This is a genomic window from Natronorubrum halobium (assembly GCF_051351675.1).
GTDB lineage: Archaea > Halobacteriota > Halobacteria > Halobacteriales > Natrialbaceae > Natronorubrum.
Map to the genome: position 1 here is coordinate 2,088,761 of NZ_CP195595.1, position 55,305 is coordinate 2,144,065.

General features: G+C 65.4%; 53 protein-coding genes (2 of these 53 only partly in view). 15 read left to right on the forward strand and 38 right to left on the reverse strand.

Annotation, left to right across the window (positions count from 1 at the left end):
- A protein-coding gene (locus ACSFC7_RS10335; RefSeq protein ID WP_436347624.1) for a class I adenylate-forming enzyme family protein crosses the window boundary here: on the reverse strand, positions 1-712 show its beginning. 875 nt of this gene lie to the left of the window's left edge; 712 of the gene's 1,587 nt are visible here — the first part of the coding sequence; the start codon lies at positions 710-712; the stop codon falls past the left edge of the window.
- A gap of 179 nt (positions 713-891) precedes the next feature.
- On the opposite strand from ACSFC7_RS10335, the gene ACSFC7_RS10340 reads away from it, so the two are divergent.
- A complete protein-coding gene (locus ACSFC7_RS10340; RefSeq protein WP_436347625.1) occupies positions 892-1,560 on the forward strand; it encodes a hypothetical protein in 669 nt (222 codons plus the stop codon).
- A gap of 9 nt (positions 1,561-1,569) precedes the next feature.
- Here the strand turns inward: ACSFC7_RS10340 and ACSFC7_RS10345 are convergent, their stop codons facing one another.
- Positions 1,570-2,118: a tRNA (cytidine(56)-2'-O)-methyltransferase gene (locus ACSFC7_RS10345; RefSeq protein WP_436347626.1), complete on the reverse strand. Its 549-nt coding sequence runs from the start codon at positions 2,116-2,118 to the stop codon at positions 1,570-1,572.
- Positions 2,119-2,268: 150 nt separating this feature from the next.
- On the opposite strand from ACSFC7_RS10345, the gene ACSFC7_RS10350 reads away from it, so the two are divergent.
- The 4 genes from ACSFC7_RS10350 to ACSFC7_RS10365 all read left to right on the forward strand — a co-directional run bounded on the left by ACSFC7_RS10350 (position 2,269) and on the right by ACSFC7_RS10365 (position 5,234).
- Positions 2,269-2,928 (forward strand): bacterio-opsin activator domain-containing protein, encoded by a 660-nt coding sequence (locus ACSFC7_RS10350; RefSeq protein WP_436347627.1) that lies wholly within the window; start codon positions 2,269-2,271, stop codon positions 2,926-2,928.
- Between the two features lie 65 nt (positions 2,929-2,993).
- A complete protein-coding gene (locus ACSFC7_RS10355; RefSeq protein ID WP_436347628.1) occupies positions 2,994-4,241 on the forward strand; it encodes a sensor histidine kinase in 1,248 nt (415 codons plus the stop codon).
- Between the two features lie 177 nt (positions 4,242-4,418).
- Positions 4,419-4,892: a cupin domain-containing protein gene (locus ACSFC7_RS10360; protein WP_436347629.1), complete on the forward strand. Its 474-nt coding sequence runs from the start codon at positions 4,419-4,421 to the stop codon at positions 4,890-4,892.
- A gap of 123 nt (positions 4,893-5,015) precedes the next feature.
- Positions 5,016-5,234 (forward strand): hypothetical protein, encoded by a 219-nt coding sequence (locus tag ACSFC7_RS10365; RefSeq protein ID WP_436347630.1) that lies wholly within the window; start codon positions 5,016-5,018, stop codon positions 5,232-5,234.
- 137 nt (positions 5,235-5,371) lie between these two features.
- Here ACSFC7_RS10365 and ACSFC7_RS10370 read toward each other — a convergent pair whose 3' ends face one another.
- From ACSFC7_RS10370 to ACSFC7_RS10405, 8 genes are all read right to left on the reverse strand, one after another.
- On the reverse strand, positions 5,372-5,839 hold the full coding sequence (locus ACSFC7_RS10370; RefSeq protein WP_436347631.1) for a universal stress protein: 468 nt from the start codon (positions 5,837-5,839) through the stop codon (positions 5,372-5,374).
- 3 nt (positions 5,840-5,842) lie between these two features.
- The gene (locus tag ACSFC7_RS10375; RefSeq protein ID WP_436347632.1) at positions 5,843-7,561 is read right to left on the reverse strand and encodes a VC_2705 family sodium/solute symporter; all 1,719 of its coding nucleotides are present in this window, start codon (positions 7,559-7,561) and stop codon (positions 5,843-5,845) included.
- A complete protein-coding gene (locus ACSFC7_RS10380) occupies positions 7,558-8,013 on the reverse strand; it encodes a DUF4212 domain-containing protein (RefSeq protein WP_436347633.1) in 456 nt (151 codons plus the stop codon). Before ACSFC7_RS10380 ends, ACSFC7_RS10375 begins: the two co-directional genes overlap by 4 nt.
- Positions 8,014-8,067: 54 nt before the next feature.
- Positions 8,068-10,038, reverse strand: coding sequence for an acetate--CoA ligase (gene acs, locus ACSFC7_RS10385; protein ID WP_436347634.1), 1,971 nt, complete (start codon positions 10,036-10,038; stop codon positions 8,068-8,070).
- Positions 10,039-10,300: 262 nt separating this feature from the next.
- The gene (locus ACSFC7_RS10390; protein WP_436347635.1) at positions 10,301-12,580 is read right to left on the reverse strand and encodes a bacterio-opsin activator domain-containing protein; all 2,280 of its coding nucleotides are present in this window, start codon (positions 12,578-12,580) and stop codon (positions 10,301-10,303) included.
- Positions 12,581-12,718: 138 nt separating this feature from the next.
- Positions 12,719-14,695: an acetate--CoA ligase gene (gene acs, locus ACSFC7_RS10395; RefSeq protein WP_436347636.1), complete on the reverse strand. Its 1,977-nt coding sequence runs from the start codon at positions 14,693-14,695 to the stop codon at positions 12,719-12,721.
- A gap of 127 nt (positions 14,696-14,822) precedes the next feature.
- On the reverse strand, positions 14,823-15,317 hold the full coding sequence (locus tag ACSFC7_RS10400) for a universal stress protein (protein WP_436347637.1): 495 nt from the start codon (positions 15,315-15,317) through the stop codon (positions 14,823-14,825).
- A 60-nt stretch (positions 15,318-15,377) separates the two neighbouring features.
- Positions 15,378-15,815: a universal stress protein gene (locus ACSFC7_RS10405; protein ID WP_436347638.1), complete on the reverse strand. Its 438-nt coding sequence runs from the start codon at positions 15,813-15,815 to the stop codon at positions 15,378-15,380.
- Positions 15,816-15,934: 119 nt separating this feature from the next.
- Here ACSFC7_RS10405 and ACSFC7_RS10410 point away from each other — a divergent pair, with 119 nt between their 5' ends.
- Entirely contained in the window at positions 15,935-16,153 is a 219-nt protein-coding gene (locus ACSFC7_RS10410) for a hypothetical protein (RefSeq protein ID WP_436347639.1), read from the forward strand.
- Between the two features lie 39 nt (positions 16,154-16,192).
- Here the strand turns inward: ACSFC7_RS10410 and ACSFC7_RS10415 are convergent, their stop codons facing one another.
- The 19 genes from ACSFC7_RS10415 to ACSFC7_RS10505 all read right to left on the reverse strand — a co-directional run bounded on the left by ACSFC7_RS10415 (position 16,193) and on the right by ACSFC7_RS10505 (position 33,955).
- Entirely contained in the window at positions 16,193-16,669 is a 477-nt protein-coding gene (locus tag ACSFC7_RS10415) for a hypothetical protein (RefSeq protein WP_436347640.1), read from the reverse strand.
- Between the two features lie 102 nt (positions 16,670-16,771).
- Positions 16,772-17,821: a hypothetical protein gene (locus ACSFC7_RS10420; RefSeq protein WP_436347641.1), complete on the reverse strand. Its 1,050-nt coding sequence runs from the start codon at positions 17,819-17,821 to the stop codon at positions 16,772-16,774.
- 96 nt (positions 17,822-17,917) lie between these two features.
- Positions 17,918-18,907: a hypothetical protein gene (locus ACSFC7_RS10425; protein WP_436347642.1), complete on the reverse strand. Its 990-nt coding sequence runs from the start codon at positions 18,905-18,907 to the stop codon at positions 17,918-17,920.
- A gap of 57 nt (positions 18,908-18,964) precedes the next feature.
- Positions 18,965-19,537, reverse strand: coding sequence for a hypothetical protein (locus ACSFC7_RS10430; RefSeq protein WP_436347643.1), 573 nt, complete (start codon positions 19,535-19,537; stop codon positions 18,965-18,967).
- 2 nt (positions 19,538-19,539) lie between these two features.
- Positions 19,540-20,880: a DNA primase gene (locus tag ACSFC7_RS10435; protein ID WP_436347644.1), complete on the reverse strand. Its 1,341-nt coding sequence runs from the start codon at positions 20,878-20,880 to the stop codon at positions 19,540-19,542.
- A 150-nt stretch (positions 20,881-21,030) separates the two neighbouring features.
- The gene (locus ACSFC7_RS10440; protein ID WP_436347645.1) at positions 21,031-22,347 is read right to left on the reverse strand and encodes an outer membrane protein assembly factor BamB family protein; all 1,317 of its coding nucleotides are present in this window, start codon (positions 22,345-22,347) and stop codon (positions 21,031-21,033) included.
- Positions 22,348-22,349: 2 nt separating this feature from the next.
- Positions 22,350-22,721 (reverse strand): DUF3209 family protein, encoded by a 372-nt coding sequence (locus tag ACSFC7_RS10445; protein WP_436347646.1) that lies wholly within the window; start codon positions 22,719-22,721, stop codon positions 22,350-22,352.
- Positions 22,722-22,776: 55 nt separating this feature from the next.
- Positions 22,777-24,003 carry a CbiX/SirB N-terminal domain-containing protein gene (locus ACSFC7_RS10450; RefSeq protein WP_436347647.1) on the reverse strand — a complete coding sequence of 409 codons (1,227 nt, stop codon included), beginning with the start codon at positions 24,001-24,003 and terminating at the stop codon, positions 22,777-22,779.
- Positions 24,004-24,067: 64 nt separating this feature from the next.
- Positions 24,068-24,751 (reverse strand): cobalamin biosynthesis protein, encoded by a 684-nt coding sequence (locus tag ACSFC7_RS10455; RefSeq protein WP_436347648.1) that lies wholly within the window; start codon positions 24,749-24,751, stop codon positions 24,068-24,070.
- Positions 24,748-25,014: a ferredoxin gene (locus ACSFC7_RS10460; RefSeq protein WP_436347649.1), complete on the reverse strand. Its 267-nt coding sequence runs from the start codon at positions 25,012-25,014 to the stop codon at positions 24,748-24,750. Before ACSFC7_RS10460 ends, ACSFC7_RS10455 begins: the two co-directional genes overlap by 4 nt.
- A 35-nt stretch (positions 25,015-25,049) precedes the next feature.
- A complete protein-coding gene (gene cobJ / locus ACSFC7_RS10465; RefSeq protein WP_436347650.1) occupies positions 25,050-26,096 on the reverse strand; it encodes a precorrin-3B C(17)-methyltransferase in 1,047 nt (348 codons plus the stop codon).
- A gap of 25 nt (positions 26,097-26,121) precedes the next feature.
- Positions 26,122-26,997, reverse strand: coding sequence for a precorrin-3B C(17)-methyltransferase (locus ACSFC7_RS10470; protein WP_436347651.1), 876 nt, complete (start codon positions 26,995-26,997; stop codon positions 26,122-26,124).
- Positions 26,994-27,992: a cobalt-precorrin 5A hydrolase gene (gene cbiG / locus ACSFC7_RS10475; protein ID WP_436347652.1), complete on the reverse strand. Its 999-nt coding sequence runs from the start codon at positions 27,990-27,992 to the stop codon at positions 26,994-26,996. The genes ACSFC7_RS10470 and cbiG overlap by 4 nt, the downstream gene beginning before the upstream one ends.
- A gap of 204 nt (positions 27,993-28,196) precedes the next feature.
- On the reverse strand, positions 28,197-29,108 hold the full coding sequence (locus ACSFC7_RS10480; RefSeq protein WP_436347653.1) for a cobalt-precorrin-4/precorrin-4 C(11)-methyltransferase: 912 nt from the start codon (positions 29,106-29,108) through the stop codon (positions 28,197-28,199).
- Between the two features lie 2 nt (positions 29,109-29,110).
- Entirely contained in the window at positions 29,111-29,926 is an 816-nt protein-coding gene (locus ACSFC7_RS10485) for a cobalt-factor II C(20)-methyltransferase (protein ID WP_436347654.1), read from the reverse strand.
- The gene (gene cbiT, locus ACSFC7_RS10490) at positions 29,923-30,531 is read right to left on the reverse strand and encodes a precorrin-6Y C5,15-methyltransferase (decarboxylating) subunit CbiT (RefSeq protein ID WP_436347655.1); all 609 of its coding nucleotides are present in this window, start codon (positions 30,529-30,531) and stop codon (positions 29,923-29,925) included. Before cbiT ends, ACSFC7_RS10485 begins: the two co-directional genes overlap by 4 nt.
- A 171-nt stretch (positions 30,532-30,702) precedes the next feature.
- Positions 30,703-31,629, reverse strand: coding sequence for a ribonucleotide reductase (locus ACSFC7_RS10495; protein WP_436347656.1), 927 nt, complete (start codon positions 31,627-31,629; stop codon positions 30,703-30,705).
- Between the two features lie 153 nt (positions 31,630-31,782).
- A complete protein-coding gene (locus ACSFC7_RS10500; protein WP_436347657.1) occupies positions 31,783-32,565 on the reverse strand; it encodes a 3-oxoacyl-ACP reductase family protein in 783 nt (260 codons plus the stop codon).
- A gap of 85 nt (positions 32,566-32,650) precedes the next feature.
- Positions 32,651-33,955, reverse strand: a complete 1,305-nt coding sequence (locus tag ACSFC7_RS10505; RefSeq protein ID WP_436347941.1) for a cobyrinic acid a,c-diamide synthase — start codon at positions 33,953-33,955, stop codon at positions 32,651-32,653.
- Positions 33,956-34,063: 108 nt separating this feature from the next.
- Between ACSFC7_RS10505 and ACSFC7_RS10510 the strand changes: the two genes are divergently transcribed.
- From ACSFC7_RS10510 to ACSFC7_RS10520, 3 genes are all read left to right on the forward strand, one after another.
- Complete coding sequence (locus ACSFC7_RS10510) at positions 34,064-34,624, forward strand: DUF1802 family protein (protein WP_436347658.1); 561 nt, start codon at positions 34,064-34,066, stop codon at positions 34,622-34,624.
- Positions 34,625-34,691: 67 nt separating this feature from the next.
- Positions 34,692-34,862: a hypothetical protein gene (locus ACSFC7_RS10515; protein WP_436347659.1), complete on the forward strand. Its 171-nt coding sequence runs from the start codon at positions 34,692-34,694 to the stop codon at positions 34,860-34,862.
- 152 nt (positions 34,863-35,014) lie between these two features.
- Positions 35,015-35,695: a class I SAM-dependent methyltransferase gene (locus ACSFC7_RS10520; RefSeq protein ID WP_436347660.1), complete on the forward strand. Its 681-nt coding sequence runs from the start codon at positions 35,015-35,017 to the stop codon at positions 35,693-35,695.
- A 14-nt stretch (positions 35,696-35,709) separates the two neighbouring features.
- Here ACSFC7_RS10520 and ACSFC7_RS10525 read toward each other — a convergent pair whose 3' ends face one another.
- The 3 genes from ACSFC7_RS10525 to cobN are packed head-to-tail and all read right to left on the reverse strand — an operon-like array spanning position 35,710 to position 41,190.
- The gene (locus ACSFC7_RS10525; protein WP_436347661.1) at positions 35,710-36,504 is read right to left on the reverse strand and encodes a cobalt-precorrin-7 (C(5))-methyltransferase; all 795 of its coding nucleotides are present in this window, start codon (positions 36,502-36,504) and stop codon (positions 35,710-35,712) included.
- Positions 36,501-37,289 (reverse strand): precorrin-8X methylmutase, encoded by a 789-nt coding sequence (locus ACSFC7_RS10530; protein ID WP_436347662.1) that lies wholly within the window; start codon positions 37,287-37,289, stop codon positions 36,501-36,503. Before ACSFC7_RS10530 ends, ACSFC7_RS10525 begins: the two co-directional genes overlap by 4 nt.
- Positions 37,282-41,190, reverse strand: coding sequence for a cobaltochelatase subunit CobN (gene cobN / locus ACSFC7_RS10535; RefSeq protein WP_436347663.1), 3,909 nt, complete (start codon positions 41,188-41,190; stop codon positions 37,282-37,284). Before cobN ends, ACSFC7_RS10530 begins: the two co-directional genes overlap by 8 nt.
- A gap of 34 nt (positions 41,191-41,224) precedes the next feature.
- Between cobN and ACSFC7_RS10540 the strand changes: the two genes are divergently transcribed.
- The 3 genes from ACSFC7_RS10540 (at position 41,225) to ACSFC7_RS10550 (ending at position 46,359) form a co-directional block, all read left to right on the forward strand.
- Entirely contained in the window at positions 41,225-43,483 is a 2,259-nt protein-coding gene (locus tag ACSFC7_RS10540) for a VWA domain-containing protein (protein WP_436347664.1), read from the forward strand.
- A 66-nt stretch (positions 43,484-43,549) separates the two neighbouring features.
- Positions 43,550-45,160, forward strand: coding sequence for a uracil-xanthine permease family protein (locus ACSFC7_RS10545; RefSeq protein ID WP_436347665.1), 1,611 nt, complete (start codon positions 43,550-43,552; stop codon positions 45,158-45,160).
- Between the two features lie 371 nt (positions 45,161-45,531).
- Positions 45,532-46,359: an alpha/beta fold hydrolase gene (locus tag ACSFC7_RS10550; protein ID WP_436347666.1), complete on the forward strand. Its 828-nt coding sequence runs from the start codon at positions 45,532-45,534 to the stop codon at positions 46,357-46,359.
- A gap of 36 nt (positions 46,360-46,395) precedes the next feature.
- On the opposite strand, the gene ACSFC7_RS10555 is transcribed toward ACSFC7_RS10550, so the two are convergent.
- Both ACSFC7_RS10555 and ACSFC7_RS10560 read right to left on the reverse strand, forming a co-directional pair.
- Positions 46,396-48,663, reverse strand: a complete 2,268-nt coding sequence (locus ACSFC7_RS10555) for a CDC48 family AAA ATPase (protein WP_436347667.1) — start codon at positions 48,661-48,663, stop codon at positions 46,396-46,398.
- Between the two features lie 192 nt (positions 48,664-48,855).
- The gene (locus tag ACSFC7_RS10560) at positions 48,856-49,221 is read right to left on the reverse strand and encodes an Hsp20/alpha crystallin family protein (RefSeq protein WP_436347668.1); all 366 of its coding nucleotides are present in this window, start codon (positions 49,219-49,221) and stop codon (positions 48,856-48,858) included.
- A gap of 156 nt (positions 49,222-49,377) precedes the next feature.
- On the opposite strand from ACSFC7_RS10560, the gene ACSFC7_RS10565 reads away from it, so the two are divergent.
- The 3 genes from ACSFC7_RS10565 to ACSFC7_RS10575 all read left to right on the forward strand — a co-directional run bounded on the left by ACSFC7_RS10565 (position 49,378) and on the right by ACSFC7_RS10575 (position 52,841).
- On the forward strand, positions 49,378-49,728 hold the full coding sequence (locus ACSFC7_RS10565) for a DUF5798 family protein (RefSeq protein WP_436347669.1): 351 nt from the start codon (positions 49,378-49,380) through the stop codon (positions 49,726-49,728).
- 73 nt (positions 49,729-49,801) lie between these two features.
- Positions 49,802-50,782, forward strand: coding sequence for a PLP-dependent cysteine synthase family protein (locus ACSFC7_RS10570; protein WP_436347670.1), 981 nt, complete (start codon positions 49,802-49,804; stop codon positions 50,780-50,782).
- An 892-nt stretch (positions 50,783-51,674) separates the two neighbouring features.
- Positions 51,675-52,841 carry a hypothetical protein gene (locus tag ACSFC7_RS10575; RefSeq protein ID WP_436347671.1) on the forward strand — a complete coding sequence of 389 codons (1,167 nt, stop codon included), beginning with the start codon at positions 51,675-51,677 and terminating at the stop codon, positions 52,839-52,841.
- A 34-nt stretch (positions 52,842-52,875) separates the two neighbouring features.
- Here the strand turns inward: ACSFC7_RS10575 and ACSFC7_RS10580 are convergent, their stop codons facing one another.
- From ACSFC7_RS10580 to ACSFC7_RS10595, 4 genes are all read right to left on the reverse strand, one after another.
- Positions 52,876-53,286, reverse strand: coding sequence for a CoA-binding protein (locus ACSFC7_RS10580; RefSeq protein ID WP_436347672.1), 411 nt, complete (start codon positions 53,284-53,286; stop codon positions 52,876-52,878).
- Positions 53,287-53,371: 85 nt separating this feature from the next.
- The gene (locus ACSFC7_RS10585) at positions 53,372-54,004 is read right to left on the reverse strand and encodes an RAD55 family ATPase (protein WP_436347673.1); all 633 of its coding nucleotides are present in this window, start codon (positions 54,002-54,004) and stop codon (positions 53,372-53,374) included.
- 178 nt (positions 54,005-54,182) lie between these two features.
- Positions 54,183-55,037 carry a geranylgeranylglycerol-phosphate geranylgeranyltransferase gene (locus ACSFC7_RS10590; protein ID WP_436347674.1) on the reverse strand — a complete coding sequence of 285 codons (855 nt, stop codon included), beginning with the start codon at positions 55,035-55,037 and terminating at the stop codon, positions 54,183-54,185.
- Between the two features lie 126 nt (positions 55,038-55,163).
- Positions 55,164-55,305: the 3' portion of a DUF7511 domain-containing protein gene (locus tag ACSFC7_RS10595; protein ID WP_436347675.1), read on the reverse strand. The gene runs 41 nt beyond the window's last position; the window shows 142 of its 183 coding nt (coding positions 42-183); the start codon falls outside the window, past its right edge — the gene reads right to left on this strand; its stop codon occupies positions 55,164-55,166.

The window sequence follows — 55,305 nt, forward strand, 5'->3', positions numbered from 1 at the left end:
CGGCGAGGGGCTGGAGGGCGGTGTGGGTGAAGCCGGTGATGTGGTACAGCGGGAGCCAGGTGAGGCTGCGGACCTCCTCGGGGTCGATATCGTGGCTCGAGGCCGAGAGCGTCCAGTTCAGCTGTGCCCGCGTGTTCCGGTGGGTGAGCTGGACGCCCTTCGGTTTCCCCGTCGTCCCGGAGGTGTAGGGCAGCAGGGCGACGTCGTCGTCCGCGCGTTCGACCAGCGTCGGCTCGCCGCTGACGTCCTCGAAGAAGGTGTCGTTCGAGTCGCGGTTCATGTACTGGCTCCCGACGGTGATCACCGCGGCGTCCCGGCCCGCGTCCTCGAGGGCCTGATCCACGACCGACCGGAGCGCCGGGTGGGTGACGATCGCCTTCGCGTCCGTGTCCTCGAGCTGGTAGGCCACCTCGCGGCGCTTGTACTGCGGGTTGACCGGCGAGATGACGACGCCGGCTTTGAACGCGCCAAGCGAGGCGACGAGGAACTCCGGACAGTTCGGCAGGAAGAGCAGCAGTCGGTCGTCGGGCTCGAGCCCGAGGTCGTGGAGACCGCCGGCGAACGTCGCCGTCCACTCCTGCAGTTCGGCGTGCGTGGTGCGCTCGCCGTGGTGTTCCATCGCCTGCCTTCCCCCGTGCAGCGACGCCGTTTCCTCGAATAGTCTTACAACGTTTCCCTCCCTGGCAGGTACGGGAACATCTGTAAAGTCCATGGTGGACGATACCGAGGCTCACCTATAAAATTTCGCGTTGGCGACAGCTCGCTCGAGAACCGACCGACGGCTCGTCCTCGACGCGCGTACCGGCGAATGCGAGACTGGCCGTCGCCGAGCCCAATTTTCGCAGCGAGTCCTCGATACTGTTAAGAGCGATCGTGTAAACGGTTCCACAAATGGTTCGACAGTTCGCGGCCCGGTTCCGCGACGAGATCGACGCGACGGATCTCGTCGGCGCGGTCGTCCTCGTCGCCGTGCTCTCCCTGTTCGGCCTTGAGTCAGCCGCGATTTCGATCCTCATCGGAATCGTCGTCGGCGTGCCGCTCGTTCGCGCGACCGTCGACGCGGCGGGACTCGATATCGGGCCCGTACTCGCGAGAGTCGTCCTCGGCTCGATCGTCATCGTTGCGGGCGTCTACGGCTTCCTGACGGGAGATCGGTGGCTCGGTCCGGTACTCGCCGTCGTCGGTGCCTGGATCGTTCTCGACGGCGTCGACGCGTGGCGCTACAGCGATCCCGCAGACGAGACGAGCGAGGACGAGGATGGCATCTCGAACGGCGAACTGTTCCTGCTGGGGGAGCACAACCGCTGGCTGGTCGAGGAACTCCGCGAGGCCGACCGGCCGCTCACCGCGGCGGAGATCCAGTCGCGGACGGGGCTCATCGACGCCGACTTCGAGCGCCTCCTCGAGACCCACGGCGAGTCGGGACCGATCGAACGGGTCGGCAACGGCTATACGATCGACGAGAACGAGATGGGTGCCGTCGCGGCGGTTCGACACGTCGTCCGGACGGCCGGCGGACGGATTCTCCGCCCGCTCCGACTGTTTCGACCGTCCGGTTGACTCCGCCGGTTACTCTTCGTCCGTCGACTCGACCCGTTTGCCGGTCTCCATCGGGACGACCGTGCGGTCGGCTCCTTCCCACTCGCGCTCGAGTTCGCGGCCCTCGAACAACCGGTCGAGAAAGACGGCCAGTCCGGCGACTTCGGAGTGGGGCTGATTCGTCACGCCGACGTTCCAGTCGGCTTCCTCGTAGACGTCGAAGGGAACCTTCTCGGCCCCGACGACGACGAGGATGGAGTCGCCGTCGTCCCGGTGGGCCGCTCGAATGTCGTCTTCGACGTCCTGCACTCGCTCGCCGTACATCGTGAGGTGGACGACCTGTCCCTCCCAGTTGCGGATGATCCCCTGCGGCGAATCGGTGAGGTCGACTTCGAAGGGGCCGCCGAAGCGGTCGGTGATGTCCGCGACGGTCTCTCCGGACTGGCCGGCGTTGTCGGGAACCCAGACGCGGTCGGCGCCCAGCGCCCGCGCGGTCAGGCCGACGTGGGTCGTCATCCGCTCGTCCCGGCCGGGCCGGTGGCCGAGTCGGAGGACGGCGACCTCGCTATCGTCGTGCATGCTCGAGTGGACTCCCGGGCGAGGTTAGGGGGTTTCGTTTTCCGTTCGGGCGGCCGATCGCGTGCAGTGATACGCGAGCGGTGCGCTGGAAGATTTCGTTCGCCTCGAGTTCCGTGACAGGTATACTCCCTGAGCCCGACCGTTCGAAGCATGGCTACCGAGGCGACGTTTACGGTTCCGTCCGACGAGTTCCCGTTGGGGAGCATCTTCGAACAGCTGCCGGGAGTGACGGTCGAACTGGAGCGAATCATCCCGGCACGAGACGTGGTCGTTCCCTACTTCTGGGTTCGCGGGACTGCCGTCGAGGATATCGAGAGTTCGTTTACCGCACATCCGGGGGTAAAGGGGATCCAGCTCGTCGATTCCGTCGAGGACGAGTATCTGTTGCGCGTCGAGTGGGCGCTGGATTACGCCGGCGTTCTGAACACGCTGACGGAGACTGGGATCGCGCTCATCGAAGCAGTCGGGACGAACCAGCGGTGGACGTTCGAGATTCGCGGGGACGACCGAAACGATATCGCGTCCTTTCAGCAACGGTGCCGGGAACTCGAGATTCCGATCACGCTGACGAAGTTACACGCGCTCACGCCGATAGAGACGGAGACCGAGGCAGCGCTGACCGAGTCACAGCAAGAAGCGCTGGTACTCGCCTACAACCGCGGCTACTTCGACTCCCCACGGGAGGTGACGATGGATGAACTCGGCGAAGAACTCGGCATCACACAGCAGGCCGTCGGATCTCGACTTCGACGCGGTCTCAGTCACATTCTCAGGAGTACCCTGTCCGATGTAGCGGAATCTTCCCGCTGAGGTATTTAAGCAGGTTGTACACGAAAAAGCGACGCTAAACAGCGCAGCCGTCCGTAAGTGATATAATGGGTGTGACCTCCCTCGAACTCGACATACTCCCCGAATCCTCTCGGGACGAGACGACCCGCTGGCAACTCGTTATCCCGCTGCTGGGCGTTTTGCTTCTCGCCAGTGCGATCGTCAAATCGATCACTGCGTTGCTCGGCAGTGGGCTGCTTCTCGAGGCGGTGCTCGATTTAATCCTGCTCAGTACGCCGGGGTTCGTCATGCTGTCTATCGGTCGCTGGTTACCGAGAACGCCGATTCCGTCCGAACTCTATCCGCGGATCGTGCTGTGGGTCTTCGGTGGCATCGCCGTCATGGGCCTCGTGCTCGGACTGCGCGTCCTCCATCCCGGCGTCTCCGTCCAGTTCACGTTCGGAACCCAGGCGGTCCTGTTGTCGATCGGCTCTATCGCGGGATTGGGGATCGGCGTCAACGAAGCGCAGGCGCTCACCCACGCTAAAACGGTCGAAGAGCAGAACGAACGGTTGAAAGATACCGAAGAGCGCCTCGAGGAGGCCGTCACCCAGCTCGAAGCGTCGAACGACCGACTCGAACAGTTCGCCTACGCCGCCTCCCACGACTTACAGGAACCGCTCCGGATGGTCACGAACTATCTGCAACTCGTCGAGCGCCGGTACGGCGACGAACTCGACGCGGACGGCGAGGAGTTCATCGAATTCGCGGTCGACGGCGCCGACCGGATGCGGGGGATGATCGACGGCTTGCTCGAGTACTCGCGGGTCGGAACGCAGGGCGACCAGTTCGACGCCGTCGATCTGGACACCGTTCTCGACGACGTCCTCACGGATCTCCAGTTCAAGATCGACGAAACCGACACCCGGATCACTCGAGAGCCGTTGCCCGCCGTCGACGGCGACGAACGGCAGCTACAGCAACTCTTCCAGAACCTGGTGGGCAACGCGATCGATTACAGCGGTGACGACCCGCCGCGAATTCACGTGGCGGCGGCCCAGGAGGAGACGACGTGGACGGTTTCGGTTCACGACGAGGGGATCGGCATGGATCCCGACGAGACCGACCGTATCTTCGGTATCTTTCAGCGCTTGCACTCGGTCGACGAACACGCCGGATCGGGGATCGGCCTGGCGCTGTGCAAACGGATCGTCGAGCGCCACGACGGCGAGATCTGGGTCGACTCCGAATCCGGCGAGGGATCGACGTTTCGCTTCACGCTTCGTCCCGCCGAGGAGCCGGCGACCTCGCCCACTGTCGGTACTCGATCGGCGAACTCGGACAGCAGTCCGTAGTACGAACGGTCGCCGATCCATCGCCCCGCGCGAGACACCCGCCGAACCCCAGTCGCCGAGAGGATCTTCCGTGCCGTCGGAAACCCGCTCACGGCTACTGCGCACTGCTCGACCGAGCGAGGGGCCCTCCTGGACCCGAGAATTCTTATGTGATTGACGTGTCTGTCGTGGTATCGTATGGAGAAGATCAACAAGGCGTCCGTCGACTGGAAGGCCTACGACCGCGAGAAAACGGCGTTCCGGCGCAAGGAGCTCTCGAGCGCCGTCGACGCCGCCGACCTCGGCTGTAGCCTCTACGAACTGCCGCCGGGGATGCGGTCGTGGCCCTACCACTACCACACGGCGAACGAGGAGGCGCTGTACGTGCTGTCGGGCGACGGCCTCCTTCGAGGCGAGGAGGGCGAGGAGCCGTTGACGGCCGGCGACTTCGTCACCCTGCCGGCGAACGAGAGCGGCGGCCATCGGATCGTCAACGATAGCGAGGAGCCGCTCCGATACCTGATGGTCTCGACGATGAACGAGCCGGATATCACCGTCTACCCCGAGATGGGCAAGCTCGGCGTTTTCGTCGGCTCGCCGCCGGGCGGCCGCGACGAACGGACGCTCGAGGGCTACTACCGGATCGACGACGACGTAGCGTACTGGGACTAGGGATCGGCGATCGCCCTACACGCGACAGGTACCCGTCAGTCCGGAGGCGCCGATAGACTTTTTCAGGTGCCGGAGAAACTCGTACTCGATGGCTGAAACCGGGGATCCGCGGGTGACCGATCGATGAGTGGCATTGGTGAGTGGCTCGAGACCGCCCGCGAGCAACGCTGGGGGATTCTCACCGACCTGGCGTTTGCGATCGTCTGGGTGACGCTCGTCGACCTCCTCTTCCGGCTTGTCGAGGGACCGACGTGGGCGTACTACCTGATGATGCTCGCCGGCGTCGCCGCGTACTACGCGTTCGTCTGGAACCTGGATCTGGCTCGCGAGTGGCGGGAGTGACAGCGATCGAGCACCGATAGCGAGCGGTCGACTCTTCTGAAGCGCGATCGACCGACCACGGGCGGTCGAGACACGAACGAGCGAAGCGACTCGACCGCCGATCGAACCGACGCAAAAAAAGCGGAGCGTTATCGCAGTTATTCGCCGGTATCTTCGCGAGCGTCGACGACGAGTACCGGAATCGTCGTCGATCGGAGCGTACGTTCGGTGACGCTCCCGAGCAGCGCACGTCGCACGCCGGAGCGACCGTGGCTCCCCATGACGATGAGGTCGACGTCGTGGTCCTTGGCGTAGTCGGCGATCATGCTGTGGGGCTGTCCCCCGGAGTGGTGTTCGACGACCGAGAGGCCGCGGGCGTCCGCCCGTTCGCGGACGTAGTCGGTCGCGGCTTCCGCGTCCTCGCGGAGTTCCGTCATGCCCTGGAAGTTACCGGATCTGATCCGATCGACCTGCTCCGCACCCAGGCTGTACGCGACCGCGTCGGTATCGACGACGTACAGCGCGTGCACCTCGGCGTCGTACTGCGCGGCGATGTCGAGCGCGTGCTCGACCGCCAGTTCCGCTACGTCACTTCCGTCCGTGGGGATGAGTATGCGTTCGTACATGGATCAGTCGTCAGCAGGGGATGGTCCGCCACCGTTCTTCTCGGCGACCACGTCGGCGGCCGTCTTGTCCTTCGGCATCGGATCCGGGCTGTGACACTGCCGGACCATCTGCTTCGTCTCGAGCGGCGGTTCGTCCGTGACCAGCGAGACGGCGATGGTGACGGCGAAGACGATGGGCACGCCGATCAGGCCGGAGCCGATCGCGGGCATCCACGTCGCGAGGAATTCGATGTCGAAGCCGGGTCCGAAGTGACCCTCGTTGAACATCGGAATGAGCCAGACGATCAGTCCGGTGGTCATCCCCGCGAGCGCACCCTGTCGGTTCGTGTTCTCCCACCAGAGTCCGAGGAAGAACATCGGGAACAGGACGATGGCTGCGAGCGAGAACGCGAACGACACGAGCGCCGCGATCGGGGCCGTGGGGTCGAGTGCGAAGATAATCGTCAGCACGCCGAGGGCCACGATGCTCAGCCGGCCGACGAGGACCTGCTGACGCTGGGTGGCGTCGGGGTTGATGATGTTCGCGTAGATGTCGTGCGAGATCGCCGACGAGCCGGCGATGAACAGTCCGGCGACCGTCGCGATCGCCGCGGCGATGCCGCCTGCCGCGACGAAGCCAACGAGCCACGTCGGCAGGCCCGCCAGCTGCGTCGCCAGCACGACGATGACGTCACCGGCTTCCGCAGACATGCCCGGATCGCCGTACGCCGGGCCAACCTCGCTGCTGTAGAGGTCGGTACCGAACGCGGCGTAGGCGGGCGCCGACAGGTACAGCAGGCAGATGAAGAACAGCCCCCAGGTGCACGACCAGCGGGCGATACGTTCGTTCTCGACCGTGTAGAACCGGACCAGCACGTGCGGCAGGCCGCAGGTCCCGAAGATCAGGCTGAACGCCGTCGCGATCCACAGGTAGTAGCTCCCACCCGCGAACGGGTCGGAGAATTCGGCGCTGAGTTCGCTGATCAGCATGCCGTACTCGAGCTGTGGGAGTATCGTGGAGTAGCCGCTCACGTAGCCGGTCACCAGCAGCCCGATCAGGAATGCACTGATGAGGATGACGTACTGGATGACCATCGTCTTGGTCGCGCCGAGCATCCCCGACAGCGCGAGGTACGCGATCGTGATGACCATGAAGATGACCATCATTCCCTGGTATCCGCTCAGCCCCGGAATTCCGGGATCACCGAGGATGTACAGGCCGACCAGACCCATCCCGCGGGCCTGGCCGAGCGCGTAGACGAACCCGATCAGGAACGTCGTGATCGCGGCGATCGCCCGGGCGGCGTCCGAGTTGAATCGGTCGCCGACGAAGTCCGGCGCGGTGTACTTCCCGAACCGGCGCATCTGTGCGGCCAGGAAGATGAGCAGGACGAAGTAGCCGGTCGTCCAGCCGACGACGAACGCCAGCCCGTAGACGCCCGACAGCGCGATGAGCGCGGCCATCCCGAGATAGGACGCCGCCGACATCCAGTTGGCGCCGATCGCCATACCGTTCTCGACGTTGCCGATCGAGCGACCGGCGACCCACATGTCGGCGGTGTCGGCGACCTTGTAGAAGACCCCTGCCGCCAGGAAGAGAGCCATCATCGCGATGACGATAATCGCCGGCACCGGTTTGAAACCGATGTCCAGCCCTTCAGGAAGTAGTGCTTCGTCCGCCTGCAGCGGCACGATCGTATCCCCTGCGACCGCGAGGGCGTCAGCCGCGGCGAGCCCGCTCATCGGTCGACACCCCCGTCAGTCGCCGCCGGTTCCTGTCCACTCGTCTCGCTCGGTTCACGACTGGTCCCCGCGAACTGTTCGATATCGTACTTTTCGTCGATCTGGTCGCGCTTGCGAACGTACCAGACCGACAGCAAGAGCGCGCCGGCCGGACCGACGATCGCGATCAGGAAGTAGTGAAGCGGGAAGCCGAGTCCCGGCATCGTCGACGTCATCACGTCCGGGAAGAGTCGCGTGGCCGTGATCGGCCCGAAGACGACGACCGCCCAGATTAGGAACCCCCGCAAGATGATCCGATTGTGGTCCCGCATGAAGGGGGTCGCCGGTTTCAACAGGTTGATTTCCACGTCCAGATAGTCGATCTGCTTCTCGCGTTCGACATCCGAGACGCCTCCGTCCGTCTGGAGTTCGTTCGATTCCTCGCTCGTGTTGTGGGTGTTATTGTCTGCCATATTTTGAGTCGCGATAGTTCTTTCTGTGCGTATCCTATAAATAGGTTGATCCGATTACTCGACCTGCTCGGCGATCTCGTCGACGACCTCCGGATTACGGAGCGTCGAGGTATTGCCGAGTTCGTCGCCGCTCGCGATGTTCTCGAGTAAGCGTCGCATGATTTTGCCCGAGCGCGTCTTCGGTAGTTCCGGCGTAAAGATCACTTCTTCCGGTTTCGCGATCGGGCCGATCGAATCGAGGACGCCCTGCACGACGCGTTCCTCGAGGTCCGCGCCGGTCTCGTAGCCGTCCTCGGGGATGGCGTAGACGTAGACCGCCTCGCCTTTGACCTCGTGATCGCCGCCGACGACGGCGGCTTCGGCGATCCCTTCGACGCCGACGACGGCCGATTCGATCTCCATCGTCCCCAGTCGGTGACCGGAGACGTTGATGACGTCGTCGACCCGGCCGAGGACGGTGATGAAGCCGTCTTCGTCGATCTTCGCCCCGTCTTCCGGGAAGTAGACCCACTCGTCGGTTTCTTTATCCGAGTACTCCTCCCAGTACTCGTTGATGAACCGCTCGTCGTTGTTGTACAGCGTCCGGAGCATCCCGGGCCACGGGTTGTTGATCGTGACGTAGCCGGCTTCGCCGGCCGAGATCTCCTCGCCCTGTGCGTCGACGATGCGGGCGTCGATTCCCGGCAGCGGCGGTCCCGCGGAGCCGGGTTTCATCTTACTGATCCCCGGCAGCGTCGTGATCATCATGCCGCCGGTTTCGGTCTGCCACCACGTGTCGACGATGGGGCAGTTCTCACCGCCGATGTGCTTGTAGTACCACTTCCACGCCCGCGGGTTGATCGGCTCGCCGACGGTTCCGAGCAATCGCAGCGACGACAGGTCGTGCTCGGCGGGGTACTGCTCGCCCCACTTCATGAACGCGCGGATGGCCGTCGGCGCGGTGTAGAAGATGTCGACGTCGTTCTTCTCGACGAGTTCCCACATCCGGTCCTTCTCGGGGTAGTCGGGCGTGCCCTCGTACATCACCGTCGTGGTCCCGAGTGCGAGCGGGCCGTAGACGATGTACGAATGCCCGGTAATCCAGCCGATGTCGGCCGCACACCAGTAGGTGTCCTCGGGTTTGACGTCGAGGACGGCGTGGCTCGTCCACGCGCTGTAGGCCAGATAGCCGCCCGTGGTGTGTTTGACGCCTTTGGGCTTGCCGGTCGTCCCCGAGGTGTACATCAGGAACAGCATGTCCTCGGCGTCTCTCGAGACCGGATCCACGCTGGCTCCCTCCTGTTCGGCGACGAGTTCGTCGTAGTCGTGCTGGTTGTCCGCGAGGTCGTGCTCCAGGTCGTCGCCGAGGCGGTCGACGACCACGACGTCGGAGACCTCGTGCTCGACCGACTCGAGGCCCTCGTTGGCCTTCGAGATGTGATCCAGCGCGTCACCGCGGCGGTAGTAGCCGTCGCAGGTGACCAGATACTCGCTCTCGCCGGCGTTCATCCGCGTCGCGAGCGCGTCCGCGGAGAAGCCAGCGAAGACGACGGCGTGCGGGGCTCCGATTCGGGCACACGCGAGCATCGCGATTGGGAGCTCCGGGATCATCGGCATGTAGAGAGTGACGACGTCGTCCTCCTCGACGCCGAGCTCGCGGAGCGTCGCGGCGAACTCCTCGACCTCGTCCAGCAACTCGTCGTAGGTGTAGCTGCGCGTCTCGCCGAGTTCACCCTCCCACTCGATCGCCGTTTCGTCGGCGCGGTCGCCCTCGACGTGGCGGTCGATGCAGTTGTACGAGGCGTTCAGCGTCCCGTTCGTGAACCACTCGTAGAACGGCGCGTCGTCGTCCTCGAGGACGGTGTCGTACTCCTCCTCCCACGACAACAGGTCTGCGGCCCGCTCCCAGCAGTCTGGCCAGTTCTCCTCGAACTCCTCGTAGATTCCCGGATCCGTGACGTTCGCCTGTTCGACGAACGATTCGGGGGGGTCGAACGTCTCCTGTTCCTCGAGACGAGCCTCGAGGTTGGCATCCTCCTGTGACATGATACACCAACCCAATAGACAACAGGTATAGTAAAGCCGCCATCTAGTTGTACAAAATCGGGTCGAATAACTAGGGCATATTGACTGTATTAGGAGACTATAGTCGGTTATATGGGGGAGGGTCCCCCGCCAATCGGTCGCGCGACACGGCAGCGCGGATCGCCCGCGAACCGATCGGGCCGACGACGAACGTGACCACGCAGGTGCAAGGTCGCCGCTCTAGAGGATTAGTGTCGACCCGGCGGCATTCGTCGCCGGACCGTTACGTGGCGCTCCCCGATCCACCGTCGTCGTCCGGATCGTCGAAGAAGGTTCGCAGGAGTTCGTGTTGGCCCTTTCGCAGGTGGTTGTGGAGCGTCGGCGAGGAGATTCCCATCGCGTCGGCGATCTCCTCGGCCGTACTCTCCCGCGGCCAGTCGTAGTAGCCGCCGAAGTACGCCGCTCGAAGCGCCGCCTCCTGGCGGTCGGTCAGCCGCTCCTCGAGTCCCTTCTGGAACTCGCGGGCGGTCTGGACGGTCCGTTCGACCTCGCGTTTCCCGACCAGTTCGGAGTCGGGGAACACGGCGCGCAGGCCGTCTACGATCGTCCGCAAGTCGGCGTCGGCCGCACACTCGGTCGTGATCGTCGCGGTTCCACCCTCGAATCGCGCGTCGAGGACGGTGGTGCCGTACTCGATGAGCGTGACGATCGGACAGGAGCCGTCGATGACGAACTCGACGCGCCATCCGCCCTCGTAGGTCTCGATTAGTCGGCAGTCCTCGATCCCGGGTTCGTCCGCGGCGAGGTCGAATACGTCGGCCGGCGACGCCCCCTCGAGGCGCAGGTAGTACAGCTGCGTTGTCTCCCCGAGCGAGACGAGCGAGTCGAGTTCGAATCGACAGCCGAGTCGGCGCGAGGCGTCGACGAAGAAGGAGTCCTCGTCGCGGCAGGTGAGTTCGAGTTCGACGACGCGATCCGAGAGCAGGAGGTTGCGCCGACGAACCGCCGCGATGGCGTAGCCGACCTGCCGCCCGATCGTCTCGAGCCACTGGCGTTCGTCCGCGTCGAACGCCCCGTCCCGTTCGGTCGCGACCGAGAGCGTTCCGTACACCGTGTCGCCGTAGGTCAGCGGGACGCGTGCGAGGGTTCCGGTCGCCCCGTCCGACTCGCTACTGTCGGTCCGGTCCGTCGCGAGCGGGACGTCGGTCGCGACCGAGATCGCCGTCTCGCTCTCGTCGCCCGCTCCCTCGGTCCCGTCACTCGTCGTCTCGTCGTACGAGAGGTCGGTAGTCGTCACTGTCGTCTCGCGCCACCGATCCGGAACCAGTCGGTCGACTGCATCGGGGTCGATCCCGCTCGAGGCGCGCCACTCCCGGCGCTGGTCCGAGTGGGTCGCCCGGTCGATCCAGGCGTACTCGTAGGCCCGTCCGTCCGTCAGGGCGGCACAGGTCTCGGTTTCGATCTCCTCGTGGTCGGTCGATTCGAACAGCGACCGGGTGACCGCACGGTGGGCCGTCGCGACCGCGTAGCGCCCCTCGAGTTCGTCCCGGCGCGACCGAACGGATTCGAGTTCGTCGTGGGCCGACGAGGCGTCGCGGACGAAGACGGCGAACCCGCGGTGGTGACCCTGCTCGTCTCGCAACGGCGAGACGACTTCGGTCGCCCGGAACCGCGTGCCGTCCTCGTGGATGCGCCAGCCCTCGGTCTCGGCGCCGGATTCCTCGAGCGCGGCCGAAAGCGTCCGCTCGGGGACGCCGTCGTCGACGTCCTCGTCGGTGTAGAACGTCGAGACGTGCGTGCCGACGATTTCACCGGCCCGGTAGCCGAACATGGCGGCCGCACTCCGGTTCCAGCGCTCGACGTAGCCGTCGGCGTCGAGTCGTAACAGCGCGTACCGGTCGCTCGCGGAAAGCAACAGGCGGATGACGCTGTCGTCGCTCACCATCGGTCCGGGTCCCGCTCCCGATCCGCCGCGACCGGCCCCCGACGGTCGTTCCGCGGCGTCGAAGGCGTCGACGATCTCCGCGTCCGTCGGTTCGGGGAGGTACGGCTCGAGGGCCTCGAAACTCCGCCAGCCGCCGACGGTCTTGACGACGCGGGGGTTGACCGCGTGGTCGACGAGCGCGGTTCGGGCGAAGTACTGCCGGAGGTCGCTCGTCGAGACGTCGGCGAGCGACGGCTGATCGAGGAACTCGGCGGCGCGGTCGGCGACGTCCGATACCAGCATCTGGAGTCGACGGGCCGTGACGGGAAAGATCCGATCGTCGATCGACAGCCCGTTGCTCCGCGCGTATCGCCGCAGTTCCCGTTCGATGCGGGTCGGCAAGTACGCGGTTCGTCCCGATCCGTCGTCGACGGCCGGTACCCGAATCAGGTATCGCGGCGGATCGATGCGGACCTGTTCGACGTCGTCGACGGTGAGTGCGGTGAGTTCCGTCGGCCGAAGCCCGACGTCGCCACAGAGGCGGACGACGAGGGCTTCGCGATAGGTTTCGGCGGCGTCGAGGAGCGACTCGTACTGGATCCGCGAGAGTTCCGCCGACTCGGGCTCCTCGAGACTCATTGTTCGCTCGTTCAAGTGGCGCGAATATAATTGTATCGACGTATCTACCCGTTAGCGCCCGAAACGGATTTTATCCGCCGTCATCGCTTCGCGTCCCGTTTCGTCTCATTTGAAACCACGAAACAGATCGCCGGTACGTCACTCCTCGCTGATCTCGGCCTGAATTTCGCCGACGATCTCCGGATTACGGAGCGCGCTCGTATCGCCGAGTTCCTCGCCGTTCGCGACGTCCTCGAGTAACCGACGCATGATCTTTCCCGAGCGCGTCTTGGGGAGTTCGGGCGTGAAGAGGACGTTCGTCGGACGGGCGATCGGTCCGATCGCCGCCTCGATGTTATCGACGATGTCGCTACGGACCGCGTCGTGATCGTCGTAGCCGCCTTCGGTGCTGACGTAGGCCTGGATGTCGGTCCCGTTCGTCTCGCTCGAGCGGCCGACGACGGCGGCTTCGGCGACGCCTTCGACGCTGGTGATCGCGCTCTCGATCTCCATCGTGCTCAGCCGGCGACCGGAGACGTTGATCACGTCGTCGACCCGCCCGAGAACGGTGATGTAGCCGTCCTCGTCGACTCGAGCGGCGTCCCCGCTGACGTAGCACCACTCTCCGCGGTCGGGATCGGAGAACTGGTCCCAGTACTCCGTTCGGAAGCGATCGTCGCCGTCGTACAGCGTTCGGACCATTCCGGGCCACGGCCGAGCGACGGTGAGGTAGCCGGACTCGCCGGGGTCGACTTCGGTCCCCGATTCGTCGACGACGCGAACGTCGATTCCGGGGAGCCCCGGCCCGGCGGCACCGGGCTTCATCTCGTCGACGCCCGGCAGCGTCGAGACCGTCACCGCCCCCGTTTCGGTCTGCCACCAGGTGTCGACGACCGGACACTCGCCGTTGCCGACGTGTTCGTAGTACCAGTTCCACGGGCGCGGGCTGATCGGTTCCCCGACGGTACCGAGCAACCGCAGCGAGGAGAGGTCGTGGCGGTCGGGATAGTCCTTGCCCCACTTCATGAACGCGCGAATCGCCGTCGGCGCGGTGTAGAAGATGTCGACCGCGTTGCGGTCGACGATCTCCCAGAGTCGATCCCGGTCGGGGTAGTCGGGCGTGCCCTCGTACATCACCGTCGTGGTCCCCAGCGCGAGCGGGCCGTAGACGATGTACGAATGCCCGGTAATCCAGCCGATATCGGCCGCACACCAGTAGGTGTCCTCGGGTTTGACGTCCAGCACCGCGTGCGAGGTCCAGGCGACGTGAGAGAGATAGCCCCCCGTCGTGTGGACGACGCCTTTCGGTTCACCGGTGGTTCCCGACGTGTACATCAGGAACAGCATGTCCTCGGCGTCCCGCGGCACGGGATCGACGGTCTCCCCGGCGAACTCCGCTCGGAGGTCGTGATAGTCGTACTCGTCGTCGCCGAGGACGTGCGGCAGGTCCTCGCCGAGTCGGTCGACGACGACCGTCCGGACGTCCTGCTCGAGTTTGAGGCGGGCGTTGTCGGCCTTGCTCTTCTGGTTGAAGGCGTCGCCGCGCCGGTAGTAGCCGTCGCAGGTGACCAGATACTCGCTGTCCGCGGCCTCCATTCGCGTCGCGAGCGCGTCCGCGGAGAGCCCGGCGAAGACGACGCTGTGGGGCGCTCCAATCCGGGCGCACGCCAGCATCGCGATCGGGAGCTCCGGAATCATCGGGAGGTAAACCGTCACCGCGTCGTCCTCCTCGACGCCCAACTCCCGGAGGGCCGCGGCGAACTCGTTGATCGCGACGTACAGATCCCGGTAGGTGTACGTCTTCCGGTCGCCGTGTTTGCCCTCCCAGCGGATCGCCGTGTGGGTCTTGCGTCCCGCCTCGAGGTGGCGGTCGACGCAGTTCTCGGCCGCGTTCAGTCGCCCACCGGTGAACCACCGATAGAAGGGGGCGTCCTCGTCCTCGAGGACGGTCTCGTACGGCTGGTTCCACGAGAGCAAGTCGGCTGCACGTTCCCAGCAGTCGGGCCAGTCGGCTTCGAACTCGTCGTAGATCCCCGGATCCGTGACGTTTGCCTGCTCGACGAACGACGGTGGAGGGCTACGGGAAGACCCGGTGAGGACGGGACGATCTCGTCCCCACCCGTTCCGTTCGACCATAGTACGTTCGAACCGAGGACAGTCAGTGGAATAAACGTTCCTCCCGCACGCGGATCTCGGCCGGCAGTGCACGGTTGCTGGCAGCCGCCCGTCACCTCGATCGAGGAGCGTTTGCCGTACCGGGCGATCAGTCGATCGTCGAGTCGATGTCGGCCATCTCCGCGGGATCGATATCCTCGCTCGGTTCGCGGACGACGTACACGTCGTAGCGCTGATCGCTGGCGACGGGGCTACCGACGCTCGATTGCGGAGCGATCACCGAGCCGGCGTTCTCCGAGCCGATGAAGACCACCGAGGCCTCGATTTCGGCGGCGATACGCCGGATCTCCCGGACGACGTTCGTCGTCGAGGTCGCCGTGGGTTCGTCGGAACTGACGCGTTCCGTCCGGTAGGTCGCCTCCGATGCGATCTCGCTGGCTCGGTCCTGAATGCCCGTTTCGATGGCCTCGGGGTTGAACGGCTCCCCCTCCGTGATCCAGCCCCGATCTCTCGCGTACTCGGCATCGTCGGGGACCACCGTCAGGACGACGAGTTCCTCGTCGAGCAGGTCTCCGAACGTCGAGGCTTTCTCGAGCGCTTTGCTCGCGAGCGGCGATCCATCGAAGGGGACGAGTAACGTCATACCACTATCTGAGACGACACCCGAGGTAAATGTTCGGCCTCCGACAACCTGTCGGAAGCGTTACTGACGACCGACGCCACCGACGACCAGCACCGGCTGCGCCGCGGTTCTGACGACGCGATCGACGGTACTACCGAGGATCGCGTTCTGGAACGACGAGCGCCCGCGTGTCCCGATAACGATCGCGTCGACACCGTGCTCGTCGGCGTACGCGATGATCTCCTCGGACGGAACGCCGGATCGAATCGCCGTCTCGACCGATACGTCGACATCCGCAGCCGCGTCCGCGACACTCTCGAGCGTCGCTGTGGCCTGCTCTCGACGTCGTCGATCGACGGCCGCCGGATCGACGATCGCGTTGTCGTACTCGGTTCGGCTCTCGAGGACCGCGATCGCGTACAGTCGGGCGTCGAACTGTCCGGCGAGTTCGATCGCATGGTCGGCGGCCGCGGTCGCCGCCTCGCTTCCGTCCGTCGCGACGAGGATCGCGTCGTACATGGCTCGGTCTACCAGCCGTCGGACCAAAGCCCTGCCCCCGATGTGCCCGGGATGGAACGACCGGTCGGGTCCGGAACGAAACCTCGGAGGACTATACGTCGCGGTACGTAGGCCCACGTATGACCGAGGAAGTACCGGTAACTCGGACGGACCTACTCGTCCTCGTGGCCGTCTCGCTGACTGGCGGATTCCTCATCGCGCTGTGGACGGTCTCGCTCGAACTCTCACCGCAGTTCGTCAACGCCGTCTTCGTCGGCGCGGTGATGCTCGCGTTCTTCCTGTTCATTCCCGTCATGGGAGCGCGGCTCTTCATCGACGACTGGAAACAGGACGAGTAACCGCCCCGCCGAGTCGAGACTCACGCCGCCGCACCCATCTCACTCGCCGTCTGCTGGTGCGCGAGCGCCGACCGCCGCGACGACGTTTCGGACGTAGCGCATGCTCGTCGCGATGGCCATCACGGCGTCCATCAGGGCCTGCTGGCTGGCCCCGTCGGGGTAGAGCCGATACTCGACCTGGACGGTCTCCGCGCGTCGAAGCTGACAGGACTCCCCCGCCGAATCGAGAAACGTGTAGAATCCCGGCGTCGCCGCCAGCATCGGTCCGACGTACTCGAGGAGTTCGCTGCGCCGCTGTTCGTCCCGGAGCAAGTCTTTCGTCCGTTCGGTGTCGAACCCGCTCCGGCCGACGACTCGGACGGGGCCCCACTCGTCTTCCTTGATGACGTGAACCGGGAGCTGTGAGAGTTCGACCTGCAGATTGAACGCCGTCTCTTCGTCGGTGTGGGCGGTCACGTCACGAATCGCCGTCTCGTCCAACCACTCACGTACCTGAATCTCGCTAACGTGTCTCATGTACGGGTCGAAGACGGGATGTCGGATAAGCGTTCAGCGGTCCTGTGCCGGTGACTCGTCGTGTCGCAGGGCAGTTGAACGGTGAGCGACTCGAGGCGACGCTCAGTGCCTGTCGGGCATCGTAGAGTGGCGCGCGGTCCCCTTCATGTCCGCGCGCTCCGACGGCGGCGGCGCCATCGTCGAGTGGCGGGTACCGTCGCCCGCGGCGCCGTCCCGCCCCGATCCCAGCCCCGAGTCGAGCAGCCCGTCGTCCTCCTCGTCCGCCGCTTCGGCATCGTCCGCGTCGTCTTCGGTCTCAGCCCCGACGGAGCTGGCGGACCGGCTCTGCAGTCGCTCCTGGAGGCCCTCGAGGTCGTCGCCGACGTCCGAGAACGTCGACTCCATCGTCGATCGAAGCTTGTCGCCGATGGAGTCGCCCGAATCGGCGTCGTCTGACTCGGCCTCCGCTTCGTCCTCGCTTCCGAGCGCTTCACTGGCACCTTCTGCGGCCGATTCGACCGCCTCTCGAACACCTCCCTCGTCCTCGCTCTCGCTTTCGGCCTCGTCCGTATCGTCACTTCCGAGCGCCTCACTGGCACCTTCGGCGACCGATTCGACCGTCTCTCGAACCCCACTCTCGTCCTCGCCCTCGCTTTCGGTCTCGTCGGTCTCGTCGCCGGTGACAGACTCGATCGCGTCCCGAACGACGCCACCTTCGCTTTCGGGCTCGTCCGCGTCTTCGTCGGCGTCAGCCTCCGCGTCGGTCTCACCACCGTCCTCGTCCGCCGTCTCGGATTCGTCCGGCTCCTCCTCGCCGTCGCCGATCGACTGCCGTATCGCACCGGCTGCTCCCTCGAGCGCATCGCCGTCGTCGCTGTCGGCGAGATTCGCGAGGTGTATCAGTCGTTGCAGCGCTTCGACCTGCTCGGGATCGCCCTGCGCGATGGCCGCCGGAATCGAGTCGGGTTCGCTGCCGTCCGGCAGTTCATCCAGCCCGACCGCCTCGAGGAGTTCGTCCGGCTCGGACGACTCGAGGAGGTCGCTGGCCCGTCCGGCGGTCTCGAGCAATCCCGTCCCGTCGGACTCGTCGTCCTCGTCGGTGATCATCGAGCCGCTCGCGGTCTCGGCCTCGTGCAGTATCTCGCTCACCCGTTCGTGGAGGTCCTGGCTCATAGTGTCTCTCTGTCGCTGTCGGTCGGCGTTCGGTCGCCGGTTCGTCTCGTACCGTCGATCTCGGACCGGCGAACGCTCGAGGAGACGGAGACCGGGCTACTCGGCTTCGGCTTCCGCTTCCGAGTTCTCGTCGTCGTTCGATTCGTCGTCTCCGTCCTCGTCCGTCACCGCCGCGATGATCTCCTCGGTCATCTCCTCGCGGCTGAGGTTCGCTTTCACGTCGACGTCCTTGGCCACCGACTGCAGGTCCTCGTAGGACATGACGCCGAGGAAGTCCTCGAGGGTGTCTCGCCGGAGGTCCTCGATGTCCTCGACGGAGGCGTCGGAGTCCGCTCCGGCGCTCTCGTCTTCCGCCTCGGATTCAGCGTCTCCGTCCTCCGCATCCGCCTCTTCTTCCGCTTCCTCAGCCTCTTCCTCTTCAGCTTCTGCTTCCTCTTCTTCCGCATCCGCTTCTTCGGGTTCTTCCTCTTCAGCTTCTGCTTCCTCTTCTTCCGCATCCGCTTCTTCGGGTTCTTCCTCTTCAGCTTCTGCTTCCTCGTCCTCCGCATCCGTCTCTTCGGCCTCTGCATCTTCCTCCTCTTCGGCTTCGGATCCCTCATCGGTCTCGAGGAACTCGTCGAGCCCACTGCTCTCGCTGACGTCCTCGACGACCGACTCGATCGACTCTGCGGCATCGGAGTCGGCTTCGGACTCCGTCTCGGCTTCGGACTCGGAGTCGCTCTTGAGGAGGCCCTCGAGATCACTCCCCTCGGTCGCGCTCTGGGCTAACGACTTGACCGAGTCTTTCGCCTCGTTCTCGTCGATCGTCTCCGTGATGCCGTCGCGGATCGCCGACTTGAGATCCGACTGCACTTCCTTTCGATCTTTCTCCTCGTCGATCCCCGCGGCGATCGATTCGTGGATTCCGCGGCCGATCGAGGCGCCGAGTTCGCGACCGATACGCTCGCCGAACTCGCGACCGACCGCAGCGCCGATATCGCCGCCGTCGATACTGTCCTCGATGTTGCCGCCGCCGAGCAGATCGGCCACGTCGATCTGGTCGCTTACCTCCTGGGCGACCATCTTTTTGAGTCCGCTGTCACTCATGGCGCTCACCTCGAGGGGGTCCCGATCGGGTGCCGGGTAGCTGATTCGGTACCATGGTTACTCCTCCTCGTCCTCGTTCTCGTCGGCGGAGTCGTCTCCGGCTTCAGCCTCGTCTCCACCGTCAGATTCCTCGTCTGCATCCTCGGTCGTCTCATCTTCCCCCTCACTTTCGGCCTCGTCTCCGTCTTCGTCTTCACCCTCGGACTCGTCCGTCTCTTCCGCCTCGGATTCGTCGTCTGCGTCCTCGTCTTCGCTTTCGTCGTCGGACTCTCCCTCCTCGTCTTCGGCTGCCTCGTCTTCTTCGTCCTCCTCTTCCGCTTCTTCTTCGGCCGCCTCGTCGTCTTCCTCGTCTTCCTCGTCCTCGCCTTCCGTTTCTTCCTCGGGTTCCTCGTCGGGGCTGAGCAGTTCGTCGACGACCATATTGCCGATCGTCCGTCCGATGGATTCGCCGACCTTCCGGCCGACGAGGGCCCCGATCTGACCGCCGAGGGCTTCGCCGAGCGGCTGGTCTTCGTCGATCTCGTCTTCCCACTGGGTTCCCTCGACCAGTTCGTCGACGTCGACGTTCTCGGTGACTTTTTCGAAGTCGATGCGCTGTGCCAGTGACGATGATTCGGATTCTTCACTCATACTTAGGCTGCCTCCTGTGACGCTGTTTCGGGCTGGTCACCCGACTCGTCCTGTTCGCCGTCCGGTTCCAACTGCTCGATCAATTGTTCGATTACCTGGCTCACGATCGTCGCCACGAGGTCTTCGATCGGGAATCCGGGGATGAGCCCGAGTAGCTTCTCTTTCAGCCAACTCGTCGCTGCGGAGATCCGCCCGGGTGATTCTTCTGTTGCCTCTTCCTCGTCCTCCGCAGCCTCCTCCTCGTCTTCTGGTTCGGGCTCAGCGCCCTCGGCCTCCTCGGCTGTAGCTTCTTCGTCCTCAGCGGCCGATTCCTCGTCAGCGCCACCGAAGAGCCCGCGTAGCCACTTCACCGGCTTGCTGACGATTCCCTTCAACCAGCTTGCGAGCGAGGCGATGCGGCCGCCGGATTCCGCTTCTTCGCCCTCTTCGTCCGCCTCCGCGTCCTCGCCTTCTGCGTCCTCGCCACCGATACCGAGGAGCTTGTTAAGCAGTTCCTTCGGCTTGCTCAACAGTCCGCTGAGGAACTCTTTTGGCCGCTCGAGGAGCCCGCTGAGAACCTCCTTTGCCTTCCCCGGCACTTTCTTCAGCAGCTCGAGCGGCTTCTTCAGCAGTGACTTCGCCTTATCTAGCATCGCACCGGGTCCATCCAGTAGGCCCGTCACCGCAGACAGGAGGTTTCCGAGCAGGTTGTTCTCGCCCGGACGTGCCGAGATGTCGAGCTGGACCGGGTTCAGGTTGACCTCGAGGCCGAGCACGTCGAGGAACAGGCCGTCCAGATCGAGGTGCAGGACCCCGGAGGCGTCGTCGCCCTCGTAAACGTCTTCGGCGTTCTCAGCGTGACCCTCTTCGCGATCGTCTTCGGCGAGGTCTCCGGTATCGTCCCTGCTTTCCTCTTCCTCAGCCTCTTCGGCTTCCTCGGCTTCCGTCTCTTCGACTTCCGCTTCTTCAGCTTCTTCCTCCTCAGTTTCCGCTTCTTCGGCCTCTTCTTCAGCCTCTTCGGCCTCTTCTTCAGCCTCTTCGGCCTCTTCCTCCTCGGCTTCCGCTTCTTCAGCTTCTTCCTCCTCGGCTTCCTCGTCCTCAGCTTCGGCTTCCTCGGATTCCGCTTCTTCAGCCTCTTCGTCCTCCGATTCGGCTTCTTCGTTGGCAGATGCCCCCTCACCATCTGCTTCCGATTCCTCGTCTTCGTCGCCTTCGTCTGCCATCTCCGCCTGGCCGCCGTCGGTCATCACTCTGCGATCCGTTAGCTTCGCTTGCTCACCGCCGTGACAGTGGCTCGAGGGGTCTCCGACCTCCTTCGAATCGGGACACTCCTCGGAGCCAACATCTTCTGGGCCCGATGTCATTATACGAGCAAACACACGCGAGTTAGCGTTGTGGTAATTGGCCTTGCGTATGCGACTGTTAGTCGTACAGAACGCTTGGGAGTTGGATGGGCTACGGGAGTGCGAAACGGAGCGTTCGGATCGATCTAGAAACCGACAATATCCGTAGCGTTACTCGAGCGAAGTGACGTGCAGGGCGTACTCGCCGCGCGTCTCCCCTTCGTCGTGGTACTCCACGGGTTCCTCGATCGCCGCGAGCGTGCCATCGCTCACGGCGGCAGCGGTCGCGATTCCCTCGAGGCGTTCGATTCCACCCGGCCCGGACTCGAGGTCGAACCAGCGAACCGCGTGCGTCTCGGGGTCGCGAACGCGGAAGTTCTGGGCGCAGGGCGCGGCGATCGTGTCGCCGTCAGCGGCGAGGCCGTGGACGAACCCGCGTACCTCGTCGTCCCAGCGCAACCCGCCGTCGGCGCCGAACGTCGCGATGCGGTGCTCGTTCGGATGGCGGCTCTCGGTCTCGCGGCTCTCGACGGCGTAGGTGTTGCCGGTCACGAACGTCACGCGGCCGTCGTTCGCGGAGGCGTGGTTCGGATACGCGTAGAGCGTCTCGTCGTCGAGTTCGGTCTCGACGGCCAGATCGACGCGCCACCGCTCGGCCCCGCCGGGACCGAGCAGGTAGCCGCGCTTGTCGCCGTGGCTCGAGACCGCGATCGAGTCGCCGTCGAACGACGCGTCTCCGACGCGCCGGTCCCCCTCCGTTCCGGGGTCCCAGGTCCACTCGAGGTCGCCCGTTTCGGTCTCGAGGACGACCAGTCCGGTATCGTGGTCGCCCATACAGCGGTTGTAGCCGACTGCCAGACGGTCGCCCGAATCGTCCAGATCGATCGTGATTGGCGAGGCGTCGGTCTCGTAGTTCCAGCGAAGCGAGCCGTCGGCGTCGAAGGCGTAGACGACGCTGTGCCACTGCCGGGTCTCGCCGTCGCGTTCGTACCGTCGTGCGGCGGCGTAGAGCCGTTGGACGCCGTCGGCGTCGGTTCCCGTTTCGATCGAGACGACGTACGGGAGGTAGAAGACAGTGTCCTTGACGGCTTCGCCGAGGTCGTCGACCGCGTCGTAGTGCCACTGCTGTTCGCCCGTCGCGGCGTCGTAGGCCGCGATGGTCCCGGTTTCGCCGCGGCCGGCGACGACGACAGTTCCGCCGCCGGCAGCGCCCCCGCTCTCGAGCGTCGTGATCCCAACAGCGTGGTCCGGATGGTCTGCCGTCCAGCGGGTCTCGAGTGACTCCGAACGCGATCCGGTCTCACGAGCAGTCACAGTCCCGTCCCATTCACCTGTAACGACGAACGTGCCGCCCGCCGCGACGTGGACCGCGGAGCGGGTCCACATGTGTCGACTCCGGGCGGTCTCGATCTCGCCGAGTGCAACCGACTGGAACTCGAGTGACTGTGCCCGCTCGTCTTCGCGTTCGGCGTCGGCGGTCTCGGCCATCGTCACTCCTCCACCGGGAAGGTCTCGTGAAGGGTGTCGTGGGCCTCCCCCAGTCCGTCGACGATGCTCTCGCCCTGGACGCGCAGTCGTGCGATCGCTCGCTCGGCGTTGCGGACCTCGAGCAGCCGTCCCCGCGTGTAGTCGTGTTCGGGATCGTCGGTATCCATTCCGGCGACCTCCTCCTCCAGGTCGACCAGTGCGGCGTCGAGGTGGCGTTCGATCTCCGTGAGGCTCTCGGCCTCGACGAGACCTTCGATGGGTCCCTCGACGTGTCCCTCGAGTTCATTCTCGGCGTGTTCGCGGGTACTCTGATCCCCGACGCCGAGGACGTTCATCAGTCCGAGTCGTAGCGCTTCGATTTCGTGGCAGCTCATGTGTATGTTTCAGTTCCGTCGTTTCGTGTTCGATAGTCGATCGGCTATTCGTCTCTTAGAGCGTCTGGTCGACCAGATCGCTGACGATTCGATCGCGATCCAGGTGGTCGCCGACGATCCGTTCGGCGTCCTCGCTCGCGACGTCGCCGTACCAGATCCCGTCGGGGTAGACCGCGACCATCGGCCCGTCGCCGCAGCGGCCGAGGCACGAGGAGCGGGTGATGCGAGCGTCGCAGTGCTCGGAGTCGCGGGCCTCCTGTCGAAGGCGCTCGAGGACCGCGGGGGATCCCATCTCGGCGCAGGTCCGATTCGTACAGACCGTGACGTGTTTTGCGGGTGCGTCGTGGGTGTGCGGTTCGTCGTCGACGTCCTCGCGATCCGCGTGGCTCTCCTGGTGGGCCAGCGCCCGGAGCATGGCCCGCGCGCCGCCGACGTCCTCCTCGTAGCCCTCGAGATCGACCTTGTACTTACAGGTGTCACAGGACATCTCGACGCTTCCCGACCTGGCCTCCTGCCAGCGATCGGCGAAGACGTCGAGCAGCCTCGAGTCCGTCCCGAGCGGGTCGCCGGCCAGTGCGTCGACGTACGGGTAGTCGGAGTCGAACTCCGCCGTCCAGTCGCGGACCCGCTGGGTAAGCACGCCGTCGCCGAGCATGTACGGGAGGACGACGACCGCGTCGGGACGGTGTTTCGAAAGCCCGTGGAGGCTCTCCTCGAGCGTCGGCTCCGTGACCCCGACGAAGGAGGCCTCGACGCGGTCGAACTCCCGCCCCTCGTAGAGCAGTCGGGCCAGTTTGTGCACGTCGCCGTTCGCGTCCGGGTCGCTCGAGCCTCGACCACAGAGGACGACCGAGACGTCGTCTTCGGTGCGGTCGACGCCGAGTTCCGACTCGACCGCAGCGGCCCGGTCGTCTAGCAGGTCCAGAATTGCGGGGTGGATCCCCAGGTGTGCGCCGTTGTTGATCGCTACGTCGTGGGTCGCGCGGGCCTGCTCGATCGACAGCGGCACGTCGTTCTTGACGTGACTCGCGGCGAACAGCGAGCAGTGGACGACCGTCACCTGCGAGGTGAGCGTGGCCAGTTCCGCGAGGGCCTCGTCGATCGCCGGCTCCGCGAGTTCGAGGAACGCGGCGTCGACCGGGATTCCCAGTCGCGACTCGAGGCCGGCGGCCAGTTCCCGGACCTGTTCGTTCGATTTCTCCCGGCGGGAGCCGTGTCCCACCAACAGGACGGCCTCGTCGTCGAAGCCGGATGCGGATGCGATATCGTCGGGTGTGCTCATCGGTTGGATGTGTGGGGTCGGTTCAGGTGTGTTCTCGATCAGTGGCCGTTCGAGCCAGTACTCGCTACTCGTCGTACGCCTCGGCCTGCTCGAGGCTGCGCTCGAGTTTCCGGCGGCGACTCGGGGCGAAGAGACCCGTCTCCTCGCAGTCCTCGTAGAGCCACGTGCCGAAGTCGGGCGCGGCGTCGTCGTCGACGCCGAACCAGTAGCCCCCGGAGGAGGTCTCGCCGAGGTCGCCCATCGGTGCCTCGACGGGGCAGTCCGCGATCAACTCTCGCACGAGTTCGAGCAGATCTCGATCGCCGTGGACGAACGAGATGCCGACGGTGCCGCTCGAGGACTTGAAGCAGATGGTGCCACAGCCCTCGAGGAGGCCTCGAAGCAGTTCGCGGTCGTGACTCGAGAACGCGCCGAAGCGGTAGTTGCCGCGGCCGTCGACGGGGAGGCCGAGGGCGCCGTTGCGGCCGAGCAGCCCCGACTCGTCGCCGCCGATCGAGAGCGTGTACTCGTCCTCGGTCCGCGTGATCGACGTATCGTGAGCGTACTCGCGGCTGGTCGTCTCGTGCTCGAGGTCGCCGCCCGCGATCGCGGCGAGCACCCGTGCGGACTCCTCGTCGTTGGTGACGACCTCGAGGCCGTTATCAGCAACGTCGCCGCTCCCCGCAATGTGTCCCCAGAGGTACGCCGTCGCGGGGTGGCCCGCGAGCGGGTCGGCTGGAACCTCGATTTGGTGTTCAGTCTCGCTCATTCGCCTACCTCCTCGACGATTATCGCGTCCGTCGGACAGGCCGCGGCGGCCTGCTGGGCCTCGTCGATGCGGTCGTCGTCGAACGTCGCGACGACCCGCTCGTCGGTGTCGGTGACCTCGCCCTCGCAGTCGTAGACGGGATCCGCGTGCGGATCGATCGTCGCGAGGCCGTCCTCACCCTCGACGAACCGCGGGTCGCGGGTCAGACAGGCGAAGATGCCGTCGCAGGCGTCCTTCTCAATGGTAACTTCGTATCGTGGCATGGTGGATTTTTTCGTGTCCCTTGGGTCGCTGGCGCTCAGTAGTCGTACTTCGTCTCGTAGCCACGCGGCGTGACCATCCGGTCGTCCCAGACGTAGGTGTCCTCGGTGCCGACGACGATCGTCGTCGTCATGTCGACGATCTCGCTCTCGCCGAGGTCCTCGAGTTCGGCGAGTTCGGTGATCATCACCTGCTCGTCGTCGCGACCGGCGCCGTGGACGATGCCGACCGGCGTGTCGGGGTCGCGGTGGGTCAGGAGGATCTCACAGCACTTCTGAAAGTTCTCCCGGCGCTTGCGGCTCCACGGGTTGTAGATCGTGATCGTGAAGTTCTCGCTGGCCACCGAGTGGAGTCGGGACTCGATTTCGGGCATCGGAACGAGGTGGTCCGACAGCGAGACCGAGACGGTGTCGTTCACGAGGGGGGCACCGAGACGGGCCGCACAGGACTGGGCCGCCGGGACGCCCGGCACCACGTCGAAGTCGACCATCGACGCCGTCGCGCCCTTGGACTCGAGGATCTCGAGCGCCAGCCCCGCCAGCGCGTAGACGTTGGGGTCGCCGCTGCCGACGATGGCGACGTCGTTGCCCGCCAGCGTGCGGTCGATCGACTCCTCGGTTCGTGAGACCTCGCCGCACATCGGCGTGTCGTAGATGTCGTCGGCCTGCTCCGTGATCTCGTCCGGGATGAGTTCGATGTAGGTCGTGTAGCCGACGATGTGGTCGGCCTCGAGCAGCGCGTTCTTCGCGCGCTCGGTCATCCCCTCCGCGTGGCCGGGGCCGAGACCGACGGCGGTCAGCTGGCCGGGGTCGGCGTCGAAGTCCTCGATCGTCGCGCCGACTTCCTGCTCGGTGCTCGAGTCGTCGTCCGAACTCGAGGCGCCGCATTTCGAGCCGGAGGAAGACGAGGAGGAACTCGACGCGCCGCACTTCGAGCCGCTCGAGTCCTCGCTCGAATCGCTCGAGGAGGCGCCGCACTTCGAGCCGCTCGAGGTTTCAGACTCGGGCTCGGTGGTACTGCTGCTGGAGGCACCGCACTTCGATGTCGATTCGTCGTCGGCGTCTGCGTTAGTGTCCGTGCTCATGGCTGTAGGGTGTCGTCTGTATTCGTCAGAAATCGTCGACGTCACGCCCGCCGCGCGGGGTGACGAGGTACGTTCGGTCGTCGTTGCTCCAGGTCTCGGTCTCGTGGTTGCCGATGATCAGCGAGGTGCCCATCCCGGAGACCTTGTCGTCGTGATCGGCGGCCTCGCCGAGGGTCGTGATGAACTCGCTCTCGCCGTTCCGGCCGGCGTCCGCGCGGCCCGCATCGTTGACGATCGCCACGTAGGCGTCGTCGGTCCGCTCCTCGCGGACGATATCGACGGCCCGCTCGTAGTTTCGCCAGCAGTTGTAGAGGACGATCACGAAATCCGAGATGGCCGCGGCGCGCAGTTTCTCCTCGATCTCGTCCCAGCCGCGCCACTTGTCCGACAGCGAGATCGTACAGAAGTCGTTACACAGCGGCGCGCCGACGTTGGCGGAGCCGCCGAGTGCCGCGGTCAGGCCGGGGACGATTTCGATCGGCACGTCCGTCGCGTCCTCTTCGTCGGCCATCTTGAAGATGAGGTCCGACTTACCGTAGACCGACGGATCGCCGCCCGAGACGTGGGCGACGTCCTTCCCTTCGCGGACGTGGTCGAACGCCGCTCGAGCCAACTCGATCTGCCGGCCCATCGTCGAGCGGATGATCTCTTGCTCGAAACCGTCGTCTCGGACCGCGATGCCGTCCTCGTCCGTCTGCTCCTTCGGCAGCAGGGTACCGTCGTCGCGCAGGAACTCCTGGTAGAGGCTCGAGGCGATGACGACCTCCGAGGACTCGATAACCTCCTTGGCCCGCTTGGTCATGTGATCCGGCAGGCCGGGACCGATGCCGACGACGTAGAGGGTCCCGTGCTCGTCGGGGGTACCGCCGTCGGTACCGGCAGACGACTCCTCGGCGCTCATCGACCGATCGCCACCGTGACCTCGTTTTCGTAGCCGATCTTCTCGAGCACCAGTTCCTGCTCGGCTCCGCCGGCGATCGCGCTGGCCTCCGAAACACCCGGCCAGCCGATCAGCTCCTTCGACTTCGAGGGCGTCGGCCCCTCGTGTGCGAGCAGGGTCTCCTTGTCGAAGGCGACCACGCCGAGGTCGAGTTCCTGGGCCGCCTCGAGCAGGCCTTCCTCGTCTTCCTTTCGAGTGGCGGTGCCGACGAACTCGACGTCCGAGAAGTCGTAGTCGGTCCGCTCGAGGGCCGCTTCCCACGCGGCGACGAACGACTCCGTGCTCGCGCCGGAGACGCTGCCGGTGCCGATGACGACGCCGTCCGCTTTGTTCCGCTTCAGAACCGTTACGTCGTCGCCGACGAGGACGGCTTTCGGGCCCTCGAGACGGGCGACGGGACCGAGGTTATCGTCCAGCACGGCGAGGTTCGTCTTCACGGTGGAATCGCCGTTGACGACGTGGGTGTCCATCGCCTTCGCGCGGGATTCGACACCCTGCTTGCCTGCGGCCTCGCTGGCGGTGGTCATCGCCGGGACGGCACCCATCGTCGCCAGATCCTGTGCGACCTGGTTGGCGCCGTGGTGGCCACCCGTGATCGGGATGGCCCACGTGAGTTCTTCGTCGACCACGCAGATCGCGGGGTCGTCCCACTTGTCGTCGAGCAGGTGGGCCGTCTTTCGCATTGCGATCCCGCTCGCCATCAGCCCGATGAAGCAGTCGTACTCGCCCCAGTGCTCCTCGAAGACGTCGCCGTGGTACTCGATGATGTCGATCGCCTCGTAGCGATCGCCGATCTCCGCCTCGATCTCCTCGGCGGTGTCCATCTTCCGGCCGAAGGAGATGATCGCGATCTCCTCTGCGACTTCGCCGTCCGAATCCGCCGTCGAACAGTGGCCGTCGCCGGAATCCGATCCCGAATCGTCCGTCGTATCCGCGTTCTCAGTTCCTGAACTCATTGTGAAACCTCCATCGTAGCGAAATCGTTCTGTCCACGTTCTATCGACCCGTCCAGTCCACCGCTCGGGTGGGACTGAAAGGGGCTGCCTCGGTCGATCCGGTGAGGCGAAGTAAGGACCGCAGCGGAGCGAGGACCGCAGCGAGCCGAAACCGGTCGAGCGAGGCAGGGGCTTTCACCGTGTTTGCGGTCGCTGCACTGCAGTTCAGTCATCGCTCGCCTCCGGTTCACTCGCGTTCTCAGCCGAATTTCCCGAAGAGCCTCGATTCGCCCAGTCGCCGTAGAGGAAGGATCGCTCGTAGCCCGCCCCCGTCACGGCGTCGCCGATGACGACCATCGCCGAGGCGCGGTAGCCCGCCTCCTCGACCTTGTCCGCGATGGTGCCGATCGAGCCGACGATCACGTCCTCGTCCGGCCACGAGGCGTGATAGATCACGGCGACCGGGGTGTCTGGATCGTGATCGTCCTCGAGCAGCCGATCCATCGTATCGCGAACCGCGTGGGTCCCGAGGTAGATACAGGACGTCACGTCGCCCATCCCGACGAAGTCGGAGATGTGGTCCTCCTCCGGTGTCAGGGTCTTGCCCTGGGGCCGGGTGAACGCGACGTGGTTCGAGACCTCGTTGAGCGTCAACTGCGTCCGCAGCGTCGCGCTGGCCGCGAACGCGGAGGTGACGCCAGGCACGAAGTAGGTCGGGACGCCCTCGTGTTCCAGCGCGTCCATCTGCTCGAGTGCGGCCCCGTAGATCGCCGGATCGCCGCTGTGCAGACGGACGACGTTCTCGCCGTCCTCGTAGGCGTCCCGCATCAGCGGGATCAGCTCCTCGAGATCCTTCCCGACGGAGTTGACGAGTTTCGCGTGGGCGCAGTACTCGTCGAGGAGTTCGCTGTTGACCAGCGAGCCCGCGTGGACGACGAGGTCGGCCTCCTCGAGCAGTTCCTTGCCCGCGACGGTCAGCAGCCGCGGGTTGCCGGGACCGGCGCCGACGAAGGGGATCCCCTCCTGTTCGTCGCCGGCGTTGTGGTCGAAAATTCGGTCGTCCAGTTCCTCGCGGCGGCGTTCTCCCTGAGCGTCGATCGCTTCCTGCGGGTCGCCGTTCGTATTTGTGTCCGTCATTCTCAGTGGCCTCCACAGTCCCCGTGCATACAGCCCTCGGCACGCTCGAGTTCGATCGTCTTCCCGCCGTCTGCGACCGGCTCGCCGCTCGTCGTTTCGTCGTCGCTCGAGGCATCGCCGGACTCGTCGCTCTCCCGCTGGAACGCCGCCGTCGCCCGCTCGACCTCGAGGTCCGCCTTCTCGGCGTACGCGAGCGTGTAGTAGTCGCGCTCGTCGATCTCCGCGGGATCGTCGGTGACGAGCGTCTCGCCCTGTTCCATGAACAGCCGGCGGCCGTAGGTCACGTCGTAGCCGGCCTCGACGAGGCCTGTGTGGGTCGCCGGCGCGTCGGTAACCTTGAACAGAATCATCCGGGCCGGACCCGTTGGACTCGCCCCGTTCGCGGCTTCCCGAAGCGAGAGCCCCGCGCCGGCTTCGATCTCGACGCCCATCGCGGTCGCGAAGGCCGTGACCGCGCTCACGCCGGGGACGATCTCCAACTCGATGTCCGGATGAAAGGTGTCGATCGTCCGTCGCAGGTGGCCGAACGTCGAGTAGACGTTCGGATCGCCCAGCGTGACGAAGGCGACGTCGCCCTCGCGTGCGTTCGGCGCGATCTCCGCCGCGGCCTCCTTCCACGCCGCTCGGAGCTTCTCCTCGTCTTTGGTCATCGGGAAGTCCAGATCCCCGATCTTCGACTCGTCGACGTGCTCGAGTGCGACCGATCGCGAGAGTCGGCCCGGCGAGTAGACCACGTCGCAGTCCTCGAGCACTTCCTTCCCGCGAACGGTCACGAGGTCGGCCTCGCCGGGGCCGAGTCCGACGCCGTAGAGGGTCACTGCCCGGCACCCCCTCTTCCATCGGCGGCGACTTTCTTGCCGCCATCCTCGTCAGCCGGCGTCGCGCTCCCGACCAGCATGTACACCGGGTTATCCGAGTTGAAACTCGTCGCCCCGGCGAGTTCGTAGCCGTGGCTCACCTGGAACTGGACGACTTCCTCGAGAATTTCCCGCTCGCGGAAGGCCTCCGTCGCCTTGCCGGCGACTTCGAGTCGCGAAACGTTCATCACAATCCGATCGATTTCGGTCTCGACGGCGTGATCGAGGACGGCCTCGAAGTTTCGGCTGCCGCCCAGAAAGAGCGCGTCGGCGTCGTCGGGGAGACCCTCGGGTGCTTCCGCGTTCCGGAGTTCGACGTCAGCCCGTATCGAGTCCTCGTTGGCCGCGAGGTTCCTCTCGGTGGTCTCGAGTCGCTCCGGTTTCCGCTCGAGGGCGGTCACCCGACCGGCTCGCCGTGCGGCTTCGATCGTGACGGCGCCGGTACAGGAACCGACCTCCGCGAAGTGATCGTCCGCCTCGAGTGCGAGCTTCGAATGGACGACGGCGCGGACCTCGGACTTGGTCGGTCCGGCCTTCGCATCGTGTGGAAGCGCGATGGGTGGCATCACCCTGTGGAACAGAGTCCGTCCCTAAAACAATTTTGTTTGGAGTAGAGAAACTACGGTTGCCCATATATGGTTGTAATAGCACAACAAAATTTGTTCACCAGCTGGTGACTGTCGATACCGTCGGCCCAGGTGAGCGTTCTGCGGAAGGGATACGGAGCAACGAAGGAGTCAGTCTGCGGCGCGCCGCGTCCGAACGACTCGCCGAACGTCGCCGTACTCCTCGAATCGCTCGGCGCCGATGTAATCGACGGTGTCCTGCAGGTACTGGGTCGTCTGTTTGCCGATCTTCCCCTGATCGTAGCCCTCGAACGGCATCTCCTCCGGCGGTGCTCCGAGGAGGCGGTTCTCGACGTACTCCTCGATCCGGGGCTCGTAGACGTCCCGAACGATGTCGGGTTCGGCCTCGGCCAACTGCTTCATCACCCAACGGCCGTTCTCGATGTGGCGGGTTTCGTCCTGTCGGACCTTCCCGATGGCCGTCTGGAACGACTCGAGGACGATCTCTCGCCCCATCTCCTCGGCTTTCAGTTCGATCATCTGGTCGGAGCTCAGATAGCCGCCGCGGGCGAGCTGGGCCTCGACGATCCCCATGTAGTTGAGGTAGGCCTCCCCGAGCGCGTAGACGAGTTCGCGCTGGTCCCCGCCGTTGATCGCGGCTAGGAGAGTGTCCGCGGTATCGTACAGATTGTCTGTGCTGTACCCCTGCTCCTGGTAACCGCCGACGCGGTGCGGTTCGGTGTCCTGGGTTCCGAAGACCTCCTGGAAGTACCGACTGAAGAGGTCGGTGTGTTTGGCCTCCTCGTAGACCTGCTGGGCCAGGTAGATCTCCTCCTGGACGGTGTCGAACGGCATGGCCTCGTTGTCCAGCGCGTCGAGGGTCATCATGTACGGTGCGAGCGTCCGCGTCACGTCCTCTTCGCCGTCGTAGAACGCCGCGCACGACGCGAGGAACCGCTGCTGTTCCGCGTCGGAGAACTGCGCCCAGTCTTTCCCGTCCGCCTCGAGATCGAAGTCGTCCGGGTCCCACGTGCCTTCCCGTTTCCCCTTCCGGTACAATTGGTACGACTTCTCGCGGTTACTGTACTCGATTGGCATACGCTCGCTAGATCACGTCCTCCGAAATGAATGTTCGCGAGAGAAATAGCTTCCCGGTTCAGATTCGGTTATTCTGACTGTTCGGTTCGGCGGTCGATCCGATCGCGAGTTCGCCGCTCGAGTCGACTAAACCGCAGGGCAGTTCCCCCGTTGCTACCACTCCATACCGCCGTTGATCCCGATCACCTGCCCGGTCATGTACTCCGCGTAGTCGCTGGTGAGGAACCGAATCATGCCGACGATGTCCTCGGTCTGAGCGAAGCGATTCAGCGGGATGTCCTCCCGGATCTTGTCCTGGACCCGTTCGGGAACCTTCTCGAGCATATCCGTCTCCGTAAAGCCGGGGGCAACGCAGTTCGCCGTCGAGTCGTGAGCGGCGAGTTCCAGCGCCAGCGTCCGGGTGAACGCGAACAGGCCACCCTTCGACGTCGCGTAGTTGGCCTGCCCGTAGTTGCCCTGCTGGCCCACGACGCTCGAGATGTTAATGAGTCGGCCGTTGTCGGACGTTTTGATGTCCTCGTAGAACGCCTTCGTACAGTTGAACGTCCCGGTCAGGTTGACGTCGATGACCGTCTGCCAGTCCTCGTAGGACATATTCTCGAACTTCCGATCGATCGTGATGCCGGCGTTGTTGACGAGCACGTCGATCTCCCCGAGTTCGTCGCGGACGTCCTCGGCCATCCGTTCGACCGCTGTCGGCTCGGAGATGTCCGCCTGCACGGGGACGGCCGTCTCCCCGTTCGCCTCGATGGTCTCCGTGACCTCGCGTGCCTTGTCGTCGGCCGAGCGATAGTTCACCGCCACGTCGGCCCCGCAGCGGGCGAGTTCGAACGCGATATCGCGACCGATGCCGCGCGACGAACCCGTGACGAGGCAGGTTCGGTCGGATAGCGGGCGCTGGTCTAGGGGCTCGAGTCGCTGGACTGATTCGGACATACGACCGGGACTACACCGGCATTGGTGTTAACTATTTGACTGTATGTCAACGTCGAAGAATAGCTTCGCGAGCGACATGTCGAACTTATGCAATTCGCTCGAAGAACCGATCGAACGCCCCGCTCTCGGCGTGAACGTGGACGTACGTCCCCAACGACTCGTACTCGGTCAGGCCGTCGTGGTCGCCGTCGATGCCGTCCCCGCGAACCGTCTCGAACGCGAAGCGGGCGTCGCCGTCGACGTCGGCGCTCGAGTAGTGGAACTCGTGGCCCCGGATTCGCTCGCCGACGTTCGCGGTGAGCGTCCCCTCGAGCGCCCCGAGTTCGACGTGATCCAGCGCCTGATAGCGGTCGTGCATCGTGACGTCCGCCGGGAGGATGCCGGCCATCTCGTGGCGGTTTCCCTCCGCCGTGGTCAGCGACTGGCTCATGGCCATCAGCCCGCCACATTCGCCGAGGACCGGCAGTCCCTCGCTGGCCCGTTGGCCGAGTTCCGAGAGCGTAGCCGACGACTCGAGTTCCGCGGCGTGGAGTTCGGGGTAGCCGCCGGGCAGGTAGACGCCGTCGCAGTCCGGGACGGGATCGCCCGCGACGGGCGAGAACGTGACCAGTTCGGCCCGCTCGCGGAATCGCTCGAGGGTCGACGGATAGCGAAAGCAGAAGGCCGCGTCGTCGGCGACGGCGACGGTGGCGTCGACCGATCCGCCGGACTTGACCGATTCGTCCGGAGCGGGCGGCTCGCTCGCGACGGCGGCCAGCTGATCGGCCTCGAGCGACTCCGCGGCCTCCCGCAGCGCTTCCCTCGGTAGCGCGGCTTCCGCCCCCATCTCGAGGCCGAGGTGCCGATCCGGGATCTCGAGGCCCGGATTCGGCGGGATTCGCCCGAAGTATGCGAGATCATCGGGCGAGGCGTCGCGGATCCCCTGCTCGTGGCGACCGCCGTGGGCGCGCTGGGCGACGATGCCGGCCACCTCGATGTCGCGTCCGATGGTGTCGGCGTACTGTTGGAAGCCGAGTGCCGTCGCCGCGACGCTCTCCATGCCGGCTTTCGCGTCGACGACGAGAACGACGGGGAGGTCGAGGGCTTCGGCGACCATCGCGGTACTCGAGCCGTCGCCGTCGTAGAGCCCCATGACGCCCTCGACGACGCAGATGTCGCCTTCGCCGCGCTGGTAATTTCGTCGGAGGCCGTCTTCCCCACAGAGCCACAGATCGAGCGTGCGGGAGGGACGGCCCGCGATCGCCTCGTGGTGGCTCGGATCGATGAAGTCCGGCCCGGCTTTGGCGGGCTGGACCGCGTACCCGGCGTCCTCGAGGGCCTGAACGATCGACAGCGTGGCAACCGTCTTCCCGACGCCGGAGCTGACGCCGCCGAGGACGAATCCGTTCATCATTGTGGTTGCGTTCGCACAACTGAACTTGAATCCGTCGGTGGGGATGGCGATCTCGACCAACCGAAACCGAATTGAGACTCGTCCGCGTTCGATCGAGCGAGACCAATGAGCGAAGCCAAGACGGCCGCGATTCCCGCGCTGAAAGAACGTGCCGGCGTCGTCAACGCCCTGCTCGAGGGCTCCCAGACGGTACTCGTTCGCCACCCGACGCTCGACCCGGGGACGATCGACGGCCAGTTCGTCCTGTACCCATCCTACACCCACCAGGTTCCCGACCGATACCAGTCCCGACACGAGGGCTACTACCACCGCGCGAGCGCGAAACCCGACGCCGGCGTGCCGATCCGAGCGGTCGCCGCGGTCCGCAAGGAGTTCGCTGTCTCGAGCGACGACCTCGAGGCCCTCGCGCGCCACTACGTCTACACCCCCGACGGCCTGCGCGACAAGTACGATCCGGATCCGGACGGCGAACTGCGGGTGCTCTTGCTCCGCGTGAGCGCACTCGAGTCGCCCCGGCTCATCGAAGAACGCGGCAGTTACCGCGGCTGTCGGGCCTGGATCGATCTCGAGGACGACGTCGAGGTGGACCTCGAGTCGACGACGCCGGTGCTCGACGACGCGACGTTCGCCGAGCGCAAGGCAACGGTTCGCGACGCGCTCGAGTGACGTGACGAGGCGAAACGAGCCGCCGACGAACTTAACAGAGGTCGGCAGCTATGGCCGCTCGATTACGATGACCGAGGAATCCGACGCCGAACGCGGCACGGAGTATCACCTTCGAGCGGCGCTGAACCACCTCGGCGAAGCCCAGGACGGCGACCTCAGAAAGACGAACGCCGTCGCGCTCGAGGAGGTCTCGAACACCGTCTCGTCGGTCCTGCGCGAACACGAGCAAGACGAGTGATGACCGACCGGAGGTCGACAATTTCGGTCGGCTACCGACGTGCCAACGGATAGCAATTCGGACGACTCGTTCAATTTCTTGTAATATGATTCTGTGAGCACATATTATCGCTTCGCGAAACTGCTTATCGGTTCCGTGGGAAGACGGCGGTTATGACGGGACGCGGGCAGACGGGCGAAGACGTCAAGGAGGTCGTCCAGCAGTACTGGGACGGCCGCGCCGACTCGTTCGACGACGACAGCCAGCACGGCATCCACAGCGACGAGCAACGGGAGGCGTGGCTGTCGGTGCTGGGTCTGTGGACCGGCGAACCACCACAGCGGATCCTCGACGTCGGCTGTGGAACCGGCGTGATCTCGTTGCTGCTCGCGGAGCTCGGCCACGACGTCACGGGCGTTGACTTCTCGAGTGAGATGCTCGAGCGGGCGCGAGCGAAGGTCGAGCAGTCGGACCGCTCCGTCGAGTTCCAGCGCGGAGACGCGGAGAACCTGGCCCAGTCCGACGACGCCTACGACCTGGTGACGGCGCGTCACCTCATCTGGACGCTGCCGACCCCGGAGCGTGCGATCGACGAGTGGCAACGCGTCGTTCGACCCGGCGGTCGCCTCGTCCTGATCGAGGGCCACTGGGACTTCGCGGAGGTGTTCGAGGGCTACGAGGAGATCCACGACGATCTGCCGCTGTACGACGGTCGGCCGCTCGAGGAGTTGGCGGCGTTTCTCAGCACACAGGGACTCGAGAACGTCGAGTACGAACCCCTGGCGGAGTCTACGCTCTGGGGACAGGAGCCGAACTACGAAAAGTACGTTATGGTCGGTGACGTCCCCGAGTAGCCCGTTTCGAGCCTCTACGACACGGGCTGTCGGACCGCGAGCACGACCAGATCCGAAAACGGCGTGTCCGCCTCGCCGTTCCCGCCGGCGTGTTCCGACAGTTCGGCGAGCGTGAACCGGTGAACCCGCTCGTCCTCGTGGGTCAGCTTCTCACACACCAGCGCCTCGAGATCCGGTTCGGCGCCCGCCTCGAGCAGGAACTCGGCCAGATCGCCGGGCATCCGGTCGTAGGGCCGCGGAAGAACGAGCAGGTGTCGGTCGTCCACGGTCACCGCGGCGGCGAGACGGTCCATATCGGCAGCGAGGTCGCCGCTCTTGTGCAGCGTGACGAACTCGGTGTCCTCCATGGGCGTCCGGGCGCGGCTCGCGGCCACCTGCAGCGAGGAGATGCCGGGAACGACGCGAACCGGAATACTGGAATCCTCGCGTTGAACGGAGTCCTGAACTTTGCCGACGAACTGGTAGCCCGAGTGGTTCGGGTCGCCCATCGCGACGGCGGTGCCCGACTCGCCGGCAGCGACGCGCTCGCCGAACGCCTCGAGGGCCTCGGCCTCGTCCTTGTAGCCACAGGTCAGCAGATCGGCGTCGGTCTGGTCCTCGACGAACTCCACGACGGTCGTGAAGCCGACGACGACGTCCGCTTCACGGATCGCACGCCGGCCTCGAGGCGTGAGGTACTCCGGGTTCCCCGGCCCGACGCCGACAGCGTAGACGGGGTCGTCCGTCGCTTCGTCGATATCCGGCTCTGGCGCCACAGCGGCGAACGTCGCTGGGTCGGGTCCGGACCCGAGGTCGTACTCGCCGCTCATTCGTCCTCCTCAGAACTGGTGGCGGCCTGTGCGGCCCGCTCGTCGGCGGTCAGATCCAACTCGAGCCCGTCCGTTCGCACGTCCTTCGCGACGTGGATCAGTTCGTTCGTCAGCGCCGCGGCGAGTCCGCTGCCGCCGCGGCGGCCGACGTTCGTGATCGCGGGCACGTCGTACTCCCGGCTCACCTTCCGAATGCGCTGGCGACTCTCCTCGGCCTTGACGAAGCCGACGGGCGTCGCGACGATGGCGGCGGGTCGGGTGCCGTTCTCGATGCAGTCCGCGAGGGCGAACGCAGCCGTCGGGGCGTTCCCGATCGTCGCGATCGCACCGTCGTAGACGCCCTGCTTGTCGAGTTCGAGCACCGAGGCGGCGGTCCGGGTCATGCCGGTCTCCTTCGCCAACTCGGCCCCGTTGCCGATCGCCTTGCGCTTCTCGCAGTCGTGACCCCTGCTCGTGATGCCGGCCTTGGACATCGTGATGTCGGTGACGATGGTGGCCTCCTCGAGGACGGCTCGAGCCCCGGCCCGAACCGGGGCATCCTCGTCGGCACCCACCCCGTCGCTTCCAGTAAACTCGAGCAGATGTTGAAACTCGATGTCGCCCATCGAGTGGACGGACTTCTGTCGGATGCGGTCGGCAAGCGTCTCGTCGGGGACGAACTGCCGGACGATGTCCATGCTCGTCTCCGCGATATCCATCGCGTTCTGGGTCGTCGCGCCGAGGTCGGCGTACTCCCGCTCGAACTCCTGTCCGCCGTCGGTCTCGGGTCGGTCGTTCTCAGTCATCGTTTGCCACCTCCGCGTCGGCGTCCGAACCGACCGCCTCGTTGGTCGTTCTGGCCTCGAGGTCACCCTCGACCTCGAGGTTCAGGTCCCGGAGCCGATCGGCCGTCTCGTCGTCGGCGTCCCAGAGGTCCCGTTCGATCGCCTCGAGCAAGGTGTCCGTGATTGACTCGAGCGCCCACGGGTTCACGTCTCGCATCCAGTCCTGTCGGTCCTCGTCGAACGCGAACTTCTCGGCGACGTCTTCCCAGAGGGTGTCCGAGATGACGCCGGTCGTCGCGTCCCAGCCGAGGGTCACGTCGACGGTCGTCGAGAGGTCGCCGGCGCCCTTGTAGCCGTGCTCCTCCATCGACTCGAGCCAGTCCGGGTTCAGCACGCGAGCACGCATGGCTTTGCGGACCTTCTCCTCGTTCGTGTAGACGTCGACGTTGTCCGGATCGGAGGAGTCGCCGACGTAGGAGGCGGGCTCCTCGCCCGAAATCTCGGACACCGCGGAGATGAAGCCGCCGTGGAAAGCGTACCAGTCCGAGGAGTCGAACTCGTCCTGTTCCATCGTGTCCTCGATCTTGACGGTGGCGTCCACACTGGAGAGACGGCGCTCGAAGGCGTCGTGGGCGTCCGAAACCCGGCCGCGGGAGCCCATTGCGTAGCCGCCCCACTGGACGTAGACGCTGGCGAGGTCGGAGCGGTCGTCCCAGTTCCCTTCGTCCACGGCCTTGTTCGTCCCGGCGCCGTAGCCGCCGGGTTTGGTCGTGAAGACGCGGTGCAGTGCGGCCTTGCGAGCGTCGGATTCGTCGAGGCCTTCCTCTTCCTGCAGTTGCTCGGCCTCCTCCTCGACGTGCTTTTTCACGTAGTTCATCTCGAGCGGCTCGTCGAGGTCGACGACCGCGTCCACGGCGTCGTGGATGACACCCGCCGCAGCCGGGAAGGCGTCCCGGAACAGCCCGGAGACGCGCGTCGTTACGTCGACTCTGGGCCGGTCGAGTTCCTTGAGCGGAATCGGCTCGACGTCGTCGATCCGGCCGGCGTCAGTCCACTGCGGTTCGACGCCCATCATGGCCAGCACCTGGGCGATGGTCTCGCCGCGGGTTCGGACGGTGGGCGTGCCCCACGCGACGACCCCGATCTCTTCGGGATACTCGTCGTTTTCGTGGTAGTGGCGCTCGAGAACCCCGTCCGCGACTTCTTTCCCGACCTGCCAGGCGGCCTTCGCGGGCACCTTGCGGGGGTCGAGCGTGTAGAAGTTCCGCGCAGTGGGCAGCAGGTCGACGCCGCCGCGGGTCGGCGCGCCCGATCCGCCGGGCGGCACGTACTCGCCGGAAAGCGCGTCCGCAGTTCTGGGGATCTCGTCTTCCGCGCCCTGGACGCGAGGCTGGGCCTCCTCGCAGATGTACGCGAGGGCCTTCCGCAGGTCGTCGTGCGCGCCCGATTTGGCTCGACCGTCGCCGATCGTCTCGAGGTCGACGATCATGAGGTTGATGTTGACCTCGTCGTCCGCTCCGCCGTCTCGTTCCGATTCCGGCACGTCGAAGTCGTGCGCCGCGAGCGTCTCGATGAGTTCGATACTGGTCTCGTAGACCACGTCGGCGGCCTCGGCGTAGGTCATGCCGAGCGCTTCGTCGTACTCGCCGGGAGCGTTGAGCATCTTCTCGTAATCGACGCCCAGCGCGCCGGCCACGCTCTCGCGCAGGCTCGGAGCGCCGGGGTTCTCGAGGCGCGTCAACGCGACGAGATACTCCACGAGGCGCTCGTCGGCCGGCGGTTCGGACATCGTGTGCAGCCCCAGCCGGATCTGAGTCGTCTTGACGTCCGTGAGGTACTCGTGGATGCGTTCGACTAGGTCGTCGATGGCGAGGTCGTCACCCTCGACTTCTCCCTCAGCCAAGGTCGAACCTGCCTCGTCCGGACCGCGAACGTCCGCCGTCTCGTCGATCGTCCCCGTGATACCGAGTTCGACCGCGAGATCGAGTTCCTCGACTGTCTCGCGCATGAGATCCTCGAGGTGCTGGCCGTCGTCCGCGCGGGCGTCTTCCATTCCGGCCTCGCGGTACTGATTCGCGAGTTCCTCGAGTTCCGATAACTCGTCGTAGGTGCCCGCGTTTCGCATTACGGGCGTGAGATAGTCGACGATCGCCGCATACGAGCGGCGCTTCGCCTGCGTCCCCTCGCCGGGGTTGTTGACGATGTAGGGGTAGACGTTCGGAATATCGTCGATCAGCTGGTCGGGTGCGCTCTCGCCGTTGAGCCCGACCGTTTTGCCGGGGAGCCACTCGAGGCTTCCGTGCGTGCCGAGGTGGACGACCCCGTCGGCCTCGAACGTGTTTCGCAGCCAGCCGTAGAACGCGTAGTAGTCGTGTGGCGGCTGCAGGTCCGAGTCGTGGTAGACCTTCGAGGGGTCCATTCCGAACCCGCGGGGCGGCTGGACGGTGACGAGGACGTTCCCGAACTCGACGCCGGGGATGGCGAACGGACGGTCCGGAACGTCACCCCATTCCTCGACGATGTTCTCCTGGAATCGTTCGTCGGCGTCGGCGAACCAGTCGGCGTACGTGTCCTGTGAAACGACGTCGACCGAAAGCTCTCGGACGTCCTCTGGGGCGACCCAGCGATCCTCGAGGGTCAGCTGCGAGGTGAGTTTCTCGACGAGGGTCTGGCCGTCGTCGGGCATCTCATCGTTCAAATCGTATCCTCGAGCCTCGAGTTCCTCGAGCAGATTCACGGTCGACTCCGGCGAGTCGAGCCCGAACGCGGTCCCGATCCCGTCGTCGCTCGGCGGGTAGTTGTGCAGGACGACGGCGATCTGTTTGTTCTCGTTAGGCGTGTGGCGAAGTTCGGCCCAGTTGACCGCGAGCCGCGTCGCGTGATCGATCCGCTCCTCGATCGGATAGTGGTGTTTCGGCGCGCTCCCGATACCGGCCTCGTCGTCGGTGCGTTCCTTGCCCGAGATCGGATGGCTGATGACGTTACCGTCGAACTCGGGGAGCGCGACGGAGAGCGCGAGTTCGAAGCCCATCACGCCCGTGTCGCTGGATTCGTAGCGCGAACGGGATCGCATCGTGGTGATCGTCTGGAGGACCGGGACGCCGAGTCGGTCGAGGAAGACGTCCTCCGCGGAACTCCCCTCATCATTGGCGCTACGGCCGCGCTCGTCCATCGAGAGGGAGAACATGAACGAGGAGAGCACGGCGTCGACCACCGGCTGGCCGTCGGCGTCGATGAGCCAGTTGTCCGTGACCCACTCGGCGTCCTCCTGTTCCTCCGTATCGGTCGCCGGATTGCAGAAGATCGGGAGGGCGTTCGCGCCCTGCTTCTCGAGCGCCCGAACCTGCGCGTCGACGTACCGGGTGTTCTCGTGGGTCCAGTGGGACTCGTAGAACCAGACCGCGACCGTCGGCAGGTCGGGGTCGTGGGTCTCGAGCAACTCCTCGTACCCGACTCCGGGGTAGTCGGGGTGGTAGACGCCCTCCGTCGGCAGCGTGGTCGGGTCGTCGTACTCCGCGTCGCGGTCCTCGTACGCCGCGACGAGGAACCGACAGCAGTTCGCGACGTTGATCGTGCCGCCCTTCTCCAGATAGTCGTAGACGAGGTCGCGATGCTCCTCCCCGACGGTCGTATCCTCGAACGCGAAGGCGTCGCCGGTCGCCTTGACGATCAGCGGGACGCTCGCCTCCTCGAGCGCGCCCGTCGCGTAGTCGTAGCCCGGCATGCTGTCTTCGGCGCCGTGGAGCCAGAAGATGGCCGCCGCGGCGTCGGTCAATTCCTCGACGAACTCCTCGATGTCGGCCTCGTCCTCGAGGTCGCTCTCCGAGCGAACGACCAGTTCGATACCCTCGAGGCGCTCGGCGGCCTGCCCGATCGAGCCGAGTTCGTTCTCCGTCGCGGTGTAGATCCCGATGCGTGTCATCGCGTTTTTAAACCTCTGTTGTATTAGCTCAAGTATGGTTGCAGACGCTGGGGGCAAAAAGCTGTCGTCGCTCCCCTTTCCGGCGATCGTCGGACAGGACGAGTTGAAGCGCGTGCTGCTCGCCGTCGCGGCGAACGACGGCCTCGACGGGGCCCTGATCGTCGGCGAGAAAGGCACCGCGAAGTCGACCGCTGTTCGGGGACTCGTGGATCTCCTCCCCGAGCAGCGGGCCGTCGCGGACTGTCCGTACGGCTGTGCGCCCGACGACTCGAGCCTGCAGTGTGCCGACTGCCGCGAGCGCGACCGCGACGAATTGCCCGTCGAAACGCGTCCCGTTCCACTCGTGACCCTGCCGCTCGGAGCGACTCGAGACCGCGTCGTCGGGACCCTCTCGGTCGAAGACGCACTCGCCGGCGCGGCCGACTTCGATCCCGGCCTGCTCGCCCGCGCCCACCGCGGAATCCTCTACGTCGACGAGGTCAACCTGCTCGACGATCACCTCGTGGACGTCATCCTCGATGCCGCTGCAAGCGGCGTCAACACCGTCGAGCGCGACGGGATCAGCGTCTCACACCCCGCGGACTTCACCCTGATCGGCACGATGAACCCCGAGGAGGGCGATCTCCGGCCCCAGTTGCGGGATCGGTTCGCCCTCCAGGCGACCGTCGAGGGCTGCCGCGAGGTCGAGGACCGCGTCGAAATCATCGACCGAGCGCTCGAGTCCGGCGGTTCCGTCACCGGCACCGGGACCGACGAGTCCGGTCCGTGGACCGAGTACGCCGACGAGACGGCGGCCCTCCGTGAGACCCTGGCCGCGGCCCGCGAGCGACTCTCGAGTGTCTCCCTCCCCGCCGATTTCAAAGAAGAAATCGCTCACCTCTGCCTCGAGGCCGGCGTCGACGGGCACCGCGGCGACGTGGCGACGGCCCGAACCGCGATGACGCTGGCCGCACTCGAGGGCCGGACGGCGGTCATCCGATCGGACGTCCACGAAGCCGCGAGCTACACCCTTCCCCACCGACTCCGGAGCACGCCGTTCGAGGACGAACCGGAGCTGGAGGACCTGCTCGAGGATCGCTTCGAAGAGGAGTCACCCGAGAAGGGTGACGACGGCGAGGCGTCTGATGAGGGTGAAGACGGGAGCGAAACCGGAGACGACGCGGACGGCGGTGAGACGGGAAACGAGTCCGGCGACGAGCGGAGTGACGACGACCGCGGTGGCGACTCCGGTTCTGGATCCGAAGACGGCGACGACGGAACCGACGAACCGAACGAGAGTGACGGTGGTTCGAGCGACTCCGGGCCCGAACGGCGACCTGACGACGGCGAGGAACCGTCCGGAGGCGAGCCGTCGCCCGCCGAAACCGGTCCCGATGAGGGTGGCGAGAACGACAGCACTGACGACTCGAGTGACTCCGACCCGGATGACAGCGGCGATGACAGCGAGGAAGACGAAGCCCAACCACTCGTTCCCGGCCAGCAGCGCGCTGAAATCGCCGGCGTCGGCGAGGCGAGGGCACCCGACCTCGAGTCCGCGGAGGCTGAGAGCAGCCAGTCTACCGCAACCGGCGGCGCTCGAGCCAGCACGACCCCGAGCGTCACCAACCGCGGCGCTCGCGTGAGAACGGAACCGGCCTCGGGCGACGGCCCCATCGACGCGGCGGCGTCGGTGCGCTCTGCTGCGGCCCGCGGCGAGTCTCGAGTCGGCAAGCAGGACCTCCGACAGTCGGTTCGGGCCGGCGAGACGTCGGTGACCATCGTCTTCGCCGTCGACGCCAGCGCCTCGATGCGACCCGCGATGCGCACCGCGAAGGGGGTCGTCCTCGAGTTACTCCGCGACAGCTACGAACAGCGCGATCAGGTCGCCTTCGTAGCCTTTGCGGGCGAGGACGCGGAAGTCCTGCTCCCGCCGACCGACAGCGTCTCGCTGGCCGCGCGCCACCTGAAGGAGTTGCCCTCGGGCGATCGAACGCCGCTTCCGGCGGGCCTCGAGAGCTCGCGACGGGTGCTCGAGCGGGCGGAGACGGACGCTTCGGTCATCGTTTGCGTGACGGACGGGCGGGCGAACGTCGCCGACGGGAGTCCGACCGAGGCGACGCGGCGGGCCGCACGCGGCCTCGCGGCAGACGATGCGACCGTGATCGTCGTCGACGCGGGCGACGACTCGCGCGCCGGGCTTTCGGAGATGGTCGCGACCGAAGCTAACGGCGAACTGGTCGACCTGTCGTCGCTGTCGGCCGAGACGGTCCGTACCGCGGCGGATCGCGCTGCCTCGGACGCGTCATCGAACTGATTCGGGCTCGAGACACTCGAGACGGATCAACATTCATTTGACCTCGCTCTTCCGTTATCCGACGAGATGAGTCACGAGGGGGACGAATCGACGACCAGGGACGCTGGCGCGGGGGGCGACCGCGAGGCCAGCGACGATATCGAGTACGGAATCGACGACCGGCCGCCGCTGGGTGAATCGGCGGTGCTGGGGATCCAGCACTACCTGACGATGGTCGGAGCGAACATCGCGGTGCCGCTGATCCTGGCGGAGGCGATGGGGATGACGGAACATCCCGAGGTCACCGCCCAGTTCATCGGCACCTTCTTCGTCGTGAGCGGGATCGCGACGTTAGCCCAAACGACGTTCGGGAACCGCTACCCGATCGTTCAGGGCGCGCCGTTCTCGATGCTCGCTCCCGCGCTCGCGATCATCGCCGTCGTCACCGCCGGCGGCGTCGGTGGTGGGGACGACTGGCGGGCCGCGCTGCTCCAGTTACAGGGCGCGATCATCGTCGCCGCGACGGTTCAGGTCGCGATGGGGTACTTCGGTCTGGTAGGGAAGCTTCGACGCTTCCTCTCGCCGGTCGTTATCGCACCGACCATCGCGTTGATCGGACTGGCGCTGTTCGACGCGCCCCAGATCACCGGCGCGAACCAGAGCTGGTTGTTCCTCGGACTGACCCTCGGCCTGATTTTGCTGTTCTCACAGTACCTCGACGTCAAACACAAGGCGTTCCGTCTGTATCCGGTAATCCTGGCGATCGGCATCGCCTGGGTCGTCGCCGCCGCGCTCTCGACCGACTGGACGCTCGGCCCGCTGTCGATCGACGCCGTTCTCGGGAGCGAACACCCCGGCTACGTCCCGCTCGAGCGGGTCACTGACACGCAGCCGCTCCTGCCGATTTACCCGTTCCAGTGGGGAATGCCCGAGTTTACGACCGCGTTCGTCGTCGGCATGTTCGCGGGCGTGCTCGCCTCGATCGTCGAGAGCATCGGCGACTACTACGCCGTGGCGAACCTGACCGGTTCCGCGGCGCCGAGCGAGAAGCGAATCAACCACGGCATCGGAATGGAGGGCCTGATGAACGTCTTCTCCGGGATCATGGGCACCGGCGGCTCGACCTCGTACTCCGAGAACATCGGCGCCATCGGCCTGACCGGCGTCGCCTCCCGGTACGTCGTCCAGCTCGGCGCCGTCGTCATGCTGATCTTCGGCTTCATCGGCTACTTCGGCCAGCTGGTCGCGACGATCCCGGACCCCATCGTCGGCGGCCTGTTCATCGCCATGTTCGCCCAGATCGTCGCCGTCGGCATCTCGAACCTCCGCCACGTCGACCTCGACTCCTCGAGGAACACCTTCGTCATCGGCTTCGCGCTGTTCGTCGGCCTGGCGATCCCCGCCTACATGGGTAACTTCGAGTCGACGCTCGCGTTCCGCGACGCGGTCGGTCTCGAGGCCGCACTCGCCGGGTATCCGGGCTGGCTCGAGACGGCTGCGGAAGCCGTCGTCGACATCGTCTTCATCATCGGCTCGACGGGGATGGCCGTCGGCGGACTCGCGGCCCTCGTTCTCGACAACACGATTCCGGGTACCCGCGAGGAGCGCGGTCTCGCTCAGTGGGAGCGGATCACCGAGGACGAGTCCGAGTTCGAAAGCTTCTGGGATCGGTGGGTCGGCTCCGGTCGGGAGCAGTGAGGGCGCTCCTCGAGTATCGCTCGTCTCCAGTTCAACACCTTGCTCCGGACTGTTCGAGCCACGTTCGGTGGCGCGCGCTGGACCGTGGCGAACGAACAGTGAGCCACGGCGCGAAGCCGTGCGAGGTCGCCGTGAACGGAGTGAACGACGGCTTGGAAGGCGCGAAGCGTCTTCCAGTGGATGAGTGAGTGCAACGAGCGAATCGGCTGGGGAGGACGTGGAAATCACAGCCGCCAGCGAAAGCAGGACACTCGCCTTCACCTGAATCCGTCCGAAAGCGGGGCCGATTCGTTCGTTCGTACAACGACGGATCTCTACTCGAACGACCTGCAACCCCGCGACCTATACGTGCGGCGACCGACTACCTGTCAATGGCAGAACTCGCTCTCGAGGACAGCACGCTCTGGTACGAGACACGCGGCGACGGCCAGCCACTCGTCTTCATCCACGGCGGCTGGATGAACGGGCAGGCCTGGAAGCCACAGGTAGAACGCTTCGACGACGAGTATCAGGCGATCACGATGGACGTCCGCGGCCACGGCCAGACGGGCGCGACCGAGCCGAACCGGTACTCGATCGAACTCTTCGCCGACGATCTCGAGGCACTCCTCTCGGAACTCGATCTCGAGGACCCCATCCTCTGTGGCCTCTCGCTCGGCTCGATGGTCGTCCAGGAGTACATGGACCGCCACCCCGACCACGCTGCGGGCGCGATCCTCGGCGGCGCGGTGCGATCGATGCCGCCGATGGATATGCCGCCGATGATGAAACCCCTGCTGTCGCCGCTGCCGGCGCTGTCGACGTCGCTGTCGATGACCGGCCCGCAGACGACGTTCCGATCGATGCTGTACTCCATTCAGGCGACGACCGGCGAGCGGTGGCTCTCGGTGAATCCCGACGTCCGCTCGGAAGCGATGGACGCCGTCGGCGACATCTCTCGCAGCGAGTTCCGGAAGGTGTTCGGCGCGCTCTACCGGTACGAGCCGGCGAACCTCTCGCACGTCGAGACGCCGACGCTCGTCGTCCACGGCGAACAGGAGGCTCCGCTGGTCAAACAGCAGGGCGCGCAACTCGTCTCGGAGGTCGCGACCGGCGAGCGCCTCGAGCTCTCGGAGTCGGGCCACCTCGTCAATCAGGATCGGCCGGAGGCGTTCAACACCGCGAGCGCGGCGTTCCTCGAGAACGGGAGCGCGGCGTAACCGGCAGCGAAAGCGACCGACTGGCCGCTCGAGTTCCTACGCTTCGCTCTCGCCTTCCTCGGGAGCGTCGCCGAACGCCCCCGCGTCGGGACCGGATTCGAACTCGCCGGCCGACTCGGACGAGACCGCCTCGAGCGCCCGCTCGAAGTGGTCGGCCGTGAGTTCGATCTCGTCGACGTCGCGCTCCTCGCCGACCGCCTCGGCCCGGACGTGGTCACGGACCGCGATGGTCGCGGCCTCGCGGCAGACGGCCTCGAGGTCCGCACCGGTGTACCCCTCGGTTTCGCTCGCGAGGGCGCCGAGGTCGACGTCGTCCGCAAGCGGCCGGTCCGCGGTGTGAATCTGGAGGATCTCGTGGCGCGCCTCCTCGTCGGGTTCGTCGACCGCGACGTGGCGGTCCAGTCGGCCCGGCCGGAGGAGCGCGTCGTCGATCAGTTCGGGCCGGTTCGAGGCCGCGATCACGACGACGTCCTCGAGTTCCTCGAGGCCGTCGAGTTCGGTCAGCAGTTGCGAGACCACGCGCTCGCCAACGTTGGAGTCGCCGACGCCGCTCCCGCGCTCGCTCGCGATGGCGTCGATCTCGTCGAAGAAGACGATCGTCGGGGCGTTCTCGCGGGCCTTGCTGAAGATCTCGCGGACGCCCTTCTCGCTCTCGCCGACGTACTTGTCGAACAGTTCGGGGCCCTTGACCGAGATGAAGTTCGACTGGGACTCGTTGGCGACGGCCTTCGCGAGCAGCGTCTTGCCGGTGCCCGGCGGACCGTGAAGCAGGACGCCCTTGGCCGGCTCGAGACCGACCCGCTCGTAGGCGTCGGCGTGTTCCATCGGCCACTGAACGCTCTCGCGGAGGCGTTCTTTCGCGTCCTCGAGACCGCCGACGTCGTCCCAGGTGACGTCGGGGACCTCGACGAACACCTCGCGCATCGCGGAGGGTTCGATCCCGCGAAGGGCGGACTTGACGTCGTCGGCCGTCACCTCGATCGCGTCGAGCACGTCGGCGTCGATCTCGGCGTCTTCGAGGTCGAGTTCGGGTCGGACGCGGCGCATGGCCGTCATCGCGGCCTCCCTGGCGAGGTTCTCGAGGTCGGCCCCGACGAAGCCGTGGGTGTTCTCGGCGTAGCGCTCGAGGTCGACGTCTTCGGCCAGCGGCACGCCGCGGGTGTGGATCTGCAGGATCTCCTCGCGGCCCGCGGCGTCGGGCGCGCCGATCTCGATCTCGCGGTCGAACCGGCCCGGACGGCGCAGCGCGGGGTCGATGTCGTCGACGCGGTTCGTCGTCCCGATGACGGTGATCTCCCCGCGCTGCTCGAGACCATCCATGAGGCTCAGGAGTTGGGCGACGACGCGGCGCTCGGTGTCGCCGCCGGCCTCCTCTCGCTTGGGTGCGATGGAGTCGAGTTCGTCGATGAAGACGATCGCGGGCTCGTTCGCCGCGGCCTCCTCGAACACCTCGCGGAGCTGTTCTTCCGACTCGCCGTAGTACTTCGACATGATCTCCGGACCGGAGATCGTCAGGAAGTGGGCGTCAACCTCGTTGGCGACCGCACGGGCGATGAGCGTCTTGCCGGTGCCCGGCGGCCCGTGGAGCAGGACGCCCTTCGGCGGCTCGATGCCGAGCGCTCTGAACAGTTCGGGGTGGGCCATCGGCAACTCGATCATCTCGCGGACCCGCTCGAGTTCGTCGTCGAGTCCGCCGACGTCCTCGTAGGTGACGTTCGGGCTCTCGGTCCCACCGACGCCGTCGTCTTCGCCCGACTCGAGCGGGCCCTCGGCTTCGACGGCGAGTCGCTCGGGGTCGCGCTCGGCGACCTCGATCTCGGTTCCGCTCTCGATGACGACCGTCTCGCCGGGCTCGGTGTCGACGACGGTGATCGGCAGCCGTCGACCGGAGCGACTCGAGAGGAGCCCGAAGCCGAGCGAGATCGACAGCTGATCGCCGGGGCTGACGGCTCGCTCCGTGAGCTTGTCCTCGAGGTAGGAGCCGATATCGCCCCGGATACGGACGTTCTCGGGCAGCGCGATCGTGACGCGCTCGGCGGGTTCGACATCGGCCGGTTCGACCGAGACGGCGTCGTCGATTCGAGCACCGACGGCCTGTCGCAGTTGGCCGTCGATGCGCACGATACCCCGACCGGAGTCCTCGGAGCGGCCGGGCCAGACGCGCGCGACGACCCGACCGTCGCGGCCCTCGATCGCGACGAACTCGCCGCTCGAGACGCCGAGTTCATCCATCGTCTCGCGGTCGATCGCTGCCAGGCCGCTTCCCGCGTTTCGTCCGTCGAGTGGTTGTACGCGAAGTCGCATGGCTACTCGAGGGAGACTCGTGTCTGGCTCGAGTCACGGCCGTCGGCGCGCGAACCGACAGAACGTGCGCCGTCTCACCAGCCGCTCGACGGCAACGATGCTGCACCGACGACGTGACGCGGAACTGGCGGTTCACCGGGGGTGTCCGGGTAGCGGTGCGACATCGGGGAGGGGAGTCGAACGCCGACGGCGTTACTCGAGCGGGATCTCACGACCCTGGACGGTCGTGTCGGCCGTCGGCAGCCGGACCTCGAGGACGCCGTTGGTGTACTCGGCGCTGACCTCCTCGTCGGCGATGGTTTTCGGGAACCGGAATCGCCGGTGGTAGGTCTTCTTGCGACCGCGGTCGTCGTCGACGTGTTCGGCGGCGACGTTCAGCGTGCCGTCGTCCCACGCCAGATCGATCTCGTCGGTCTCGAAGCCCGGCATGTCGATCGTGAGGACGAACTCGCCGTCCTCCTCGTACAGTTCGTAGTCGCTGCTTCCTCGCTCACTGAACAGTCGGGACGGTACGTCGAGGCCCTGGTTCCAGGTGCTTGCTGTCGGTCGGAGCACCATCGCTGATCACCTCGAATTCAGTTGGTGATTGTCCGCGGTTCGTAATAAATTTCACGAATCATGGTACTGTTTCGCACAGCAAATCCGGATCGACGGGAACTCCCGACCGATCGACGGAGGAAAAGGCCCATTAGTTAGCCAACACATCACCTACACATGGGACTTGGCAGCACTGCAAAGAAGATTCAGGGTCTGTCGGACCGCGCCGAAGCGATGTACAAACAGGTACAGGAGCTCCAGCAGCGCATCATCGGCCTCGAGGAAGAGGTCGACGACACTCACGATACGGTCGAAGGTATCGACCACCAACTGACCGAACAGCGCGCTCTCCTGCTCGCGATCGCGGAAGAACAGGGAATCGACGGCGAGCAGATCCTCGCCGAAGCGGCCATCGACGAGGCCGAAGCCGAGGACGACGCTGATGCAGCGTCCACCGACGACGCGGCAGTCGCCGACGCCGAAGACGACGCCGGCGACGCAGAAGCGACCGACGCGACGGCCGAGTAGCCCGTCAGTCACCCGCATGCGGCGCGCGGTCGATGAGTAAAACCTAACAGCAGGGGCAACTTTTGCCAGCACGATGACGACCCACGAGCAGCCGGTGGACTCGGTCCTCGAGACGATCGGTCGGACGCCGCTCGTCGCCCTCCAGGACGGTCCCGAGGACGTCCGGTGCTACGCGAAACTCGAGTCGTTCAACCCCGGAGCGAGCGTGAAAGACCGCATCGGCCGATACATGCTCCGAGAGATGCTCGAGCGCGGCGACGTCGCCGAGAGCGGGACGATCGTCGAACCGACCGCGGGGAACACGGGTATCGGACTCGCTATCGCCGCTAAACAGCTGGGACTCGAGGCGATCTTCGTCGTCCCGGAACGCTTCAGCCTGGAGAAACAGCAGCTGATGGCCGCGCTGGACGCCGAGATCATCAACACGCCCACGGACGCGGGCATGGGCGGGGCGATCGAACGGGCGCACGAACTGGCCGCCGAACTCGACGACGCCGTCGTCCCCCAGCAGTTCTCGAACCCGCTCAACACGGAGGCCCACTACGCGATGACCGGGCCCGAGATCTACGAGGCGCTCGAGGGGGAGGTCGGGGCCGTCGTCGCCGGCTGTGGCACCGCGGGCACGCTCATGGGGATCGCGCGGTACGCACGCGAGCAGGACCCGAACACCTACGTCGCGGCCGTCGAACCCGAGGGCTCGCTGTACGGGGAGTTCCTCGACGAGGACCGCGAGGAAGGCGAGTACAAGACCGAAGGGATCGGGACGCACAACATCGAAACCAACGAACTGTTCGAGCCCGATCTCGTCGACGCCGTCCACGCCGTCTCCGACCGGGACGCCCACGACGAACTCAAACGGCTGGCTCGCGAGGAGGGCCACCTCGTCGCCTCGAGCGCCGGGGCCGCGAGCGTCGCGACGAAACGGGTTGCTCGTGCGATTTCGGACGGAGATATCGATGCGCCACACGAGACGGTCGTGACGGTGTTTCCGGACTCGAGCGAGCGCTACCTCTCGAAGGGGATCTACCGGTCGTTCGAGGAGTGGGAGGGCTGAACGGTATAGTAACAATTGAAACGATTTACACACCGATCGCAATGATGTCCTGCGATCGGGTGTGCAGTGACTTTCAGTGGCTACTATATCTGCGATTCGAGACGATCCGTATACCTCCTGATTACCGATGAGGGCAGTCCAGACATCCAATACAACCAGTACAATTTTATACCGTTGACGGAGTAGACTGGAACGTAATGAACGAAGAAGCGATCAGCAGGATGCGTGAACTTCGTCAGCGTAAAGCGGATATCTATCGTGAGATGGGGCGCGTTGGCAGCAGTCGCTCCACGACCGATAGCGATTCCGAGTAACCTGTTGGACGGCTTCTTCCACTGCAGTATTCAGTTGCCCAGTTCTGCCAGCGTTCCTCGAACGTCTTGGAGGCAGGCATCTAACATCTCCGTCGTTGGCTCGTGAGGACGACGTCGCTCCAATTGTCCCGTCAGCACTCGCGTAAAATACCGATACCAAACGTCGAACAGTTCGTCACGAACCCAGAGCGTATTGAATCGAATATCTGAGTGTAGGGTACGTGCATATTTCGAAAGTAGAACGACTCGTCCGATATCTCGTTGAACGAGTTCGGTCGCAGGCCCACCGTTTTGTTCGACGAGATATTCGAGCGTATTCGTCGCTGTCCGATGGTTAGCGTCCGGAAAGAAGTGGATTCCCGCAAACGCTCACACCCAGTGTGCACACATCGGCTGCTGAACGTCGATAAAATCACGATATGAATGTTCACCCGTTGTAGGTGGCATCTCCTCGAACATATCCACGTCATATATTTAAATTTACTCTGAACAATATCCAACTGAATCAGGAGGGAACAGTCTTCGTTGGCCGAGTACGGTATCAGTACACTGATTACGCATCACTATTTGGCGAATATATGGCCCGACCGATAGATCATCTTCCCTCCGAACGGGAGCTCTCCCCCGCCGTTCGGACGAAGTACGAGGCGTACGCCGCCCAGGGCGGCCTGCTCGGGGCGTTCACGTACGCCGCCGTCGTCCTCGAGACCGACGACGATGACCTCGCGGCGACGCTGGCCTCGATCCCGACGACCCTCTTCGTCACGAGCAGCCTCCACGACGACGCGATCGACGAGGCCGACGACTGGGCGGGGGATCGAAAGCGCCGACTGAACGAACACGTCACGCTCGGCGATCTCGCCTTTACGAGCGTCCTCGAGGCCGCGAACTCGCTCCCCGCAGAGATCGATCTGTCGCCCGTCCTGGAGACGGTCCGAGAGATCGGACGGGGTCAACTCGGAGAGGAGGCGGTCGAGCCGGCCACGGCGACGCTCGAGGATGCCATTGCTCGCGTCGACGAGCGCGGGGCCGTCTGGGCCGATCTCGCCGTCTCGCTGATCGGCGCTAGTGACGGCTACTCGGAGGGCCACCTCGAGCGGCTTCGGACGATCACCAGAACCGCCATGTTCGTTCTCACCGTCGTCGACGACGTCGAAGACCTTCCGGAAGACGTGGCTAACGGCGTCGCGAACGTCCCGATCGCGCTCTACGACGGCGACCTCTCCGCGTCCGACTCGACGGCTGCCGCGGTCGAGTCGTTCCTCGAGTCGGACGCGCCTCGACGACTCGAAGCGTTACTCGCCGAGCGACGAGCCGAACTCGAGGCCGACGTTCGCGACCTCGCGGGATCCATCGACCGGTCGAACGAGGCGATGCTCGACGCGGTGCATCGGGCGCTGACGTGGTACTGCGAGTCGGTCTGTTCGACTCCGGTGGCACAGACCGTGCCGCCGGTCCGGCAGCGCGAGATCCGCGCGCAGGTAGCCGGTGACGAGGCGGCGAGGCGTCGTGCTGCCGAGACGGTCGTCGCCGGCCTCCCGTTCGGTGCAGCTGCCGATTCCGAGACTGTGGCTGCCGTCGACCCCGAGACGCTGACCGATGCCGTCGTCGATCTCCCGGCCGATCCGCTCGCCGACGTGCTCGTCGCGCTCACCCACGTCGCGACGGTTGCCGACGGCGTCATGAGCACCTCGCTCGAGGAGGCGCTCGCGACGCTCGAGCGGCGTGCGGCGACGACGGCCTGACATCGCTATTTCTCCGATCCGACTCGGCGATCGGTCACGCCGCGAGTCGGCGATGCTCGACCATCATACACCGGTCTTGAACGACCGTCCGACCATCGTCGTCGACGCGGGCCGCCGCCTCGTCGTCGCGGATCCCCTGCTGGGTCCAGACGACGTCGACGTCGTCGCGCTCGAGCGCCGCGTCGACGATTTCGCTGACTTCCTCGCTGGGGCGGAAGAGACAGACGACGTCGATCTCCTCCTCGACGTCCGCGAGCGAGTCGTACGCCGATCGGCCGAAAATCTCGTCGGCGAAGGGGTTGACCGGGATCACGTCGTAGCCCTGTTCGAGCAGGTAGTTCGGCACGTCGTGGGCCGCCTTGCCGGGCGTACTCGAGCAGCCGACGACGGCGATGGTCTCGTACGCGAACACGTCCTCGAGGTCGTCAGTCGCATCGACAGGCATACGCGAGCGTACGGACTCGGCAGTGAAACGTTTCGTGGTCCAGCAGGAAGCGAGAGACGTCTCGGGGTGATGGTGTGGATGCGTCTCAGGTCGAGAGGCCGGCCGTCCGAATCTCGGGCTCCTCGCCGTCGGTACGCTCCTCGAGTTCGATGACGGCGTCGAACAGCTGTTTGAGCGTGTTCATCGTCTGGTCGTCGTGGGCCGTCGAGTCGATGACGTAGACGCCCATGGCGTCGGCGCTCTGGATACGACCGGTGAAGACGTGGAGGAAGCGAAACACCGTCTGGAGGTTCGAGTACATGAGCAGCGTCGAGACGGAGTGGAGCAGCACGCGGTTCTCGGTCAGCCCGCGGTCCTCGTAGAACTCCTGGAGGAACTCGGAGAGCTTGATCCCGATGCCGGTCATATCGACGGGCGAGGACGCGTACTTGATCCGCGGGTCGTCGTCGACCGTGCCGATCCCGCGCTGTTTCGTGACACAGTCGACGACACCGATGTTGGAATCGGCGCTGGCGTCGACGGAGTCGGTGAACGTCTCGAGAACTTTGTCGGCGCTGTCTTTCGTCGTGACGACGATCGATCCGTCACCGTGATTGGCACCGCTCGCGAGGATATCGAACGCGATCTGTCGCTTCCCCGTCAGTGGCGGGCCCGCGACGAGCAGGTTCGTCCCCGGATCGATTTCGGCGTCCGGAATGACATCGGCGAGGTCATACATACCAGATACTCACATCCATCAGCCGTAGTGACGTCCATTGCTGGGTCCGCTGGCTACTCCGGCGTTGCTATGAGAATGCGTGATCCAGCTTATATTACTTTTGATTGTAGAGCCACAACCGATGCTAATTCACACTGGTTGTGTCCGCTCTCTTCGTCGAAAATCATCGCGAGTGGGTTCAGAGACCGGCCGGGATCGTCACCGCCGCTCGACCGACGATAAACGCCAGCGCGGCGAGAAACATCCCGTACTTGAGATGCGATTGCCCGGCCGTGGGGTCCTCGAAGCTCTCGTAGGCCGCATAGCACATGATCGCGTCCGCCGGGAGCACCACGAGCAGGTACGCGACGCCGAAGTAACGGAGCAGGAAGGGTATCGGGCTCGCGACGACGCCGATGACGATCAAGGCGCCGGCGACGATCAGTGCGCGCTCTTCGCCGACCGCGATCGGGAGCGTGTTCAGCCCCTCCTCGCGGTCGCCATCGATATCCTCGACGTCCTTGACGATCTCGCGGGTCAGCGTCGCGATCGCCGCGAGGACGAACAACACGACGGCGGGCCCCATATCGCCGACTGCCGCGGCACCGAAGAGGAACGTACTCCCGACGAGATAGGCGACCAGCGCGTTGCCGAGCCCCGGTAACCCCTTGAATAACTCGGTGTAGGCCACCAGCGCGACGAGGTTGATCGCCGCGATCGCGAGCGCTGCCGTGGGGAGCGTGAGTGCGAGCGCGACCGCGCCCGCGAAGAGGACGAGACTGAACGCGAGCGCCCCGCGCGGACTCACCGCGCCGCGGGGGATCGCCCTGTCAGGCTGGTTGATCCGGTCGATCTCCCGGTCGAAGTAATCGTTGATCGCGTTCCCGGCACCGACCGCCAGCCCGGTCGCAGCTACCGCAGCCGCCACCGCGAGGGGATACTCGGTGACGCCACCGGCGACGAACGCCCCGATGAACGGCAGCACGCTCGCCGCGATCACGTTCACCGGCCGCGTCAACTCGAGCAACCCGCGGATCGTCTCGCCCGCTGTCATTGCCGGGACTGCTCAGCGCGGGTGGTTAAACGGTGCGATCCGCACTCGAGCGTGCGGTCGCGTGGCTACTGGGAGCAGAATCAGCCGCGGAGGGTACGGTCGGAGGGGAGTTCGACTCGAGCGTACTTACCGCCAGTCCTCGAGATTCCGGAGCGCGTCGGCGTCGATCGAGAGCCACTTGCTGACCCGTTCGTCGCCGGTCGCATCGGCGGGGACGGCGGTCCAGACGTCCTCGTCGTCGGTGAGTAACTCGAGCGGTGCCTCGCTG

Coding starts and splice junctions, on each gene's coding strand:
- ACSFC7_RS10340 (WP_436347625.1), top strand. CDS start 892: ATGGTTCGACAGTTCGCGGCCCGGTTCCGCGACGAGATCGACGCGACG.
- ACSFC7_RS10345 (WP_436347626.1), bottom strand. CDS start 2,118: ATGCACGACGATAGCGAGGTCGCCGTCCTCCGACTCGGCCACCGGCCC.
- ACSFC7_RS10350 (WP_436347627.1), top strand. CDS start 2,269: ATGGCTACCGAGGCGACGTTTACGGTTCCGTCCGACGAGTTCCCGTTG.
- ACSFC7_RS10355 (WP_436347628.1), top strand. CDS start 2,994: ATGGGTGTGACCTCCCTCGAACTCGACATACTCCCCGAATCCTCTCGG.
- ACSFC7_RS10360 (WP_436347629.1), top strand. CDS start 4,419: ATGGAGAAGATCAACAAGGCGTCCGTCGACTGGAAGGCCTACGACCGC.
- ACSFC7_RS10365 (WP_436347630.1), top strand. CDS start 5,016: ATGAGTGGCATTGGTGAGTGGCTCGAGACCGCCCGCGAGCAACGCTGG.
- ACSFC7_RS10370 (WP_436347631.1), bottom strand. CDS start 5,839: ATGTACGAACGCATACTCATCCCCACGGACGGAAGTGACGTAGCGGAA.
- ACSFC7_RS10375 (WP_436347632.1), bottom strand. CDS start 7,561: ATGAGCGGGCTCGCCGCGGCTGACGCCCTCGCGGTCGCAGGGGATACG.
- ACSFC7_RS10380 (WP_436347633.1), bottom strand. CDS start 8,013: ATGGCAGACAATAACACCCACAACACGAGCGAGGAATCGAACGAACTC.
- acs (WP_436347634.1), bottom strand. CDS start 10,038: ATGTCACAGGAGGATGCCAACCTCGAGGCTCGTCTCGAGGAACAGGAG.
- ACSFC7_RS10390 (WP_436347635.1), bottom strand. CDS start 12,580: ATGAGTCTCGAGGAGCCCGAGTCGGCGGAACTCTCGCGGATCCAGTAC.
- acs (WP_436347636.1), bottom strand. CDS start 14,695: ATGGTCGAACGGAACGGGTGGGGACGAGATCGTCCCGTCCTCACCGGG.
- ACSFC7_RS10400 (WP_436347637.1), bottom strand. CDS start 15,317: ATGACGTTACTCGTCCCCTTCGATGGATCGCCGCTCGCGAGCAAAGCG.
- ACSFC7_RS10405 (WP_436347638.1), bottom strand. CDS start 15,815: ATGTACGACGCGATCCTCGTCGCGACGGACGGAAGCGAGGCGGCGACC.
- ACSFC7_RS10410 (WP_436347639.1), top strand. CDS start 15,935: ATGACCGAGGAAGTACCGGTAACTCGGACGGACCTACTCGTCCTCGTG.
- ACSFC7_RS10415 (WP_436347640.1), bottom strand. CDS start 16,669: ATGAGACACGTTAGCGAGATTCAGGTACGTGAGTGGTTGGACGAGACG.
- ACSFC7_RS10420 (WP_436347641.1), bottom strand. CDS start 17,821: ATGAGCCAGGACCTCCACGAACGGGTGAGCGAGATACTGCACGAGGCC.
- ACSFC7_RS10425 (WP_436347642.1), bottom strand. CDS start 18,907: ATGAGTGACAGCGGACTCAAAAAGATGGTCGCCCAGGAGGTAAGCGAC.
- ACSFC7_RS10430 (WP_436347643.1), bottom strand. CDS start 19,537: ATGAGTGAAGAATCCGAATCATCGTCACTGGCACAGCGCATCGACTTC.
- ACSFC7_RS10435 (WP_436347644.1), bottom strand. CDS start 20,880: ATGACATCGGGCCCAGAAGATGTTGGCTCCGAGGAGTGTCCCGATTCG.
- ACSFC7_RS10440 (WP_436347645.1), bottom strand. CDS start 22,347: ATGGCCGAGACCGCCGACGCCGAACGCGAAGACGAGCGGGCACAGTCA.
- ACSFC7_RS10445 (WP_436347646.1), bottom strand. CDS start 22,721: ATGAGCTGCCACGAAATCGAAGCGCTACGACTCGGACTGATGAACGTC.
- ACSFC7_RS10450 (WP_436347647.1), bottom strand. CDS start 24,003: ATGAGCACACCCGACGATATCGCATCCGCATCCGGCTTCGACGACGAG.
- ACSFC7_RS10455 (WP_436347648.1), bottom strand. CDS start 24,751: ATGAGCGAGACTGAACACCAAATCGAGGTTCCAGCCGACCCGCTCGCG.
- ACSFC7_RS10460 (WP_436347649.1), bottom strand. CDS start 25,014: ATGCCACGATACGAAGTTACCATTGAGAAGGACGCCTGCGACGGCATC.
- cobJ (WP_436347650.1), bottom strand. CDS start 26,096: ATGAGCACGGACACTAACGCAGACGCCGACGACGAATCGACATCGAAG.
- ACSFC7_RS10470 (WP_436347651.1), bottom strand. CDS start 26,997: ATGAGCGCCGAGGAGTCGTCTGCCGGTACCGACGGCGGTACCCCCGAC.
- cbiG (WP_436347652.1), bottom strand. CDS start 27,992: ATGAGTTCAGGAACTGAGAACGCGGATACGACGGACGATTCGGGATCG.
- ACSFC7_RS10480 (WP_436347653.1), bottom strand. CDS start 29,108: ATGACGGACACAAATACGAACGGCGACCCGCAGGAAGCGATCGACGCT.
- cbiT (WP_436347655.1), bottom strand. CDS start 30,531: ATGCCACCCATCGCGCTTCCACACGATGCGAAGGCCGGACCGACCAAG.
- ACSFC7_RS10495 (WP_436347656.1), bottom strand. CDS start 31,629: ATGCCAATCGAGTACAGTAACCGCGAGAAGTCGTACCAATTGTACCGG.
- ACSFC7_RS10500 (WP_436347657.1), bottom strand. CDS start 32,565: ATGTCCGAATCAGTCCAGCGACTCGAGCCCCTAGACCAGCGCCCGCTA.
- ACSFC7_RS10505 (WP_436347941.1), bottom strand. CDS start 33,955: ATGAACGGATTCGTCCTCGGCGGCGTCAGCTCCGGCGTCGGGAAGACG.
- ACSFC7_RS10510 (WP_436347658.1), top strand. CDS start 34,064: ATGAGCGAAGCCAAGACGGCCGCGATTCCCGCGCTGAAAGAACGTGCC.
- ACSFC7_RS10515 (WP_436347659.1), top strand. CDS start 34,692: ATGACCGAGGAATCCGACGCCGAACGCGGCACGGAGTATCACCTTCGA.
- ACSFC7_RS10520 (WP_436347660.1), top strand. CDS start 35,015: ATGACGGGACGCGGGCAGACGGGCGAAGACGTCAAGGAGGTCGTCCAG.
- ACSFC7_RS10525 (WP_436347661.1), bottom strand. CDS start 36,504: ATGAGCGGCGAGTACGACCTCGGGTCCGGACCCGACCCAGCGACGTTC.
- ACSFC7_RS10530 (WP_436347662.1), bottom strand. CDS start 37,289: ATGACTGAGAACGACCGACCCGAGACCGACGGCGGACAGGAGTTCGAG.
- cobN (WP_436347663.1), bottom strand. CDS start 41,190: ATGACACGCATCGGGATCTACACCGCGACGGAGAACGAACTCGGCTCG.
- ACSFC7_RS10540 (WP_436347664.1), top strand. CDS start 41,225: ATGGTTGCAGACGCTGGGGGCAAAAAGCTGTCGTCGCTCCCCTTTCCG.
- ACSFC7_RS10545 (WP_436347665.1), top strand. CDS start 43,550: ATGAGTCACGAGGGGGACGAATCGACGACCAGGGACGCTGGCGCGGGG.
- ACSFC7_RS10550 (WP_436347666.1), top strand. CDS start 45,532: ATGGCAGAACTCGCTCTCGAGGACAGCACGCTCTGGTACGAGACACGC.
- ACSFC7_RS10555 (WP_436347667.1), bottom strand. CDS start 48,663: ATGCGACTTCGCGTACAACCACTCGACGGACGAAACGCGGGAAGCGGC.
- ACSFC7_RS10560 (WP_436347668.1), bottom strand. CDS start 49,221: ATGGTGCTCCGACCGACAGCAAGCACCTGGAACCAGGGCCTCGACGTA.
- ACSFC7_RS10565 (WP_436347669.1), top strand. CDS start 49,378: ATGGGACTTGGCAGCACTGCAAAGAAGATTCAGGGTCTGTCGGACCGC.
- ACSFC7_RS10570 (WP_436347670.1), top strand. CDS start 49,802: ATGACGACCCACGAGCAGCCGGTGGACTCGGTCCTCGAGACGATCGGT.
- ACSFC7_RS10575 (WP_436347671.1), top strand. CDS start 51,675: ATGGCCCGACCGATAGATCATCTTCCCTCCGAACGGGAGCTCTCCCCC.
- ACSFC7_RS10580 (WP_436347672.1), bottom strand. CDS start 53,286: ATGCCTGTCGATGCGACTGACGACCTCGAGGACGTGTTCGCGTACGAG.
- ACSFC7_RS10585 (WP_436347673.1), bottom strand. CDS start 54,004: ATGTATGACCTCGCCGATGTCATTCCGGACGCCGAAATCGATCCGGGG.
- ACSFC7_RS10590 (WP_436347674.1), bottom strand. CDS start 55,037: ATGACAGCGGGCGAGACGATCCGCGGGTTGCTCGAGTTGACGCGGCCG.